48 protein-coding genes (1 of these 48 running past the window's edge) are annotated in these 57,671 nt (G+C 58.6%); 24 read left to right on the top strand and 24 right to left on the bottom strand.

Annotated elements, in window-relative coordinates; all coding sequences use genetic code 11:
* Nucleotides 1-2,148, top strand: partial view of a DNA-directed RNA polymerase subunit beta' gene (gene rpoC / locus DCS96_RS17630; RefSeq protein ID WP_116475729.1) — the 3' portion only. Its footprint begins 2,064 nt before the window's first position; the window shows 2,148 of its 4,212 coding nt (coding positions 2,065-4,212); the start codon falls outside the window, past its left edge; the stop codon is at nucleotides 2,146-2,148.
* A 1,025-nt stretch (nucleotides 2,149-3,173) separates the two neighbouring features.
* On the opposite strand, the gene cysG is transcribed toward rpoC, so the two are convergent.
* The 5 genes from cysG to ppa form a co-directional block, all read right to left on the bottom strand.
* Nucleotides 3,174-4,568 carry a siroheme synthase CysG gene (cysG, locus tag DCS96_RS17625; protein ID WP_116475728.1) on the bottom strand — a complete coding sequence of 465 codons (1,395 nt, stop codon included), beginning with the start codon at nucleotides 4,566-4,568 and terminating at the stop codon, nucleotides 3,174-3,176.
* A 249-nt stretch (nucleotides 4,569-4,817) separates the two neighbouring features.
* Nucleotides 4,818-5,585, bottom strand: a complete 768-nt coding sequence (locus DCS96_RS17620; RefSeq protein WP_198650124.1) for a phosphoadenylyl-sulfate reductase — start codon at nucleotides 5,583-5,585, stop codon at nucleotides 4,818-4,820.
* Complete coding sequence (cysI, locus tag DCS96_RS17615; RefSeq protein ID WP_116475726.1) at nucleotides 5,575-7,278, bottom strand: assimilatory sulfite reductase (NADPH) hemoprotein subunit; 1,704 nt, start codon at nucleotides 7,276-7,278, stop codon at nucleotides 5,575-5,577. The genes DCS96_RS17620 and cysI overlap by 11 nt, the downstream gene beginning before the upstream one ends.
* Nucleotides 7,278-9,074, bottom strand: a complete 1,797-nt coding sequence (locus DCS96_RS17610) for an assimilatory sulfite reductase (NADPH) flavoprotein subunit (protein ID WP_116475725.1) — start codon at nucleotides 9,072-9,074, stop codon at nucleotides 7,278-7,280. Before DCS96_RS17610 ends, cysI begins: the two co-directional genes overlap by 1 nt.
* A 472-nt stretch (nucleotides 9,075-9,546) precedes the next feature.
* On the bottom strand, nucleotides 9,547-10,077 hold the full coding sequence (gene ppa, locus DCS96_RS17605; RefSeq protein ID WP_116475724.1) for an inorganic diphosphatase: 531 nt from the start codon (nucleotides 10,075-10,077) through the stop codon (nucleotides 9,547-9,549).
* A gap of 195 nt (nucleotides 10,078-10,272) precedes the next feature.
* Here ppa and mpl point away from each other — a divergent pair, with 195 nt between their 5' ends.
* The 5 genes from mpl to DCS96_RS17580 all read left to right on the top strand — a co-directional run bounded on the left by mpl (nucleotide 10,273) and on the right by DCS96_RS17580 (nucleotide 14,841).
* Entirely contained in the window at nucleotides 10,273-11,637 is a 1,365-nt protein-coding gene (gene mpl, locus DCS96_RS17600; RefSeq protein WP_116475723.1) for a UDP-N-acetylmuramate:L-alanyl-gamma-D-glutamyl-meso-diaminopimelate ligase, read from the top strand.
* A complete protein-coding gene (locus DCS96_RS17595; protein ID WP_116475722.1) occupies nucleotides 11,624-12,268 on the top strand; it encodes a flavin prenyltransferase UbiX in 645 nt (214 codons plus the stop codon). The genes mpl and DCS96_RS17595 overlap by 14 nt, the downstream gene beginning before the upstream one ends.
* Nucleotides 12,269-12,511: 243 nt before the next feature.
* A complete protein-coding gene (gene hpt / locus DCS96_RS17590) occupies nucleotides 12,512-13,042 on the top strand; it encodes a hypoxanthine phosphoribosyltransferase (protein ID WP_116475721.1) in 531 nt (176 codons plus the stop codon).
* 105 nt (nucleotides 13,043-13,147) lie between these two features.
* A complete protein-coding gene (locus tag DCS96_RS17585; protein ID WP_116475720.1) occupies nucleotides 13,148-14,071 on the top strand; it encodes an ABC transporter ATP-binding protein in 924 nt (307 codons plus the stop codon).
* Nucleotides 14,068-14,841: an ABC transporter permease gene (locus DCS96_RS17580; RefSeq protein WP_116475719.1), complete on the top strand. Its 774-nt coding sequence runs from the start codon at nucleotides 14,068-14,070 to the stop codon at nucleotides 14,839-14,841. Before DCS96_RS17585 ends, DCS96_RS17580 begins: the two co-directional genes overlap by 4 nt.
* A gap of 55 nt (nucleotides 14,842-14,896) precedes the next feature.
* Here the strand turns inward: DCS96_RS17580 and panD are convergent, their stop codons facing one another.
* The 7 genes from panD to dksA form a co-directional block, all read right to left on the bottom strand.
* Nucleotides 14,897-15,283, bottom strand: a complete 387-nt coding sequence (gene panD / locus DCS96_RS17575) for an aspartate 1-decarboxylase (RefSeq protein ID WP_456300737.1) — start codon at nucleotides 15,281-15,283, stop codon at nucleotides 14,897-14,899.
* A gap of 26 nt (nucleotides 15,284-15,309) precedes the next feature.
* Nucleotides 15,310-16,155, bottom strand: coding sequence for a pantoate--beta-alanine ligase (gene panC / locus DCS96_RS17570; protein WP_116475718.1), 846 nt, complete (start codon nucleotides 16,153-16,155; stop codon nucleotides 15,310-15,312).
* A gap of 9 nt (nucleotides 16,156-16,164) precedes the next feature.
* Nucleotides 16,165-16,959 carry a 3-methyl-2-oxobutanoate hydroxymethyltransferase gene (panB, locus tag DCS96_RS17565; RefSeq protein ID WP_116475717.1) on the bottom strand — a complete coding sequence of 265 codons (795 nt, stop codon included), beginning with the start codon at nucleotides 16,957-16,959 and terminating at the stop codon, nucleotides 16,165-16,167.
* A 12-nt stretch (nucleotides 16,960-16,971) separates the two neighbouring features.
* Entirely contained in the window at nucleotides 16,972-17,460 is a 489-nt protein-coding gene (folK, locus tag DCS96_RS17560; protein ID WP_116475716.1) for a 2-amino-4-hydroxy-6-hydroxymethyldihydropteridine diphosphokinase, read from the bottom strand.
* A complete protein-coding gene (gene pcnB / locus DCS96_RS17555; protein WP_232818317.1) occupies nucleotides 17,457-18,818 on the bottom strand; it encodes a polynucleotide adenylyltransferase PcnB in 1,362 nt (453 codons plus the stop codon). Before pcnB ends, folK begins: the two co-directional genes overlap by 4 nt.
* Nucleotides 18,819-18,908: 90 nt before the next feature.
* Nucleotides 18,909-19,814: a tRNA glutamyl-Q(34) synthetase GluQRS gene (gluQRS, locus tag DCS96_RS17550; RefSeq protein ID WP_116475714.1), complete on the bottom strand. Its 906-nt coding sequence runs from the start codon at nucleotides 19,812-19,814 to the stop codon at nucleotides 18,909-18,911.
* 17 nt (nucleotides 19,815-19,831) lie between these two features.
* A complete protein-coding gene (dksA, locus tag DCS96_RS17545; protein ID WP_116475713.1) occupies nucleotides 19,832-20,284 on the bottom strand; it encodes an RNA polymerase-binding protein DksA in 453 nt (150 codons plus the stop codon).
* 282 nt (nucleotides 20,285-20,566) lie between these two features.
* On the opposite strand from dksA, the gene sfsA reads away from it, so the two are divergent.
* Complete coding sequence (sfsA, locus tag DCS96_RS17540) at nucleotides 20,567-21,271, top strand: DNA/RNA nuclease SfsA (RefSeq protein ID WP_116475712.1); 705 nt, start codon at nucleotides 20,567-20,569, stop codon at nucleotides 21,269-21,271.
* On the opposite strand, the gene thpR is transcribed toward sfsA, so the two are convergent.
* Nucleotides 21,268-21,789 carry an RNA 2',3'-cyclic phosphodiesterase gene (thpR, locus tag DCS96_RS17535; protein ID WP_116475711.1) on the bottom strand — a complete coding sequence of 174 codons (522 nt, stop codon included), beginning with the start codon at nucleotides 21,787-21,789 and terminating at the stop codon, nucleotides 21,268-21,270. The genes sfsA and thpR overlap by 4 nt on opposite strands.
* Before the next feature lie 64 nt (nucleotides 21,790-21,853).
* Here thpR and hrpB point away from each other — a divergent pair, with 64 nt between their 5' ends.
* The 3 genes from hrpB to DCS96_RS17520 all read left to right on the top strand — a co-directional run bounded on the left by hrpB (nucleotide 21,854) and on the right by DCS96_RS17520 (nucleotide 27,272).
* Entirely contained in the window at nucleotides 21,854-24,289 is a 2,436-nt protein-coding gene (gene hrpB / locus DCS96_RS17530) for an ATP-dependent helicase HrpB (protein WP_116475710.1), read from the top strand.
* Nucleotides 24,290-24,291: 2 nt separating this feature from the next.
* The gene (gene mrcB / locus DCS96_RS17525; protein ID WP_116475709.1) at nucleotides 24,292-26,628 is read left to right on the top strand and encodes a penicillin-binding protein 1B; all 2,337 of its coding nucleotides are present in this window, start codon (nucleotides 24,292-24,294) and stop codon (nucleotides 26,626-26,628) included.
* A gap of 221 nt (nucleotides 26,629-26,849) precedes the next feature.
* A complete protein-coding gene (locus DCS96_RS17520; RefSeq protein ID WP_116475708.1) occupies nucleotides 26,850-27,272 on the top strand; it encodes a VOC family protein in 423 nt (140 codons plus the stop codon).
* 54 nt (nucleotides 27,273-27,326) lie between these two features.
* Here the strand turns inward: DCS96_RS17520 and hemL are convergent, their stop codons facing one another.
* Nucleotides 27,327-28,613: a glutamate-1-semialdehyde 2,1-aminomutase gene (hemL, locus tag DCS96_RS17515; protein ID WP_116475707.1), complete on the bottom strand. Its 1,287-nt coding sequence runs from the start codon at nucleotides 28,611-28,613 to the stop codon at nucleotides 27,327-27,329.
* A gap of 157 nt (nucleotides 28,614-28,770) precedes the next feature.
* Between hemL and DCS96_RS17510 the strand changes: the two genes are divergently transcribed.
* Genes DCS96_RS17510 through DCS96_RS17495 form a run of 4 tightly spaced genes read left to right on the top strand, consistent with a single transcriptional unit; the run spans nucleotide 28,771 to nucleotide 30,572 of the window.
* Nucleotides 28,771-29,409, top strand: coding sequence for a DUF6776 family protein (locus DCS96_RS17510; RefSeq protein WP_116475706.1), 639 nt, complete (start codon nucleotides 28,771-28,773; stop codon nucleotides 29,407-29,409).
* Nucleotides 29,410-29,464: 55 nt separating this feature from the next.
* Nucleotides 29,465-29,809 carry an iron-sulfur cluster insertion protein ErpA gene (gene erpA, locus DCS96_RS17505; RefSeq protein ID WP_116475705.1) on the top strand — a complete coding sequence of 115 codons (345 nt, stop codon included), beginning with the start codon at nucleotides 29,465-29,467 and terminating at the stop codon, nucleotides 29,807-29,809.
* A gap of 8 nt (nucleotides 29,810-29,817) precedes the next feature.
* Nucleotides 29,818-30,135, top strand: a complete 318-nt coding sequence (locus DCS96_RS17500; protein WP_116475704.1) for a glutaredoxin family protein — start codon at nucleotides 29,818-29,820, stop codon at nucleotides 30,133-30,135.
* 5 nt (nucleotides 30,136-30,140) lie between these two features.
* On the top strand, nucleotides 30,141-30,572 hold the full coding sequence (locus tag DCS96_RS17495) for an HIT domain-containing protein (protein WP_116475703.1): 432 nt from the start codon (nucleotides 30,141-30,143) through the stop codon (nucleotides 30,570-30,572).
* A 38-nt stretch (nucleotides 30,573-30,610) separates the two neighbouring features.
* Here DCS96_RS17495 and DCS96_RS17490 read toward each other — a convergent pair whose 3' ends face one another.
* Complete coding sequence (locus DCS96_RS17490) at nucleotides 30,611-31,903, bottom strand: peptidoglycan DD-metalloendopeptidase family protein (RefSeq protein WP_198650123.1); 1,293 nt, start codon at nucleotides 31,901-31,903, stop codon at nucleotides 30,611-30,613.
* Nucleotides 31,904-32,016: 113 nt separating this feature from the next.
* Here DCS96_RS17490 and tyrS point away from each other — a divergent pair, with 113 nt between their 5' ends.
* Nucleotides 32,017-33,213 (top strand): tyrosine--tRNA ligase, encoded by a 1,197-nt coding sequence (gene tyrS / locus DCS96_RS17485; protein ID WP_116475701.1) that lies wholly within the window; start codon nucleotides 32,017-32,019, stop codon nucleotides 33,211-33,213.
* 377 nt (nucleotides 33,214-33,590) lie between these two features.
* Here the strand turns inward: tyrS and DCS96_RS17480 are convergent, their stop codons facing one another.
* The 5 genes from DCS96_RS17480 to gltB all read right to left on the bottom strand — a co-directional run bounded on the left by DCS96_RS17480 (nucleotide 33,591) and on the right by gltB (nucleotide 42,010).
* A complete protein-coding gene (locus tag DCS96_RS17480) occupies nucleotides 33,591-34,220 on the bottom strand; it encodes a trimeric intracellular cation channel family protein (RefSeq protein ID WP_116475700.1) in 630 nt (209 codons plus the stop codon).
* 53 nt (nucleotides 34,221-34,273) lie between these two features.
* A complete protein-coding gene (locus DCS96_RS17475) occupies nucleotides 34,274-35,125 on the bottom strand; it encodes a cobalamin-binding protein (RefSeq protein ID WP_116475699.1) in 852 nt (283 codons plus the stop codon).
* Nucleotides 35,126-35,130: 5 nt separating this feature from the next.
* A complete protein-coding gene (gene mtnN / locus DCS96_RS17470; protein WP_116475698.1) occupies nucleotides 35,131-35,829 on the bottom strand; it encodes a 5'-methylthioadenosine/S-adenosylhomocysteine nucleosidase in 699 nt (232 codons plus the stop codon).
* Between the two features lie 292 nt (nucleotides 35,830-36,121).
* Nucleotides 36,122-37,537 carry an FAD-dependent oxidoreductase gene (locus tag DCS96_RS17465; RefSeq protein ID WP_116475697.1) on the bottom strand — a complete coding sequence of 472 codons (1,416 nt, stop codon included), beginning with the start codon at nucleotides 37,535-37,537 and terminating at the stop codon, nucleotides 36,122-36,124.
* A gap of 12 nt (nucleotides 37,538-37,549) precedes the next feature.
* On the bottom strand, nucleotides 37,550-42,010 hold the full coding sequence (gene gltB, locus DCS96_RS17460; protein ID WP_116475696.1) for a glutamate synthase large subunit: 4,461 nt from the start codon (nucleotides 42,008-42,010) through the stop codon (nucleotides 37,550-37,552).
* A gap of 602 nt (nucleotides 42,011-42,612) precedes the next feature.
* On the opposite strand from gltB, the gene arcB reads away from it, so the two are divergent.
* The 3 genes from arcB to DCS96_RS17445 are packed head-to-tail and all read left to right on the top strand — an operon-like array spanning nucleotide 42,613 to nucleotide 47,477.
* Complete coding sequence (gene arcB, locus DCS96_RS17455; protein ID WP_116475695.1) at nucleotides 42,613-44,925, top strand: aerobic respiration two-component sensor histidine kinase ArcB; 2,313 nt, start codon at nucleotides 42,613-42,615, stop codon at nucleotides 44,923-44,925.
* Nucleotides 44,922-46,280, top strand: coding sequence for a dGTPase (gene dgt / locus DCS96_RS17450; protein WP_116475694.1), 1,359 nt, complete (start codon nucleotides 44,922-44,924; stop codon nucleotides 46,278-46,280). The genes arcB and dgt overlap by 4 nt, the downstream gene beginning before the upstream one ends.
* 51 nt (nucleotides 46,281-46,331) lie before the next feature.
* Entirely contained in the window at nucleotides 46,332-47,477 is a 1,146-nt protein-coding gene (locus DCS96_RS17445; protein WP_116475693.1) for an inverse autotransporter beta domain-containing protein, read from the top strand.
* Here the strand turns inward: DCS96_RS17445 and rfaH are convergent.
* From rfaH to metN, 4 genes are all read right to left on the bottom strand, one after another.
* A complete protein-coding gene (rfaH, locus tag DCS96_RS17440) occupies nucleotides 47,462-47,959 on the bottom strand; it encodes a transcription/translation regulatory transformer protein RfaH (protein WP_116475692.1) in 498 nt (165 codons plus the stop codon). The genes DCS96_RS17445 and rfaH overlap by 16 nt on opposite strands.
* A gap of 139 nt (nucleotides 47,960-48,098) precedes the next feature.
* On the bottom strand, nucleotides 48,099-48,926 hold the full coding sequence (gene metQ / locus DCS96_RS17435; RefSeq protein ID WP_116475691.1) for a methionine ABC transporter substrate-binding lipoprotein MetQ: 828 nt from the start codon (nucleotides 48,924-48,926) through the stop codon (nucleotides 48,099-48,101).
* A gap of 21 nt (nucleotides 48,927-48,947) precedes the next feature.
* On the bottom strand, nucleotides 48,948-49,601 hold the full coding sequence (locus DCS96_RS17430; protein ID WP_116475690.1) for a methionine ABC transporter permease: 654 nt from the start codon (nucleotides 49,599-49,601) through the stop codon (nucleotides 48,948-48,950).
* Nucleotides 49,582-50,625 (bottom strand): methionine ABC transporter ATP-binding protein MetN, encoded by a 1,044-nt coding sequence (metN, locus tag DCS96_RS17425; RefSeq protein WP_116475689.1) that lies wholly within the window; start codon nucleotides 50,623-50,625, stop codon nucleotides 49,582-49,584. Before metN ends, DCS96_RS17430 begins: the two co-directional genes overlap by 20 nt.
* A 338-nt stretch (nucleotides 50,626-50,963) precedes the next feature.
* Here metN and DCS96_RS17420 point away from each other — a divergent pair, with 338 nt between their 5' ends.
* Genes DCS96_RS17420 through gmhB form a run of 6 tightly spaced genes read left to right on the top strand, consistent with a single transcriptional unit; the run spans nucleotide 50,964 to nucleotide 57,421 of the window.
* Nucleotides 50,964-51,989 carry an ABC transporter permease subunit gene (locus tag DCS96_RS17420; protein WP_116475688.1) on the top strand — a complete coding sequence of 342 codons (1,026 nt, stop codon included), beginning with the start codon at nucleotides 50,964-50,966 and terminating at the stop codon, nucleotides 51,987-51,989.
* A complete protein-coding gene (locus DCS96_RS17415; RefSeq protein WP_116475687.1) occupies nucleotides 51,982-53,028 on the top strand; it encodes an ABC transporter permease in 1,047 nt (348 codons plus the stop codon). The genes DCS96_RS17420 and DCS96_RS17415 overlap by 8 nt, the downstream gene beginning before the upstream one ends.
* A 24-nt stretch (nucleotides 53,029-53,052) precedes the next feature.
* The gene (locus DCS96_RS17410; protein ID WP_408646017.1) at nucleotides 53,053-54,843 is read left to right on the top strand and encodes an extracellular solute-binding protein; all 1,791 of its coding nucleotides are present in this window, start codon (nucleotides 53,053-53,055) and stop codon (nucleotides 54,841-54,843) included.
* Nucleotides 54,843-55,823, top strand: coding sequence for an ABC transporter ATP-binding protein (locus DCS96_RS17405; protein ID WP_116475685.1), 981 nt, complete (start codon nucleotides 54,843-54,845; stop codon nucleotides 55,821-55,823). The genes DCS96_RS17410 and DCS96_RS17405 overlap by 1 nt, the downstream gene beginning before the upstream one ends.
* Nucleotides 55,820-56,848 (top strand): ABC transporter ATP-binding protein, encoded by a 1,029-nt coding sequence (locus DCS96_RS17400; protein WP_116475684.1) that lies wholly within the window; start codon nucleotides 55,820-55,822, stop codon nucleotides 56,846-56,848. Before DCS96_RS17405 ends, DCS96_RS17400 begins: the two co-directional genes overlap by 4 nt.
* Nucleotides 56,849-56,863: 15 nt before the next feature.
* The gene (gene gmhB, locus DCS96_RS17395) at nucleotides 56,864-57,421 is read left to right on the top strand and encodes a D-glycero-beta-D-manno-heptose 1,7-bisphosphate 7-phosphatase (RefSeq protein ID WP_116475683.1); all 558 of its coding nucleotides are present in this window, start codon (nucleotides 56,864-56,866) and stop codon (nucleotides 57,419-57,421) included.
* Nucleotides 57,422-57,671: the final 250 nt, after the last annotated feature.

Genomic DNA, 57,671 nt, shown 5'->3' with positions numbered 1-57,671 from the left:
GCCAACGAGCGGGTGTCCAAGGCGATGATGGATAACCTGTCGAAGGACAAGGTTATCAACCGCGACGGTGAGGAAGAGCTGCAATCCTCTTTCAACAGCATCTTTATGATGGCCGATTCCGGCGCCCGGGGTAGTGCCGCCCAGATCCGTCAGTTGGCGGGTATGCGTGGTCTGATGGCCAAGCCGGATGGCTCCATCATCGAAACGCCGATTATCGCGAACTTCCGTGAAGGTCTGAACGTACTGCAGTACTTTATCTCGACCCACGGTGCCCGTAAGGGTCTGGCCGATACGGCACTGAAGACCGCGAACTCCGGTTACCTGACCCGTCGTCTGGTCGACGTAGCCCAGGATCTGGTGATCACTTCCGACGACTGCGGCACCTTCGAGGGGCTGTGGATGACACCGCTGATCGAAGGCGGTGACGTGGTCGAGCCACTGCGTGAGCGGGTGCTGGGCCGGGTGGTGGCCGAAGATGTGGTGCGTCCGGGTACCGAAGAGGAAATACTGGTTGCCCGTAACACCCTGCTCGACGAGAAGTGGTGTGACGAGCTGGAAGCCAACTCCGTCGATCGGGTCAAGGTGCGCTCCGTTATCACCTGTGATAACGACCACGGCGTCTGTTCCCACTGTTACGGTCGTGATCTGGCCCGTGGCCACCTGGTCAACCAGGGTGAAGCGGTCGGTGTTATCGCCGCCCAGTCCATCGGTGAACCGGGTACCCAGCTGACCATGCGGACCTTCCACATCGGTGGTGCGGCCTCGCGGGCGGCAGCGGAAAACAGTATTCAGGTGAAAAATGCCGGTACCGTCAAGCTGCAGAACGCCAAGTTCGTTACCAACAGCGATGGCAAGACGGTGATCGTGTCCCGTTCTTCCGAGCTGACCATTATCGACGAGATGGGTCAGACCCGGGAAAACCACAAGCTGCCCTACGGTGCGCTGCTGGAGAAAGCCGACGGTGAAGCCGTGCAGGCCGGTCAGGTGGTGGCCAACTGGGATCCGCATACCCATCCGATCGTGACCGAGGTGGCTGGTCGTATCAAGTTTATCGATATGATCGATGGTGTGACCATCAGCCGTCAGACCGACGAGCTGACCGGTCTGTCCAGCATTGTGGTGATGGACGTCAACGAGCGTCCGAGCGCCGGTAAGGAATTGCGCCCGACCGTGAAACTGGTGGATGAGGCCGGCAAAGACGTCTTTATCCCGGGGACCGATCTGGCCGCGCTGTACTTCCTGCCCGGTCGCGCGATCGTCAGCCTGGAAGATGGCGCCCAGCTTAACGTGGGTGATGCCCTGGCCCGTATTCCCCAGGAATCCGGCGGTACCAAGGATATTACCGGTGGTCTGCCACGGGTTGCCGATCTGTTCGAAGCCCGTCAGCCGAAAGAACCGGCTATCCTGGCCGAGATCTCGGGCACCATTTCCTTCGGTAAAGAGACCAAGGGCAAGCGTCGCCTGGTGATCACTCCGATCGAAGGCGGCGACGCCTACGAAGAGATGATCCCCAAGTGGCGTCACCTCAACGTGTTCGAAGGTGAAAAGGTCGAGAAGGGCGAAGTGCTGGCCGATGGCCCAGAGTCACCCCACGATATCCTGCGCTTGCGCGGCATCAGCCCGGTGGCGAACTATATCGCCAACGAGGTGCAGGAGGTTTATCGCCTCCAGGGTGTTAAGATCAACGACAAGCACATCGAGACCATAGTGCGTCAGATGCTGCGTCGTGCCGAGATCCTGGATGCCGGTGATTCCGACTTTATCAACGGCGAACAGGGCGAAGTGGTGCGTATCCGTCAGGCCAACCGTGTGCTGGAAGCCGAGGGCAAGCGTCCTATCATCTACCGCCATGTGCTGATGGGGATCACCAAGGCATCCCTGAGCACCGAGTCCTTTATCTCGGCGGCTTCCTTCCAGGAAACCACCCGGGTACTGACCGAAGCGGCCGTCTCCGGCAAGGTAGACGATCTGCGTGGCCTGAAAGAGAACGTGATCGTGGGCCGTCTGGTACCTGCCGGTACCGGTTTTGCCTACCATCAGGGCCGTCAGGCCAAACGTCAGCCGGAGCAGCCGGTACAGATTTCGGCGGATGAAGCCGAACAGAGTCTGGCCGACCTGCTGAACGCTGCCGGTAGCAATGAAGAATAAGTAATATCTCGACTCGCTGATAAGACAAGGGCTCCCGCAAGGGGGCCCTTTTTTATGGTGCGCCAGGCATGGCGCGTAGTGTCTTAACAGACGCTGTTCCGGTACGCATGGTGCTGGCCGGATAACTTGGAGGTGCAAGTCCTCTGTGAGCCCGGTAAGGTAAGGGGAATCATTAGCCGAACGGCAAGGGTGTCCATCGTGAGGTAGGATCTGAAGGAAGCCGAAGGCAAAGCACTGGCCTGACGAACGGAAATTGCATACGAGGTGTTGATGGTGGGTTAGGTAGCCATTACTGCTAAAGTCCCATACTTACACGGAAGCCATCGGCGTATATGCGGCAGGCATAAGTGTGAAGGTCACGCGCATTAGCCTGGGAGGTCTGTTTCCCTGCCAATTTGAATAAAGATCTGATCATATTTAAGCCTGAGTTTCAGAGGCAACACAGTTACCTCCCACGACCGTGAAATGCCATCCATGGCATTTCACGGTCGTGGGAGGCCATCTCTGTTACCTCTTTCTGAACACCGAGTTGTCCGCAGCCGGCGCCAATAGGCGAATCAGGAGCACAAAGGGATCTGCTCCGCCGACCATCACATGACAGGGACGTCATGTGCTGAGCGTCACAGGGATGTGCTCGAAGCGGGTCGTCGGAGCGGGCCCCTTGTCCGACCTTTACAGAGCGACAACATAGATCAGTTATTTAATCTGTTTGGTATTACCTGCCATAAGCTCTGCTGGTCATGCGCGTCGATATCTCCTGCAAGGTGAAGCATCAACAGGGCTGCCACCGAGCTACCGCATAACATGACAGTTACCAGTGAACCCAGCAGCGAACATTTATGAATGTTCGCCCTGGCTGCGCTGCTTCGTCACTGCGGGCATCAGGGTCATGGTGAACATAATTATGGTCATCATGAAGCGTCCGGTTATGGACACTCACATGGGGCTTATCAGGCTGGGGGAGCAGGCCTGCACAGGGAAGTCAGGCCACATGCCTTCAGGTCGGGACAATCCAGGGGGCGGACTCAGGCGTAGTTGACTGCGGCCTGATGGGCATCCTCGGCCTTGAACCAGGCAAGAGAGTCGGCCAGGGTCGTGACTTCTCCAATCACGATCAGCGCCGGGCTTTCTACCCGGGTAGCCAGTTCGGCCAGTTGCTCCAGGCGCCCGCGTATTACCCGCTGGTCCTGGGTGGTGCCCCGTTCAATCAGGGCGATGGGCGTAGCCCCGGCACGGCCATGCTCAACCAGCCGTTGCTGGATATGAGCCGAGCGCATCAGGCCCATATAAATGACCAGGGTCTGGTTGCCACTCGCCAGTGAGGCCCAGTCCGGCTCGATGCCGTCTTTCTTGCAGTGGCCGGTGATAAACACCGCGCTCTGGGCATGATCCCTGTGGGTCAGGGGAATACCCGCATAGGCGGTGGCTCCGGCAGCAGCGGTGATACCGGGTACCACCTGGTAGCGGATCCCGGCCTCGCGCAGGGTTTGCAGTTCTTCGGCACCGCGGCCGAACATGAAGGGATCGCCGCCCTTCAGACGCACCACCCGTTTACCGGCTTGCGCATGGCTGACCAGCAAGTCATTGATCTGTTCCTGGGGCACACTGTGATGACCGGCCTTCTTGCCCACCGAAATCCGTTCCGCTTCGGGCCTGATCAGGGCCAGGATCTCGTCGGAGACCAGCTGATCAAACAGCACCACATCGGCCTTTTGCAGCTCGTTTAATGCCTTGATGGTCAGCAGGTCGGGATCACCCGGGCCCGCACCCACCAGTATGACCTCACCGGTCTGCGGTGCCTGCATTTCCTGCTGCAGCCAGATTTCGGCGGCCGCCAGATTGCCTTGTTTCAGCAGGGCATTCAGGGTCTGATCGTCCTGGGTGCGGGCCCAGAACCGACGCCGCTGCTCACTGTCGGCAAAGCACTGTTTTACCGCCTGCCGCAGACGGCCCGAGAGGGTGGCCAGCTCACCGAAGTGCCTGGGTAACAGGGCATCCAGGCGGGCTCGCAACAACCGGGCCAGCGAGGGGGAACCACCGCCAGTGCTGAAGGCGACCTGTATCGGTGGCCGTTCGACGATGGAGGGGAAAATCACGGCAGAACGTTTGCTGTCATCGGCCTTGTTGACCAGCAGGCCCCGCTGATTGGCCAGCTGATAGACCCGGGCATTGACTTCCAGGTTGTCGGTGGCGGCGATCACCAGAAACTGACCATCCAGATGGGCTTCATCAAAGGGTTGGGCCAGCCAGGTGAACTGCTCCCGAATGGCCTGCAGCTCGTCGGCAAGGGTGGGGGCGACCAGGGTGATCCGGGCTCCCCGCGCCAGCAGCAGCCTGACTTTGCGGGCCGCCACCGAGCCACCACCAACCACCAGGCAAGGGCGCTGTTCTATTTTGATAAAAAGAGGTAGATGTGCCATGACTGGTCCTGCCGATTAATAAGATAACTAGACTATAGGCAGAAATGCTTATCCCTCAAAATACTAAAAAATAATTTTTTATTCTTTTTGGGTATTTGAAAGCGGTTTGTGGCCGACGGGAGTAAGCTGGGTTATTGCCGCCTTTCTGCAGCCAACCCGACGAGCTGGAGGGGAGCTCGGCCCCGAGGGCGGCGTAGCCGTCCTCGGGGCCGAGGCATACATTGCAAGGGGAAGGTCGGGACGGGCGCGTTAAATACCGCTGCCGTCTAGCTCCTCCTGCTCATGCAGGCCGCACTCGCGCTTCATGCCGTGGAAGCGGGTATCGGCTTCGCTCATGCCCGGCTCCCACTTGACGGTGGTGTGTACATCGCCCACCGAGACATAGCCCTGTTCCCATAGGGGGTGGTAGGGGAGCCCATGTTCCTGCAGGTAGTAATGGACGTCCTTGTTGCTCCAGTCGATCACCGGCAGGAATTTGAACAGGCCGTTTTGCAGTCCCAGTACCTGCAGCCCTTCACGGGTGTCGGACTGACTACGGCGCAAGCCGGAGAACCAGGTACCGGCGTTCAGCTCGCGCAGGGCGCGTTGCATGGGTTCGACCTTGTTCAGCTGATTGTAACGGGTGATACCCTCTACCCCTTGTTCCCACAGCTTGCCGTAGCGGGCTTCCTGCCAGGCAGGCGATGTATGCGCCCGGTAGACCTTGAGGTTCAGGTCGAGCCGCTCGCTTAACTCATCGATGAAGCGGTAGGTTTCCGGGAACAGGTAGCCGGTGTCGGTGAGGATCACCGGAATACCCGGCTGCTCCCGGGTTACCAGGTGCAGCATCAGGGCTCCCTGGATACCGAAGCTGGAGGAGAGCACCGGCTCTCCTTCCAGGTTCTCCAGAGCCCAGCGTACCCGCTCGGCGGCCGTCATGGCCGCCAGTTGCTGGTTCAGGGGTTTCAGGGCCTGTTGCTGTTCCACCCGGGGCAGGCTGTTCAGCTCATCAAGGCTGGGCAGCAGGCTAGATGTCATAGTAGCTAGCATAAAAGTCCCTCGCTGAGTCCACGACCGGGGCAATGACCTTGGCGCGGATAACAAAATCGCCGAACCCTTCGCCCGACTCACGCTCGGTCGCCCAGCGGCCGATCAGTGTATCTATTTCTTCCAGGATTTGGGCCTCGGTGATGTTTTCCCGGTACATGCGCGGAATACGCGTGCCTTCCCGGTTGCCGCCCAGGTGCAGGTTGTAGCGGCCGGGCGCCTTGCCCACCAGGCCTATCTCGGCCAGCATGGCACGGCCACAGCCGTTGGGGCAGCCGGTCACCCGGAAGATGATGGCGTCGTCGGCCACCTGATGCTTGGCTAGCAGTCCTTCGATGTCGGTGACAAAGGCCGGCAGCATGCGCTCCGCCTCGGCCATCGCCAGCGGGCAGGTGGGCAGGGCGACACAGGCCATGGAGTTCTTGCGCTGCTCGGAGACACTGTCTTCCAGCAGGCCGTGGGCGCGCGCCAGCTTCTCGATCCTGGCCTTGTCCTTGGCGGCGACACCGGCGATGATCAGGTTCTGGTTGGCGGTCAGACGGAAATCACCCTTGTGCACCTTGGCAATTTCGCGCATGCCGGTTTTCAGCGGCTTGCCCGGATAGTCGAGCAGGCGTCCGTTCTCGATAAACAGGGTCAGGTGATGCTTGCCGTCTATGCCCTCTACCCAGCCAAAGCGATCGCCGCGGCCGGTAAATTCATAGGGGCGGCTGTCGGCAAACTGGATGCCGGCCCGTTTCTCGACCTCGGCCTTGAACACCTCGATACCGACCCGCTCCAGGGTGTACTTGGTCTTGGCGTTCTTGCGCTCGGAACGGTTACCCATGTCCCGCTGGGTGGTGACCACGGCGGCGGCCACCTCCAGGGTATGGGACAGGGGAATAAAGCCAAAGTCGGTGGCCTTGCGTGGATAGGTGGCGGTGTCGCCATGGGTCATGGCCAGGCCACCCCCTACCAGCACATTGAAGCCCACCAGCTTGCCGTTATCGGCAATGGCTATGAAGTTCAGATCATTGGCATGCACATCCACATCGTTCTGCGGCGGGATCACGACCGTGGTCTTGAATTTGCGTGGCAGATAGGTGGAGCCCAGGATCGGTTCTTCGTCAGGGGTGTCCAGCCGCTCACCGTCCAGCCAGATTTCCGTGTAGGCGCGGGTCTTGGGCAGCAGGTGCTCGGAGATCTTCTTGGCCCATTCGTAGGCCTCCTGATGCAGTTCGGACTCGACCGGGTTGCTGGTGCACAGCACGTTGCGGTTGACGTCGCCGGCGGTGGCGATGGAGTCGATGCCGGTGCTGTTCAGTACCTGGTGCATGTGCTTGATGTCACGCTTGAGCACGCCGTGGAACTGGAAGGTCTGGCGGGTGGTCAGACGGATGCTGCCGTAGATGGAGCTTTCTTCGGCAAACTTGTCGATAACCAGCCACTGCTCAGGGGTAATGATGCCGCCGGGCAGGCGAGCGCGCAGCATGACATTGTGCAGTGGCTCCAGCTTCTGGGCGGTACGCTCGTTGCGGATATCGCGGTCATCCTGCTGATACATACCGTGGAAACGGATCAGCTGGAAGTTGTCGCCGTTGAAGCCGCCGGTAAGCGGATCCTGCAGATCCTGCTCTATGGTGCCGCGCAGGAAGTTGCTTTCGCGCTTGAGGCGCTCGTTGTCGGACAGTTTTTGTTCGCTCATCAGTAAACATCCCTTTGGTAACGCTTGGCGCTGCGCAGCGCATCGACATATTCTTCGGCCTGTTCGCGGTTCTTGCCGCCGTGCTCGGCCACCAGCTCGATCAGGGCTTCATGCACGTCTTTGGCCATCTGGTTGGCATCACCGCATACATAGAAGTGGGCACCCTGTTCCAGCCAGGCATAGACTTCGGCGCCCTGCTGGCGGAGTTTATGCTGGACATAGACTTTCTCGGCCTGATCCCGGCTGAAGGCCAGGGAGATCTTGTTCAGCAGGCCGGACTTGACGTAGCGCTGCCATTCGATCTGGTAGAGAAAATCCTGGGTGAAATGGGGGTTGCCGAAGAACAGCCAGTTCTGGCCGCCTGCATCCTGGGCTTCCCGCTCCTGCATAAAGGCCCGGAAGGGGGCGATGCCGGTACCCGGGCCCACCATGATCACCGGCGTGTCACCGTTGGCCGGCAGGCGGAAGTTGTCATTGTGTTCGACAAACACCCGTACCTGGCCGCCTTCGGCCACCCGATCGGCCAGGAAGGAAGAGGCACCGCCGCTGCGCTCTTCACCTTTCTGCTCGAAGCGTACCACGCCCAGGGTCAGGTGGACTTCTTCTTCCACTTCCGCCTGGGAGGAGGCGATGGAGTACAGCCGCGGCGTCAGGCGGCGCAGGGCGCCCTGCAGCTGTTCGGCCGTCAGCTTGGTTTTCTTCTCCCGGGCGATATCCAGGATCTGGTGTTCGGCACAGTATTCGCGCAACGCGGCCTTGTCTTCCACCAGCTTCAACAGTTTCTTGGCACCGGACAGTTCGGCATAGGCTTGCACGAAGCTGGCATAGCCCTGGGTCAGCTCGTAATGACGGATCAGGGCCTCGCGTATGTCCAGCACCTCGTCATCCACCTTGACCTTGGTATCGGCGGCCACACCGACCTGGGCCAGCAGCGCGTCTACCAGGGCTGGATCGTTATCGAACCAGACACCCAGGGCATCGCCGGGCTGATAACTCAGGCCTGAGTCTTCCAGGGAGATTTCGATGTGGCGGATATCCTTGTCGGAATCCCGACCGGTAATCTTTTGGTTGGTGATCAGCTCGGCCTGGTAAGGATTTTTCTTGGTATAGACACCGGCGGTCTTGGGCAGACTGACCACGGCGCCGTTGGCGGCGGCTTGCTCGACCTTGAGGGCATCCTCCAGCAGGCTGATGGCCGACTTGCTCCAGGACTCGGCCGCAGCGTCGTAATCCACATCGCAATCGATCCGGTCCAGCAGGCGTTTGCCGCCGGCATTGGCCAGGTATTCGTCAAAGTCCTTGGCGGTCTGGCAGAAAAACTCGTAGGAAGAATCCCCCAGCCCCAGCACGGCATAGTGCAGGCCGTCGAGCTTGCCGACCTTGCCGGCTTTCAGTTGCTTATGGAACTCGATGGCGTCATCGGGCGGCTCGCCCTCGCCATTGGTGCTGGTGACGATCAGCAGATGGGTTTCTTTCTTCAGCTGCTTGATCTTGAAGTCGGCCACATTGAACAGCCCGGCCTGAATGCCGGCGGCATCGGCCTGTGCCTTGAGCGCTTCTGCCACGCCTTTGGCGTTGCCGGTTTGTGATGCATAGAGGATGGTCAGCGTGGCGGCGGGCTGGGCGCTGGCCGCCGGCGCCACTGTCAGCCCCTGGGCCTGCTGGCTGATACCGTAAAAATAGCCGCTGACCCAGGCCAGCTGGGTGGCACTCAGTTCGGCAGCCACCTGAGTGAGCTTGTGTACTTGTTGTTCGTTGAGCGGGCTGGCTGCCGCCGCGAGTTCCTTTAAAAGCATGACTGTGCCTTCCACTTTTCCAGATAGCGGACAGCTTAAGCCAGGTCAACGGAAAACAATAAAGAATAAAAGATGATTTTTTATTCCATCAAAGAATATGAAAGCATTTGTCGCGACGGTTCTATGGCCGGGGGTATACAGGGACGGGGCGAGCGGAACCGGATCAGTAAAAACAGCAACATTTTCGGCTGTTTCGAACGCCGACCAATTGTTAATCATGTTTCATTGGTGTTAAAATGCGCAACCAAATTCACAACAGGAGCACCGGATGCAAAAAAGTAAGCCCAGAATGATCTGGTTGCTTCTCTTTGTCGGTTATATCTCGAGCCTCGGGATACTGGCCACCATGATAAAGTAACCCTATACCTCCGGGCGGCTTGTTCCGGACCGGGTGTTTGTGGGGCGGTCATCATCATAGACATAAAAAAAGAGCACACAGTGCTCTTTTTTAGTTTGGTTCAGGTACCTGAACTCAGGCTTGTTGGTAACGCTCGGCAGAGGCCAGAATTTCGGCTTCAGCGGCGGCCTTGTCTTCCCAGCCTTCTACCTTCACCCACTTACCGGCTTCCAGTTCCTTGTAACGCTCGAAGAAGTGCTTGATTTGGGCCTTCAGCAGCTCGGGCAGGTCGTTGACATCCTGGATATGGTCGTATTCCTTGGTCAGCTTGCTGTGGGGAACCGCTACTACCTTGGCGTCTTCACCGGACTCGTCGGTCATCTTCAGCACGCCAACCGGACGGCAGCGAATGACGGAACCGGGTACCAGGGGGTGGGGAGTCGGCACCAGCACGTCCACGGGGTCGCCGTCCAGGGACAGGGTCTGGTTTACATAACCGTAGTTGCAGGGATAGAACATGGGGGTAGACATGAAGCGATCGACAAAAATTGCCCCTGTGTCTTTGTCGACTTCATATTTAATGGGATCGGCATTCTGGGGGATTTCGATCACTACATAGATATCTTCGGGCAGGCTCTTTCCGGCGGGTACCTGGTTCAGGCTCATGACGTTTCCTTCAGTGTTGTCCGTGATTGGCTCAATGGCCGAGTTTATCACCGTTACCGGACGGCATCTGTTATACGAATGGGTAACGGTTACATAGGCGCCACATTATAACCGCTGTCGCACAGATCGCCAGACGGCTGCCCAAAGTGGTGAGGGATTGTTAGAATGTGCGCAATACAGCATCAAGGGCACTCTATGCATATTCATATACTGGGCATCTGCGGCACCTTCATGGGCGGCCTGGCGGTACTGGCGAAACAATTGGGCTATCGGGTTACCGGCAGTGACGCCAATGTCTATCCGCCGATGAGCACACAGCTGCAGCAGCAGGGTATCGAGCTTATCGAGGGGTATGATCCGGACCAGCTCGAGCCGATGCCGGATCTGGTGGTGGTCGGTAATGCCATGAGCCGGGGCAACCCCTGTGTAGAGGCGATGCTCAATCGCCGCATCCCATATACCTCGGGGCCCCAGTGGCTGCTGGAACATGTGTTGCAGGATCGCTGGGTGCTGGCGGTAGCCGGTACCCACGGCAAGACCAGCACCGCCAGCATGCTGGCCTGGATCCTCGAAGATTGCGGTCTCAGGCCTGGTTTCCTGATCGGCGGCGTGCCCGGCAACTTCGAGGTGTCCGCCCGCCTGGGTGATGCGCCTTTCTTCGTGATTGAGGCCGACGAATACGACAGCGCCTTTTTCGACAAGCGCTCCAAGTTTGTCCACTACCGGCCCAGCACCCTGATCCTCAACAATCTTGAGTTTGATCATGCGGATATTTTCTCAGACCTGGCGGCGATACAGCGGCAATTCCATCACCTGGTGCGGATGGTGCCGGGCCATGGCCGTATTCTGCTGCCCACTCACACCGAGTCCCTGGAAACGGTAAAATCCATGGGGTGCTGGAGTGAACTGGAATATGTGGGAGCCGATGGCAAGTGGCAGGCCGAGCTGTTGGGGCAGGATGGCAGCCGCTTTGCGGTCTGGCTGGACGGCAACCGAATTGGCGAGGTGAACTGGTCCTGTATCGGCCTGCACAATGTCCATAACGGCCTGATGGCGCTGGCGGCAGCGCGTCATGCGGGGGTGCCGGTGGCTGAGGCCATCGCCGCCCTCAACCTGTTCCGCTCACCGAAGCGGCGCATGGAGCTAAAAGGCGAGGTGGCCGGCATTCGGCTATGGGACGACTTCGCCCATCATCCGACCGCCATCGCCACCACCCTGGCCGGGCTGAAAGCCAGTATGGCCAACGGCCGCATCCTGGCCGTGCTGGAGCCCAGATCCAACACCATGAAACTGGGAATACACCAGCAGGAGCTGGTGGACTCCCTGGCCCAGGCGGATCAGACCTATCTGTTCCAGCCGCCCGGGCTGGGATGGGATCTGGCGGCGGCGGCGGCGGCCTGCCCCGAGGGCCGAATGTTCCGGCAGCTGGATGAGCTGATCGCCGTGCTGGTCGATGCGGCACGGGCCGGAGACCAGATACTGATCATGAGCAATGGCGGTTTTGGCGGCATCCACGAACGCCTGTTGCAGGCATTGAGGGCAAACCATGTACCCGCGTGAACAGCAAATTACCCTGGCGCTGAGCGGTGCGTCCGGCGCCCCCTATGCCCTGGCCCTGCTGCGCCAGCTGTTGGCGGCCGGCATGCAGGTGCACCTGCTGGTATCCAGTGCCGCTCGTGTGGTCCTGGCGACCGAGCAGGGAGAGCAATGGCCGGCCAAGCCGGAGCAGCTGTCCGCTTATTTGTGTGAACGCTACGGCGCCGCACCTGGCCAGGTACGGGCCTATGGCAAGGAGGAATGGTTCTCGCCGGTGGCCTCGGGCTCGGGCGCCCCCCGGCGCATGGTGATCTGTCCCTGTTCCATGGGCACGGTGGCCTCCATTGCCAGCGGCGCCTCCGAGAACCTGATCGAGCGCGCCGCCGACGTGGTGATCAAGGAAAAAGGTCAGCTGATCCTGGTGCCCCGGGAATCGCCGCTATCCGAGATCCACCTGGAAAATCTGCTAAAACTGGCTCGCATGGGGGTGACCATTATGCCGGCGGCCCCGGGCTTTTATCACCAGCCAGAGGGCATCGAGGATCTGGTGGATTTCATGGTGGCGCGGATCCTGGATCATCTGGGTCTGGATCAGGATCTGGTGGTACGCTGGGGTTATGGCCAGAAAAACCAAAGCTTGAAGCCGGACTCTTAGTCACAAGTTCTTGCTGATTCCAGTCCCGCGCATTTTCGTCAGGCAAAGCGCACAGCTTCTTCGGCACGCCGTGAACACCTATAGTGCCCAGCGCCCCATGGAGGGGCTTGAAGCGTGTCGGCGGAGCGCAACCTCGCTGCCGCTTCGCATGGTGCATCCGCGTTTGTGCACAGATGGGGGAATTCCGCTAAAATACCGCTTTAATCACAGCCGGGTGTTATTTACCCGAACGGAGCAGTAATAATGAAACACCGAGTGGATGTGCTGATCGGCACCGATGAGGTCAATGCCAGAACTCAGGCCCTGGGCGAACAGATTAACACCCACTATCAGGGCGTCGACGAAGTGGTCATGGTGGGCCTGCTGCGGGGCTCCTGCATCTTTATGGCCGATCTGTGCCGCCAGCTCACCGTGCCGGTACGGCTCGATTTCATGACCGCCTCCAGCTACGGCAGCAGCATGGAGAGCAACCGGGACGTGCGTATCCTCAAAGACCTGGATGATGATATTCAGGGCAAGCATGTGTTGATCGTGGAAGACATCATTGATACCGGCAATACCCTCAGCAAGGTAAAGGAAATCCTGTCTTTGCGCGGCCCGGCCTCGCTGACCATCTGTACCTTGCTCGACAAGCCGGAGCGACGGGAAGCCGAGGTACCGGTCGACTGGGTCGGTTTCACCATACCCGACGAATTCGTGGTGGGTTACGGCATAGATTACGCCCAGCGCTATCGCAACCTGCCCTATATCGGCAAGGTGATCCCCCTGGAGTAAGCGCGCTCCCTATTAATATGAATGAATCCGATGCCTTGCATCCGGACCCCTGTCTTGTGCCCGGGCATTCCCCTGGGCATTTGTTTTTATTTCATGGAGCCAATCATGACCAAAGCACTGGAGATCGATGGCCTGCGCAAGACCTACGCCGGCGGTGTAGAAGCTTTGAAAGGGATAGATCTGGCAGTCAATCAAGGTGATTTCTATGCCCTGCTCGGTCCCAACGGGGCGGGGAAATCCACCACCATAGGGATTATTTCCTCCCTGGTGAACAAAACGGCCGGCAAGGTAAGGGTATTCGGCTTCGATATCGATACCCAGCTGGAACAGGCGAAGACCCAGATCGGCCTGGTCCCCCAGGAGTTCAATTTCAACCAGTTTGAAAAAGTGGGCCAGATTGTGATTAATCAGGCCGGCCTGTATGGGGTCGAGCGTAAAGAGGCCAAGGTCCGTGCCGAGCGCTACCTGAAGCAGCTGGATTTGTGGGAAAAGCGGGATATGCCCGCCCGCACCCTGTCCGGCGGTATGAAGCGCCGGCTGATGATCGCCCGGGCGCTGATGCACGAGCCCAGGCTGCTGATCCTGGATGAACCTACCGCCGGGGTGGATATCGAAATCCGCCGGGCCATGTGGGATTTTCTCAAGGAGATCAACGAGCAGGGTATCACCATTATCTTGACCACCCACTACCTTGAGGAGGCCGAGATGCTGTGTCGCAATATCGGTATCATCGACAAGGGGCGTTTGGTGGAAAATACCAGCATGAAAGGCCTGCTCGGCAAGCTGAATGTGGAAACCTTTATCCTGGACTTGGCAACCGATAGCCGCGAACCCTTCCTGTCCGGCTTTAACTGGCAGCTATTGGATGGCCATACCCTGGAGGTCGAGGTGAAGAAAGAGCAGGGGCTGAACGGTGTCTTTGCCCAGCTCAACGATCAGGGGATTCGGGTACTGAGCATGCGTAACAAGGCCAATCGCCTCGAAGAGTTATTCGTTACACTGGTGGAACAGGGGAGAGCGACAGCATGAGTGCGCAACGTTATTACATCGCCTTCAACAGCATACTGCACCGGGAAATTGTGCGCTTTACCCGTATTTGGGTGCAGACCCTGGTGCCACCCGCGATCACCATGACCCTGTATTTTGTGATCTTCGGCAGTCTGATAGGTTCACGGATCGGCGAGATGGGCGGTTATTCCTATATGGCCTTTATCGTGCCCGGCCTGATCATGATGTCGGTGATCACCAATTCCTACTCCAATGTGGCCTCTTCCTTCTTCAGCAGCAAGTTTCAGCGCAATGTGGAAGAGCTGCTGGTGGCCCCCGTGCCCACCTATGTGATCATTGCCGGCTATGTGGGCGGCGGTGTGGTGCGGGGTCTGCTGGTGGGGTTGATCGTCAGCCTGGTATCGCTGTTTTTTGTGGATCTGCAGATCAGCCACCTGTTCAGCGTGGTGTTCACCGTTTTTCTGACCGCAGTGTTGTTTTCGCTGGCCGGGCTGCTCAATGCCATTTTTGCCCGTACCTTCGACGATATCAGCATCATCCCCACCTTTGTGCTGACGCCGCTGACCTATCTGGGCGGGGTCTTCTACTCCATCAACCTGTTACCCGGATTCTGGCAGACGGTATCCCATGCCAATCCGGTGCTCTACATGGTGAATGCCTTCCGCTACGGTTTCCTGGGTATCAGCGACGTCCCCCTGACCGTCGCCTACGGTATCATCATCGGCTTTATCGCCCTGTTTTACGGTGCTGCCTGGTACCTGATCCATACCGGCTGGGGATTGCGCCACTAAGTAAAAAGGCAGCCAACCGGCTGCCTTTTTACTGTTCAGTGCGGCTGCTCGGGGGTCAAGCCAGCTGCAGGGGGATATCCTTGCTGGTGCGCACTATGTTGTTGTCCGCGTCCAGGTACACCAGGCTCGGCTTGTAGCCTTCAATCTGCTGCTCTGTCATGGGAGCGTAGGCGCAGATGATGATGCGATCGCCGACGGCGGCCTTGCGGGCGGCGGCGCCATTCAAGGAGATCATCTTGGAGCCCCGCTCACCGACGATGGCGTAGGTATGGAAACGTTCGCCGTTCTCGATGTTATAGATGTCGATCTGCTCGTATTCCTTGATGTTGGCCGCGTCCAGCAGATCCTGATCGATGGCGCATGAGCCTTCGTAGTTCAGTTCTGCGTGAGTTACGCGGGCCTGATGCAGCTTGCCCCTGAGCATAATGCGTTGCATATCCATCTTACTTCTCCGTATTGCAAAAGCCCTTATAGGGGCACTACCTGATTATCTATCAGTCTGGCCTTGCCCAGATAGGCGGCCATCAAAATCACCACGGCCCGGCTTTGCTCCGTGATGGGGTTCAGGGTATCCGCGTCGACGATGTCTATGCCGTCGGTGCGAAAACCCGACTGATCCAAATGTTGGCTGGCGGTCGCTATCAGGGACGGAAAATCCCGTTCGCCTGACCGAATCCGCTCAGCCAGCCGACCCATGGTGGCGGCCAGCTCGGGCGCCTGGCTCCGCTCCTGCTCGCTCAGGTAACCGTTACGCGAACTCAGGGCCAGGCCATCTTCGGCCCTGACCGTGGGGACCCCGAGGATCTCCAGCGGCAGATTCAGATCTGCGGTCATTTTACGGATCAAGGCCAGCTGCTGGTAGTCTTTTTCGCCAAAACAGGCCAGATCCGGCTGTACCAGGTTGAACAGCTTGCAGACCACGGTCGCCACGCCCCTGAAATGCCCGGGACGCAATGCGCCTTCCAGCACATCGGCAATACCGGGAACATCCACGGTTGTCTGCTGTGCCTGGCCCCGGGGGTACATGAGTTCGGGAGTCGGGGTGAACACCAGGTCTGCCAGCCCGACAAGCCGCTGACAATCCTGCTCCAGGGTACGGGGGTAGGCGGCCAGATCGGCGGCCCGATCAAACTGCAGCGGATTGACAAAAATACTGACCACCACCCGCTCGCAGCGGGCGCGCGCCTGATTGACCAGCTCGATATGTCCCTGGTGCAGATTGCCCATGGTAGGCACAAAGCCGATGCGTTCACCGCTGCGGCGGTATTGGCCGATGGTTTGTCTTAACTCGTTGAGGGTGCTGACCAGCTGCATCTTGGCTCCTTAACTAAAGCTGTGCTCGGGGCCCGGAAAACGGCCGTCGGCCACCTCGGCCACGTAGGTTTCAATCGCCGCCTTGACATTGCCGCCCTCGGCCAGAAAGTTTTTGGTGAATTTTGGCACATAGCCGGAGGTGAGTCCGAGAGCATCCTGCATCACCAGTACCTGGCCGTCGGTAGCGGGGCCGGCGCCGATGCCGATTACCGGAATATGCAACAGCCGGCTGACCTCGGCGGCGAGAGCGCTTGGCACGCATTCCAGCACCAGCAGCTGGATGCCGGCCGCTTCCAGAGCCAGGGCTTGTTGCTTGATCTGCTCGGCTTGTTCCGTCTTGCGTCCCTGCAGCTTGAAGCCGCCGAACACGTGCACCGACTGGGGCGTCAGGCCCAGATGGCCGCAGACGGGAATGCCCTGCCGGGTCAGCTGGGTGACGGTGTCAGCCAGCCATTCTCCGCCTTCGAGCTTGACCATCTGGGCGCCGGCGCGCATCAGGGTGGCCGCACCGGCGCAGGCCTGCTCCGGGGTGCTATAGCTCATAAACGGCATATCAGCGACGATAAATGTCTTTTCAACACCATTGGCAACACAGCGCGTATGGTAGGCCATGTCTTCGAGCGTTACCTTGAGGGTGCTGTCTTCGCCCTGCAACACCATGCCGAGGGAGTCGCCGATCAGGATGGCATGGGCGCCGGCCTGCTCGAATAACCTGGCAAAGGTTGCATCATAGGCGGTGATCATGGCGATTTTCTGCCCGGCCTGTTTCATGTCCAGCAGCCGGGCTGTGGTTATCTTGCTCATCTTGCGTTCCTGTTACTGCCCTGGCAGGCGGGTCATACCATTGGCTGGGCAAGTCACTAATAATTGGCTCAGGGCGGTCCCGCAGGGCAGTACCAAATCCGGGGCCAGATCGGCCAGGGGATAGAGCACGAACTCCCGGCTTTTCATGCCGTAATGAGGCAGTGTCAGGCGCTCGTCGGTCAGCACCAGATCGCCGTACAGCAGGATATCCAGATCCAGGGTACGGGGACCCCAGCGTTCGTCCTTGCGTTCGCGGCCATATGCCAACTCAATGTCCTGCAGGGCATCAAGCAGCCGGTGGGGAGCCAGGCGGCAGTCGAAGCTCGAGACGCCGTTGATATAGGGTGGCTGATCCTGCGGCCCCATTGGGCGGCTTTGATACAGGGGCGAGTGGTGCAGGGTGCCGGGTTCGGCCAGCGACGTCAGTGCCGACTGTGCCGCCCTTATCTGGGCCAGTGGATCGCCGAGATTGGCACCCAGGGCCACGAACACCCGGGTCATGTTTCTTTTCTCCGGCGCGGATGACGGCGGGGGCGGCGGCGCTTGGGTTTGGGCTTGCCCGCATCATGATCGGACGCCGGCTGATGACCGGGCTGATCCGCATGCCGTGGCTGGGGTTTGACCGGGTTGGCTTGCTGAAAGTCGGTCCACCATTCGGCCAGCTCGCTCAGCCGCGGGTCGAGTTGGGCCCTCAGCAACAGGAAATCGTAGCCGGCGCGGAACTTGGGATGTTCCAGCAAACGGTAGGGACGCTTGCCGGCCCGTTTGGGCAGGCGCTCCTGCAATTGCCAGATATCCCGTACCACGGAGCTGAAGCGCCTGGGGATGGCGATGGTCTTGACCTGGCGGCCGATGACGTCATCACAGGCCAGCATGAAGGCATCGTAGTAACCCAGACCACCGTCGTTGACGAACTCCTGGGTTCTGGTCTCGACCGGGCCCCATAACAGGGCGGCATACAGGAATGCGGGCGTGACCCGCAGATCCTGGGCGATACGCTCGTCGGTATTGGCCAACGCCAGTTCGATAAAGTGGCCATAACGGTTGTTGCCCTGGCCCATGACTTCGGCGGTTTCCGGGAACAGGGGGGCAAACAGGCCGTACTGGTGCAACAGCTTGTAGGTTTCCAGGCCCTGACCCGCGAGGAACAGCTTGAGGGTTTCTTCAAACAGGCGGGCCGGAGGAATATCGGCCAGCAGGGGCGCAAGGCTCTTGATCGGTGCCGCCGTGCGCGGGCTGATAGTGAGGTCGAGCTTGGCGGAGAATCGCACGGCCCTGATCATCCGCACCGGGTCTTCCCGGTAGCGGGTCTCGGGGTCGCCGATCAGTTCAAGCTTGCGGGCATCAAGGTCTTGCAGGCCGCCGGCAAAGCCGAGCACGCTGAAATCGGCGATGTTGTAATAGAGGGCATTGACGGTAAAGTCACGCCGTTCGGCATCTTCCTCTATGGTGCCGTAGACATTATCGCGCAGCAGCATGCCTTCTGCAGACTGGGCCGAGATATGCTTATTGGTATTGACCTGATGGTGATGACCGCGAAAGGTGGCGACTTCAATCACCTCCCGGCCGAACAGCACGTGGGCCAGGCGAAAGCGGCGTCCTACCAGACGGCAGTTGCTGAATAAGTGCTTGACCTGCTCGGGGGTGGCGCTGGTGGCGATATCGAAGTCCTTGGGCGACCGGCCCAGCAGCAGGTCACGCACACCGCCCCCCACCAGATAGGCGTCGTAACCGGCCTTGTTCAGGCGATAGAGTACCTTGAGGGCGTTTTCACTGATTTGTTGGCGCGAAATATTATGTTCGGCGCGCGTCAGTACCACGGGTTGCAAAGGCAACGCCTCCTCTTGTCGGGTCAGCAGCTTCTTACAAAAGCTGGCAATCTGGGAAAAAATAGGACACCTCGCAAGGCCTTAAGCTAAAAAATCGGCGCTCTATGATAGCGCAGGGCGTTAAAAATGAGAAACATCCGCACGATCCAGTTCTATCTTGGCATGGGCCGGGATGGAAGAGAGACTCCAGTGAGCCTGTCCCCAGGCAAGCAGGACGCCGGGTTCGGCCCCCCTGAGCTCGGCCGGCGGCCGCTGGCCAAGAAAATCCAGCGCCAACCACAACAGGGCTCCCGCACGGCGGCTATCCAGCCCGGGCGCATGATTCTGTTTGGACAGTTTGTGGCCGGCGTGCACCGCCAGCGGCAGGTGCACCCAGCCGGGTTCGGGGGCCTGCAATAGCCGATAAAGGGCTATCTGGCGCACCGTGGGCTCCAGCAGATCGGCGCCGCGTACCACTTCGGTGATGCCCGCATCCCGGTCGTCGATCACCACCGCCAGGTTATAGGCATATAAACCATCCCGGCGGCGAACGGTGAAGTCTTCTTCTGCCAGCGGTGCGGGTACCTGGATATGCCCCTGCAGCCGATCATCGAAGTCATAGACGGGGGAGTCCATCTTCAGGCGAATCGCGGCGCCCTTGGGTGGGCGATGGCGGGTTCGGCAATGGCCCGGATAGAAGCCCCCCGCCTCGCTGATCGATTTGCGGCTGCAGTGGCAGCAATAGGTCAATCCCCGCCTGGCCCAGTCATCCAGAACCGCCTGGTAATAGGGATAGCGGTGGCTTTGATAGACAGGGGACCCATCCCAGTGGAGGCCGAAGTCGTCAAGGGTGCGCAGTATGGCATCGGCAGCTCCCGCTACCTCTCGCGGCGGGTCCAGATCTTCGATACGCAGCAGCCATAGCCCCCGGTGGGCCTTGGCCTGCAGATAACTGCCGAGGGCTGCAACCAGGGAGCCAAAGTGGAGGGGACCGCTAGGAGAGGGAGCAAAACGCCCTATATAGCGGTCGGGCGTGGATGCGGTCATGGTTGGATCAGGCCGGCTTAGTAGCCGGCCATCTGTTTTTCCTTGATTTCGGCCAGGGTTTTGCAATCGATGCACAGATCGGCAGTCGGCCTGGCTTCCAGGCGACGAATACCGATTTCCACGCCGCAATGCTCACAGAAACCAAAATCGTCGTCGTCGATCTTCTGCAGGGTTTTCTCGATCTTTTTGATCAGTTTACGTTCCCGGTCCCGGGCCCGCAGTTCAAGGGCGAATTCTTCTTCCTGGGCAGCTCGGTCAACCGGATCGGGGAAATTGGCGGCCTCATCCTTCATATGGCCAACGGTGCGATCAACCTCTTCACGCAGCTGATTGCGCCAGGCACCCAGAATTTTACGGAAGTGCGTTTTCTGCACCTCGTTCATGTATTCTTCGTCGGGCTTGGGCTGATAAGGCTCGACGCCGGCGATCGCCAGAATACCCAGAGATTTTTTGGTTTCGACTACTGGCATTCCGTATCTCCTAACTATGCAATGTTGCGCCAACCAAATTTAAGAAGCGGCTATCTATACCAGAAAGCACGTTGACAAGGCAATTTTGCAATGTGATTTCTGTTGTCGGCCGTCGTTAAATACGACATTTTCCGCTTCCCGGGTCCGGAACCTGATGCCGATACCCTGGCACTTTTTAGTAAGACCTCCATATGGGGGCGACGGTTTCGCCTTTCAAGCACTGGTCGCCATGAATAAATGCTGGTTACCATGGCAGCTTATTAATGAACTATAGGTACAATCGTGCAGTTTTCCTCTTCTTTACAGCCAGCCCGGCTGATCCACCGATATAAACGCTTCCTGGCCGACGTGACCGTGCAGGGAAAGACCCTGACCCTGCATTGCCCCAATACCGGGAGAATGACCGGTTGTGCCGAACCGGACAGCCTGATTTACTTCTCTACCTCGAATAATGCCAAGCGTAAATATGCCCATACCTGGGAGCTCACCAGGACGGCGGCGGGAGATTTCATCTGTGTCAATACCGCTCGGGCCAATGAGCTGGTGGCGGAAGCCCTGGCCGGCGAGGATATCCCCGAGTTTGCCGGCTACCATCAGGTCCGGCCGGAAGTGCGTTACGGCCAGGAAGGGAGCCGCATTGATTTCTTGCTGTCGGCCGGGGACAAGCCCGATTGCTATATAGAAGTGAAAAGCGTGACCCTGCTGGAAGGGCAGGGCCAGGGTTATTTTCCCGATACCGTGAGTGTGCGGGCGCAGAAACATGTGCGGGAGCTGATTGCCTGCCGGCAGGAGGGATATCGGGCGGCGATCCTGTTTTGCGTACTGCACACCGGGATAGAGCGGGTCAGTCCGGCGGACCATCTGGATCCGGACTATGCCGCCTTGCTGGCCCTGGCGGTGGCGGCCGGGGTGGAATGTCTGGCCTGGCAGGCGGAGATTGGCCCGGAGGGTATGCGTCTGGTGCGCTCCTTACCCGTGTTGCTTTAGCCTGAAGTCAGGGGCCAGCTGCGTTCACATTCATAAACCGGCCCTTTGCTGGTGGGTCGGGACGCATAGAGTGTCAGTCGATCCGGTTGGTAATGGATGGGAGATATACTAGGCAGTCCGCCGGCCGAAGTATGACGGAACAGGCTGATGTGGGGATGAAAGCCGGGACGCGAGGCGGGCAGCCCCAGTTCCTGAATACCCAGCTCCGTCTGCCCGGCGAGGGTAATCAGAGGCTCGGGGATCTGGGTGGGGCCGAGCCAGAGCACCCTGGCCCGACCAAAGCAGCCCAGTTTGTCCAGTTCCAGCCTGAAGGCCACCAGGGGCAGACGGTCTACCATCTGCTCCACCTGTGCCTGCTGTACGGCGTCCAGTTCACCCAGGAAGCGAAGGGTCAGGTGGAACTGTTCGGGCGGGATGCGACGTCCGGACAGGGCCAGACGATCCTGCAATCGGAGCAGAGGCCGCGTCAGCTGGCCCGCCGGGAAAGCCAGAAACAGGCGTTGAGTAGATTTCGGCATCCGGATAGTCCTTTGGCGGTGCTTTTGGCACAATATAGGCGTCTTTACCCATTCAGGTAACCTTGTGAGTCAGCTACCCATTATCGCCGCCCTGCCCCAGCTGGAGAAAGCCCTGGCGGCATCCCAAATCATAGTCGAAGCCCCGCCCGGTGCCGGTAAGTCCACCTGGCTGCCGCTCTGGCTGCTGGAGCGAGAGGAGTTTGAAGGCCGGATTATCATGCTGGAGCCCAGGCGGCTGGCGGCACGCAGCATAGCCCATTACCTCGCCGCCCAGCTGGGCGAAGAGGTGGGTCAGCGTATTGGTTACCGAATGCGGGGTGAAAGCCGCTGCAGTGCCCAGACCCGGCTGGAGGTGGTTACCGAAGGGGTGATGACCCGCATGTTGCAGACGGATCCCGAGCTGACCGGGGTAGCCATGCTTATCTTCGATGAATTCCATGAGCGCAGCCTGCAGGCGGATCTGGCCCTGGCCTTTGCCCTGGAGTGTCAGGCGCTGCGGGATGACCTGAAAATCATGGTGATGTCCGCCACCCTCGATGGTCTGGCCCTGGAGCGTCTGTTGCCCGACGCCCGGCTGGTGGTCAGCGAAGGCCGCAGTTTTCCGGTCGATTATCTGTATTTGCCCCGCAACCAGCACTCCCCGCTGGCCGAAAGCATGGGGCGGGCCATCCTCACCGCCTTGGAACAGCATGACGGCAGCCTGCTGGCATTTTTGCCCGGCGAGCGGGAGATCCGCGACTGTGAGCAGTGGCTGGCCCTGCGGATCGCCGATCCGATTGAACTTAGGCCCCTGTTCGGACGTCTGACCCTGTCCGAACAGCAGGCGGCGATAGCGCCGGCGGCGGCCGGCCGGCGCAAGGTGGTGCTGGCGACCAATGTGGCGGAAACGTCGCTTACCATCGAAGGCATCAGCCTGGTGGTGGACTCGGGCCTGGAGCGCAGGGCTCAGTTCGACCCTCAAAGCGGGGTGAGCCGCTTGTTGAGCCGGCAAATCGGTCAGGCATCGGCAACCCAGAGGGCCGGGCGGGCGGGCCGGCTAAGGGCGGGGGTCTGCCTGCGGTTATGGAGTCAGGAGCAACAGGCGCGGCTGTCATCCCGGCGTCCGGCGGAAATCGAGCAGGCCGATCTGTGTGGTTTTTTACTGGAATGCATCGCCTGGGGAGCCGAGCCCGAGACTTTACCCCTGCTGACGCCGGCGCCGGAGCCCCTACTGGCGGCGGCCAGACACCAGCTGACGGCCCTGGCGCTGATCACCGAGCAGGGTCAGCTGACGGCGCTCGGGCGCCAGGTCTGGCAGTTGGGGGCAGAGCCCTGGCTGGGGCATTTGTTGCTGTGCGCCCGGCAATGGCAGCAGCAGGGGCGGGACGGTGCCCTGGCCGATGGGGTTTACCTGGCCTGCCTGCTGGAAGAAGGCAGGCTGCAGCCAGGCCCGCTTTCGGGGCAGGTATTGGCCCGGCAGGAAGCGCTGAAGGGCGCGGCCCAGCGCTGGTTTAAACGTTTACAGGTAGCGCCCGGGCGGCCCAGCGGCCAGTATATGGGGCTGCTGCTGGCCAGTGCCAGACCCGACTGGATTGCCAGGGCGCGCCAGGACCGGCGCTACCAGTTGGCCGGCGGTCTGAGTGCCGACCTGCCCCTGGACAGCGCCTTGCAGGGTAAGCCCATGCTGGCGGTGGCGGCCCTCAGCCAGTCATCCCGGGGGCTGTTTATCCAGGGAGCCGAGCCGGTCGAGTTGGCGGCGATGCAGCATGGTCTGCCGGAGCATTTTTCCACCCGGGAGGCACTGCATTGGGATGCGGAGGCAAACCGGGTGAGGGCCGAACGGCAGTGGTGTCTGGGGCAGTTGATCCTGCAACGCACCCCGCTGGCGGATATCAGCCCAGAGCAGAAAGCCGAGTGCCTGCTGAATGAAGTCCGCAGGCGCGGCTGGCAGGGCCTGCCGCTGGATGAGACAGCCCGGCAAGTCTGGCTCAGATTGAAGCTGGCCGGACAGAAATTGGCCGACCAAGGCTTCGCGCCCTGTGATGAAGATGCCTGGCTGGCCGATGCCGAACGCTGGCTACAGCCTTATCTGCAGGGCCTGAGCCGCTGGGATGAGCTGGCTCGGCTGGATTGGGCCAGGATCTTTAAAAGCCGGCTGGACTGGTCACAACAGCAATTGCTGGATACTCTGCTACCCAGTCACCTTAGCCTGGCGACGGGAACCCGGGCCGAAATCCGTTATCGGGAACAGGATGAGCCGGTATTACCGGTACGGCTACAGGAGATGTTTGGCCAGACCCACACCCCCGAGCTGGCCAGGGGACGAGTGGGGCTGGTGCTGGAGCTGTTGTCTCCGGCCCGCCGGCCGTTACAGATAACCCGGGATCTGGCCGCCTTTTGGGCCGGCTCCTATCGTGAAGTTCAGAAAGAAATGAAGGGGCGCTATCCCAAGCATGTATGGCCAGATGATCCGGCCAATACCGCCCCGACCCGGCACACCAAGAGACAGATGAAACACTGATTATGGCAAAACAGAGCAGAACCAAAAAATCAACCAAGAAGCCGGTAGCGAAACGGCGCTCCTGGTGGGGATTATTCATCAAACTCGGCCTGGTAGGGGCGGTGCTGATGGGCGTGTTCGGGATTTATCTGGACGGCAAGGTCAAGAGCCGCTTCGAAGGCCAGAAATGGGCCCTGCCGGCCTTGGTATACAGCCGGCCACTGGAATTGTTTCCCGGGCAAAAGCTGTCTTACCAGCAGATGCAGCGTGAGCTGCAGTTGCTGAATTACCGCAAAGTGAGCGATCCGGCCAGGCCCGGGGAATATTCGGCCGGCAACAACCGCATCGAAGTCTATCGACGCCCGTTCAACTTTGCCGATGGTCCGGAAGAAGCGCGTCCGATGACATTGACCTTTGACGGCCAGCGTCTGAAGCGGATGCAGAATGCGGATAATGGTCGCGAGCTGGGGTATGCCCGCATGGATCCCGTGCTGCTCGACCGTTTGAATGTAGAAAAAAGGGAAGATCGTCTGCTGGTACGGCTGGAGCAGGTGCCGCCCCTGCTGATCACCACCCTGCTGACGGTCGAGGACAAGGACTTCTATCAACATGACGGGGTATCACCACTGGCCATACTGCGGGCCCTGGTGGTGAACATCAAGGCGGGGCGCACGGTACAGGGCGGCAGCACCCTGACTCAGCAGCTGGCCAAGAACTTTTTCCTGACCCAGGACCGCAGCATCTGGCGCAAGATTCAGGAAGCCTATATGGCGGTGATCATCGATTTTCGTTACAGCAAGGATGAGATCCTCGAAGCCTATCTGAACGAAGTCTATTTGGGACAAAATGGCAGCCAGGGTGTCTATGGTTTTGGCCTTGCCAGTTATTTCTACTTCGGCCTGCCGTTGAGCGAACTGACCGCCGACCAGATGGCGCTGATGGTGGCCCTGGTCAAGGGACCCTCTTTCTACGATCCCTGGCGCAACCCGGAGCGGGCCAAGGATCGTCGTGATCTGGTACTGCGTCTGCTGGCCAACGAGGGCCATATTGACCGTGACACTTATGAGAAGGCCAGCAATGCGGCCTTGCAGCCGATCGAGCGGGGCCGCATGGGCTATGGCCGGACCCCTGCGTTTATGGGACTGCTGCGCGAGGAATTGCGAAAGCGTTTCGGTGACGAGTTTCTCAGCCAGTCGGGAATAAAAATATTCAGCAGCCTGGACCCCATTGCCCAGCATGCGGCGGAGCAGGCGGTGCAGGAGGAGGTCAAGCGGCTGAAGGCCAACACCAGGCGTGACGATCTGGAAGCGGCGATGGTGGTGTCCAACTGGCGCAAGGGGGAAATCAATGCCCTGGTCGGTGGAGCCGATCCCAGCTTTGCCGGTTTTAACCGGGCGCTGGCGGCGCGGCGGCCGATTGGCTCGTTGATCAAGCCGGCGGTCTATGCGGAGGCATTGGCCAATGGCTATACCCTGGCCAGCCCAATCAAGGACGAGCCCATTACCCTGCGCAGCGATGGTGGCCAGGTATGGAAACCCAATAACTATGATCGCAAGTTCCGTGGTCAGGTGATGCTGATCGATGCCCTGGCCAAGTCCCTGAACGTGCCGACGGTGAACCTGGGTATGTCCATCGGGCTGGACAAGGTGGTTGATAACCTCAAGCGGCTGGGGATAGAGCAGCCGATCAACGCCTATCCTTCCCTGTTGTTGGGAACCCTGGAGCTGACGCCCTATGAGGTCAATCAGATGTATCTGACCCTGGCCAACCAGGGGTTGTATCAGCCGTTGACCTCCATTAGAGCGATACAGGACGAGCAGGGTACGCTTATCTATCAGCATGCCCCTACCGCTACCCAGGTAATGGCTCCGGAAGCCGGTTACCTGGCCCTCTATGGCATGACCAAGGTGGTCTCCAACGGCACTGCCCGCCACCTGGCGGCCCGTTTCCCCAACCGGGTGATGGCGGGCAAGACAGGGACCACCAATGATCTGCGTGATACCTGGTATGCGGGGCTCGACAATGAAGAGCTGGTGACCAGCTGGATAGGCCGGGACAATAACGGGGTCACCGGGCTCACCGGCTCCAGTGGCGCCCTGCGGGTGTACAGTCGTTACCTGGACGAACGGGGCGTTGATTCGCTCGAGCTGGCGGTGCCGGCGGGCATCGATCAGGTTAATTTCGCGGTGCAGGATGGGGTGCCGGCGGATCCCCGCTGCGAACAGACCCGCTTGTTACCGGCCGAAGCGGCGCGACTGTCGGGAGTACGGGATTGCTACCAGCAGAACCCCCTGCAACAGGAGACATTCGAGCAGCCGGTCAGCGACTGGTTAAGGGATATCTTTAATTTCGCCCGTTGATCGCGCTTTGTCACGCCCTTCGGATTGGTATGAGACCACCGACGGGCGTGGTGATCCTTTCCCGGCAGCTCTTCTCCGCCGGCCTCCGGGTACCGGCTGGATCCCGGCTGCAAGATCCCTTTGTGTCCCGCCCTCTGCCGTTCGTTCCCTTTATCCACCCAATCGAGGTTAAATCGCCAAACTCTGTATATGCTGATGAATAGGAACATGGAGGATGTGTCATGTTTTACTTTCATCATGTGACCCTGAGTGTGCGCGATTTGTCGGTTGCCGAAGGGTTTTACAAGGGGTTGGGCTTTGAGCCGGTATACCGCTGGCAGGACGAGGCCGGCAGCCTGCAAATTTGCCACCTGCGTCTGGGACAGGCCTTGCTGGAGTTGTATTGTTTCCGGCCCGAAGACGAGCCCGAGCTGTCGGTTCCCCCCTGGGCCAGCGGCTTTCGGTTGGGGTTGCGACATTTTGCCTTGCAGGTGGATGATCTGGACAAGGCGCTGGACGCCCTGCACGGGACAGGCATGTTGATCGACAAGCCGTCGCCGGTCAATGGGCAGACCTGCAGCCGCTATGTGTTTATTCTGGATCCGGACGGTAACAGCGTTGAGTTGCTGGAAGGGCCACTGGTGGAGATCCAGCAGCCCGAGTAAGCCCGGGGTGTGTTCCGATACCGTGCGGAATCAGGCTCGGTATCGGAGTCCCCGTTAGCCCTTCAGGGCTGCAAAGGCCTGATCGGCGGCGGCCAGGGTGTGAGCGATTTCCTGCTCGCCATGGGCAAGGGACATGAAACCGGCCTCAAAGGCACTGGGTGCCAGATAAACGCCTTGCTCCAGCATCAGATGGAAGAAACGCTTGAATGCATCCAGATCACAGCGGGTGACCTGCTCGTAGCGGCTGATATTTTTCTCCTCGGTGAAGAAAAAGCCGAACATGGCCCCGACCCGGTTGGTGGTGAAGGGGATGCCGTGCTTGTCGGCGGCGGCCTGTAAGCCGTCTACCAGCGCCTGAGTCTTGGCATTAAGCGCTTCATATACCCCCGGTTTGGTGATTTCGGTCAGGGTGGCAAGGCCGGCGGCCATGGCAACCGGATTGCCCGACAGGGTACCAGCCTGGTAAACGGGACCGGTCGGCGCCATATGTTCCATCACCTCTTTACGTCCACCGAAGGCCCCGACTGGCATGCCTCCGCCAATCACCTTGCCGAGGGTCGTCAGATCCGGCCTGATGCCGTAGTGAGCCTGGGCCCCTCCCAGGGATGCGCGAAAACCACACATCACCTCATCGAAAATCAGCAGGGCGCCGTATTGATCGCAGATCTCGCGCAGGCCTTGCAGGAAGCCGGGTTCTGGTGGAATACAGTTCATATTGCCGGCCACCGGCTCGACGATGATACAGGCAATCTCCTGGGGGGCGGCGGCGAAGGCGGCCCGGACCGAACTCAGATCGTTAAAGGTACAGGTTAGGGTGTGTTTGGCGAAATCGGCGGGCACCCCGGGAGAGTTGGGCTGGCCCAGGGTAAGGGCCCCGGATCCGGCTTTGACCAGCAGGCAATCCGCATGGCCGTGGTAACAGCCCTCGAACTTGACTATCTTGTCGCGTCCGGTAAAGCCGCGGGCCAGGCGGATGGCGCTCATGGTGGCTTCTGTACCCGAGTTGACCATGCGTAGTTGTTCCATCGAAGGCACCAGGCGTGATACCAGCTCGGCCATGTCCACCTCAACGCCGGTCGGGGCGCCATAGCTCAGGCCGCGCTTTGCGGCATCGATGACCGCCTGGCGAACCACAGGGCTGTTATGGCCAAGGATCATGGGGCCCCAGGAGCCTACGTAGTCGACATAAGACTGGCCGTCCACATCATATAGGTAGGCGCCGTCCGCCCGCTCGATGAAACGGGGGGTACCACCGACGCCGCTAAAGGCGCGAACCGGTGAGTTTACACCACCGGGGATCAGCTGCTGTGCTTTGACAAACAAATCGTCAGACTTGGACATTTAAAGACATCCTTTCAGTAGGGTACAGACGGGAGGCAGGTCAGCTGCCAGGTGACAGGACTATAACAAAAAGCGACACATACTAGAATCCGACCATCGGGCTGGTGGTGGTCATAACTAATTTGGCACAATGCGCTGCACATGAAGGAGTCGCTTGATGAAAAAAGATTCGGTGGCCAGGTGGTTGACCTGTTCATTGTTGGCGAACCTGTTGTTGGCCACAGCAACAGGTTACCTCTGGTTGCGCTATCAGGATCGGGGAGAGACCCTGCAGGCGGTACAAAAGCAGGAGGCCGGCACCCGGCAGGCGTTGTTGCAGGGGCAGCTCGAATATCAGGCCTTGCTGAGCGCTCGGGATAGCCTGCAAACCCGGCTGCTTGAGCAGGACAAACGGCTCGCCGAACAGGCCCAGCAGCTGGTGTTGTACAGACAGGTGCTGGCGCCGGACGGGGCAAAGGAGCTGATGCTGACCGAGGGGGAGATAACGCCGTTGCCTGAGGAAGGCAAGTTCAAGTTCCGCCTGGTGCTGCTGCAGCCGGAGGGGCAGGGGACCAGGATTACCGGCCAGGCCAGGATAAGGGTGCAAGTGAGGCAGCAAGGTGAGATAGTGTCCCTGAGTGAACAGGAACTGGGCCTGGCGCCGCTGTTGCTGGACTTCCAGCATTTTCAGATCCTGGCGGGGAGCGGGCAATTGCCGGTCGGAGCCGAGGGACGGCAGCTAGAGCTGTTGCTGGAGCTGGGAGGCCGGAGTGATAAAACATTCAGGCTGGCATGGCCATTGCCGGGCAATACTTGAACTGATTACTCGGGTATTAGATAATTTTGGCCGACACCATACAAACGAGGTAGTGATGAGCGACGCAGTACCCATGCCGATCCAGATGAGCGATGCGGCAGCAAACAAGGTCAAGGCCCTTATCCTTGAGGAAGAGAACCCCGAACTCAAGCTCAGGGTCTATATTACCGGGGGCGGTTGTTCCGGTTTCCAGTATGGCTTCACTTTTGATGAAAAAACCAATGACGGCGATACCGAAATTGAAAAGAACGGTGTCACCATGGTGGTGGATGCCATGAGCCTGCAGTACCTGGTGGGGGGGACCGTCGATTATATCGAAGGACTGGAGGGGTCCCGCTTCCTGGTGACCAACCCCAACGCGACCAGCACCTGCGGTTGCGGTTCCTCTTTCTCTGTCTGAGGCGGCTTATGTCTGTGTTCGATTGGTTCAAGAACGATGGCAAGACCGACGGCACCCTGCCTCAGGTCGCCGGTGCCGGGCAACTGGCCCTGTATCAAAAACCCTGGTGTCCTTATTGTCAGCGGGTTAAGGCGGTGATGGCCGACCTGGGTCTTGAGTTGCAGGAGTTTGATACCAACGAGCCTGAGCATCTGCAGGCCTTGCTGGCCGGTGGCGGTCAGCGAATGGTACCCTGCCTGCGAGTAGAGGATGAACAGGGCAACTATCACTGGTTGTATGAGTCGATGGATATTATCGCCTATCTGAACACCCGCTTCGGAGCCTGAGCCCCATGACCGAGTTTGTGCTGCATCCGCAATTGCTGGCCGATACCCAGCGGTTGGGCGATCTGCCGTTAAGCCGGGTGCTGCTGGCGAAGGACAGTCGCTATCCCTGGCTGATCCTGGTGCCCAGGCGGGCTGACATACAAGAGATCCACTGGTTGACGGCGGCAGAGCAGGTTCAGCTGATCCAGGAGTCCAGTGCCCTTGGCCGGTTGATGGAGCAATGGCTTGCCCCGGATAAAATCAATGTCGCGGCCCTGGGCAACATGGTACCTCAGCTGCATCTACATCATATCGCCCGTTTTCGCTCGGATGCGGCCTGGCCCGGACCGATCTGGGGCAAGCACCAGGCCCTGCCTTATACCGATGCCGAGCTGGTGCAGGTCACCCTCCAGTGGCAAGAGCGGCTGGCCGAGCTACCTGATTTTCTTCCTGGCTAACCGCCAGTCTCATCCTGATGGTTATGAGCGTCCGTCTGTCATTCGGGCTGTGCCCTGTTGCTGACCAGCATGGTGCTGCTTTCCCGGGTTAGCATGGCCAGTAACCGCTGGGCTTGTGGCTTGAATTTTGCCAGCTCGGCGCCGGGCAGTACGGGGGCGTGGGGCAGGATCACGGTTTTGGGATCCTTGTGTACCCCGTTTACCAGAAACTCGTAGTGCAAATGAGGGCCGGTCACTCGACCGGTCGCACCGACCGTGCCAATCTGTTCTTCCTGCTTCACCCGCTGACCTCTTTTTACCATGCGTTTGTGCAGATGCAGGTATTTGGTCAGGTAGGTGCCGTCATGGCGGATCACCACATAGTTGCCGTTAAACTGGTTGTAGCCGGAGTCCACCACCACGCCGTTGCCGGCCGCCATCACGGGGGTACCGGTACGGGCCGCATAGTCGATGCCGTTGTGGGCACGAATCTGTCCGGTGACCGGGTGCAGGCGGCGGGGATTGAAGTTGGAGCTGATATGGGTAAAGTTGACCGGCGCCCGCAAGAAGCTTTTGCGCATGGCGCGCCCTTCGGGTGAGTAGTAGTTGCCGTCCGTATGGCGAACCGCCTGGTAAACTCGCTCCTGATTAACAAATTCGGCGGCGAGGATATGGCCATCGGCGACCGGCTCGCCCTCTTTGTAGCTCCGCTCAAAGAGCACGGCAAAACGGTCGCCGGCCCGGATATCCAGGGCAAAATCCAGATCCCAGGCAAACATGGCCGCTAGATGCAGTATCTGGGTTGGGCTCAGGCCAGCACCGGCGGCGGCATTCCAGAAGTTCGAGCTGACTTCGGCCTGGGCATGCTGAATGCGTTGTTCCAGCTCACTGGTCAGAATATTGCTCTGCAGTCCCTGGGGAGTCTGGCGTATCTCCAGGGTCTGGGCGACATCAACCGGATAGAGCAGTGCGGAAAACCGATCATCGGCATCATACACCAGGGTGATCTGTTCGCCGGGGTGGATCTTTTTCAGGCTGTCGGCAGGCTCGCCCAGCAGATCCATTTCATGCAACAGGCTCGAAGGCAGCCCCAGACGGGAAAAAATAGTCGAAAGGCTATCGCCCGACGCAACGGTGATCGAGACTTCGCGGGTGTTTGCCGGCATCTGCTCTTGCTCTACCCGGGAAGCAGGCGCGGCGGCCGGCTGCTCAGCCTGGGGGGCCCTGCTTGCCTGGCTGGTGTGTTTTGCCTCGTCTGGGAGCAGCAGCAGGAGCCCCATCAGGCCACCGACGATGCCGATCGCTATCTTGTGTCGTCGGGGCAGTAATTGTAATAGTTTGGTCACAGCCACTGAGAATGCTTCCCTGAATCTTGCTGGAAGTTTACAGGCTTTCCAATTTATCTGCCATTCCAGTAATATGCCTCTTCGATTTGCCCAATTTTTAGCATAGGAGTAAAACCGTCATGTCCCAGCTGGCAGCGGCATTAGCGGAAATCAAACGTGGTGCCGAAGAGATACTGGTCGAAGAAGAGCTGATTGCCAAACTGAAGGAAGGCCGCCCGTTACGGATCAAGCTGGGCATGGATCCCACGGCACCGGATATTCACCTGGGTCATACGGTCATCCTCAACAAGCTGCGCCAGTTCCAAGATCTGGGTCATGACGTGTTGCTGCTGATCGGGGACTTCACTGCCCAGGTGGGTGACCCGTCCGGCAAAAACAGCACCCGCCCGCCACTGACTGCCGAACAGGTGGCCGACAATGCCAAGACCTATGCTGAGCAGGCCTTTAAAGTGCTGGATCCGGAAAAAACCCAGATTGTCTATAATTCCAGCTGGCTGGGTGAGCTGGGGGCTTCCGGCATGATCAAGCTGGCCTCCAAGCTGACGGTTGCCCGCATGCTGGAGCGGGATGACTTTAAAAAGCGTTATGCTTCCGGTCATGCCATCGCCATTCACGAATTTATGTACCCCTTGCTGCAGGGCTATGATTCGGTGGCCTTGAAAGCGGATGTCGAGCTGGGTGGCACGGATCAGAAGTTCAACCTGCTGATGGGCCGGGAACTGCAGAAGGATGCGGGTCAACCGGCTCAGGTGGTATTGACCATGCCGCTGCTGGAAGGTCTGGACGGAGTGAAGAAGATGTCCAAGTCCGCCGGTAACTATATCGGCGTAGACGAGGCTCCGGATCAGATGTTCGGCAAAATCATGTCCCTGTCCGATGAGCTGATGTGGCGCTACTTCGAGCTGCTTTCCCGCCGTAGCCTGGACGAACTGGCCAGCCTGCGGGATCAGGTGGCCGAGGGTGCCAATCCGCGAGATATCAAGATCCTGCTGGCCAAGGAAATCATCAGCCGTTATCACGATGAGGATGCTGCCGAACAGGCCCATCAGGATTTTGTGCTGCGTTTCCAGAAAAACGCCATTCCCGAAGATATTGCCGAAGTGACCCTGACGGCCGGCGAGGAAGGTATTGCCATTGCCAACCTGCTGAAGGATGCGGGGCTGGTGGGCTCGACGTCCGAGGCCCTGCGTATGATCAAGCAGGGAGCGGTCAAGCTGGACGGCGAAAAACTGGAAGATGGCAAGCTGGTGGTGAGCGCCGGCCAGGCGGTCTATCAGGTGGGTAAGCGCAAGTTTGCCCGGGTCACCGTGGCCTGAGCCTGACGCTTGAACCTGTAAAAGGGCAACTCGAAGGAGTTGCCCTTTTTGTTCTGCCTGTCAAGTCATGCAAGATCGTCGGCCAAAGTGCACTGCTTCTTCGGCACGCCGCAAACCCTTTCCTAGGGGCTTAATCGCGCCACCCATGGCGTGAAGGGCCGTCGAAGCAGACATCCTTTGTCTTCCTTGTTCAACACCGAGCTGTCAGGCAGTATTCGTTGGCAAATCAGGAGTTTCATGAAGCAGCTGGTATTACCGGGGACGCCCGTCAAATGCCATGGATGGCATTTGACGGGCGTCCCATGGATTGGCTTGACGCGTGTCGACGAAAGTAACCCTGCTGATGCCTCACATGAAAATATTTCGGCCGTTGCATCCTATCGCGTCAGCGAAAAGGCCGGCAGGGACAGGTGCCAGCGAATGGCTGCCGTCCGCAACGCGAAGGTGCCGAGCATGCCCGCCAGGGTGGCCAGCAGCGGCGGCAGATCCAGGGCCAGGGCCCCGGTATAGAGGATGCCGCCGAGAATAGAGGCGGTAGCATAGATTTCCCGCTGCAGCACCATGGGGACTTCCCGTGCCAGCATATCGCGGATCATGCCGCCGGCGACCCCGGTCATGACGCCCATCACCACCGCCACCATTTCCGAGGTGCCGTGGGACAGGGCTTTTTCGGTCCCGATAATGGTAAACAGCGCCAGGCCAAAGGCATCGGCCAGGGGGAGCAGGTACCAGGGCAGGCGTCGGGGCAGGCGGGCGATATACTGTCCCAGCAGGGCGGTAACCAGTATCACCCAGAGGTAGACGGCGTCGGCCACCCAGAATACCTGCTCGGCACCGATAATCAGATCCCTGATGGTGCCGCCGCCGATGGCGGTGACCGCCGCCAGCACTATTACCCCAAAGCCATCCATGCGTAGCCGCCCGGCCACCAGCACGCCCGAGAAGGCGAACACGGCGGTGCCGAATAAATCACTCCAGAAAAACACAGCATCAACCAGCGGTGGCAATTGTCTTTACCTCAAAAATAGGGGGCATGGCATCCGGGTGCGATTCGTCATGCTTATGGCGCCGAGGCGAAGCCTTGTCTTGCCGTTTCGAGCGTTTCGCACAAGTCACGGATGCCTGCCGGCGTGCGCGGGGTAAAGCGGTGCAGGCGCACCGTATCCACCGGCCACAGCTGACCATGGCGTACCGCCCGCAGTTCCGGCCATTGTTGCCACAGGCTCAGCAACTGGCCGGTCGTTTCCCCCAATATCACCTGGGGATCCTGCATCAGCACGAATTCGGTACCGACCTGGGGATAGGGGATGGGGCTATCAGCCAGGATATTGGTTCCGCCGCAAAGCCTCACCGCCTGGCCCATCCAGGTGTGGTCATTCACCGACATCAGGGGAGGATAGCCGAGCTGGTAAAAGACGGTTACCGGCGTCTTATGGCTATACTCGGCTTCAAGTTGTGTCAGCTGTTGACGGTAGTCCTGGGCCACTGCCCGAGCCTGCTCCCGGTGGCCGGTCAGTTCGCCCAGATATTCCAGTTCATCGGCCAGGCTCTGCAGGGTTTTCGGCTCGGAGAAGGCGACGGGAATGCCCAGATTTTCCAGCGGCTGAACCTGTAGTGCCTGAGCGCTGCGCCAGGCAATCACCAGATCCGGCTGTAAGGCCAGGATCTGTTCCAGGTGCAGGGAGCGAAAGTTGGCAACCTTGGGCAGGGCCCGGGCCTCGGCCGGATAGTCGCTGGCTGCGTCGGTTGCCACTATCTGCTCGCCGGCTCCTATCGCATAGAGCATCTCGGTAATATGGGGGGTCAGGCTGATAATGCGCCTGGCCTCATCCGCGGTCACCGGCTGGGCGAGCAGCAGCAACAACCCGGCAGACGGCAGCCAGCTGGCGGCCTTTGGTGTGACCGGACGCATCGGGTTCAGTCATCCAGCCTGGTCAGCATGGCCAGCACCATTTTTGATGAGTGGCGGGCGGCCACCTCCAAAAAGGCTTCGAAGGATTCGGCCTGCTCCTTGCCGGCGATGTCCGACAGGGCGCGTACCACTACGAATGGCACATTGAATTGATGGCAGACCTGGGCGATGGCGGCAGCCTCCATTTCGCAGGCTTTCATGGCGGGGAACAGGGTAACCGCCTTCTGCAGTTGATCTTCCCGGTGCATAAACTGATCCCCGGTGCAGATAAGGCCCACCGCCGAGTTGATCTCCGCCTGTTCTGCCAGGCACTGCTCCGCCAGCTCGATCAGCGCAGGATCGGCGATAAAGGCGGCAGGTTGCTGGGCCATCTGTCCGGCTTCATAACCAAAGGCGGTGACGTCTACATCATGGAAGCGGACTTCGCTGGACACGACTACGTCGCCCACATGGAGGACGGGATCGAATCCGCCGGCAGAGCCGGTATTGATTACGCAGTCGGGCTGAAACCGTTCCAACAGCAGGGTGCTGGCCATGCTGGCGGCTACCTTGCCGATGCCGGAACGGGTTATTACCACTTCTTTGCCTGCCAGGCTGCCCTGGTAAAACTCGCAGCCGGCGACGGTGACGGTATTGGGGTTGTCCAGCTGGGATCTCAGTTCGGCCACTTCCTGTTCCATGGCGCCAATAATGCCGATTTTCATAGAGTTATCTCGCGTAACGGAATAATGTCCGGATCTTATCATCAGAAAGGCAAAAGGCCGATCCGGAATTATCCGCCGTGTCTGTTAATGAATCGGCCGAAGTACATGCGTCACACATCAGGGATGTAGCGAGGATGCTGCAAGGCGGGTGCTCGCGTCAGGGGGGCGGGTGTGCAGGGGGCACCCCCGGCTCGCTGTAAACTCCTCGTTTCCAGGCACTTCGCAATGGACTGCCCACGGTAAATAAAAAGGCCGCTCCAAGAGCGGCCTTTGCGACGGAGGTGAAACCTGCCTACACCCCGATAAAGTCCATGATGCCTTCGGCGGCCTTACGGCCTTCGGCGATGGCGGTGACCACCAGATCCGAACCGCGCACGGCGTCGCCGCCGGCAAAGATTTTCGGATTGCTGGTCTGATAGGCGAAGTCGGCCTGCTCGGGAGCAACGATACGACCGGAACTGTCTGCCTGGATATCATGGTCCTTGAGCCAGGGCTGGTCATGGGGCTGGAAACCAAACGCCATGATCACCGCATCGGCGGGCAGCACCTGTTCGGAGCCGGCGACCGGTTCGGGACGACGGCGGCCGTTGGCATCGGGCTCACCCAGCTGGGTGGTGACCACTTCCACACCCGTGACCTTGCCGTTGGCATCAACCTGAATGCCGGTGGGCTGCAGGTTGAACATGAACTTCACCCCTTCTTCCCGGGCATTCTGCACTTCACGACGTGAACCGGGCATGTTGGCCTCGTCCCGACGATAGGCACAGACCACGTTGGCCGCATTCTGGCGGATAGAGGTGCGTACACAGTCCATGGCGGTGTCACCACCACCCAGTACCACCACCCGCTTGCCGCTCATATCAATATAGTCGGATGCCTGTTTCTCGAAACCCAACACCCGGTTGGCGTTGGAGATCAGGAACGGCAAGGCATCGAAGACGCCGTTCGCATCCTCGTTGGCCAGGCCAGCCCTCATGTACTTATAGGTGCCCACGCCCAGGAACACGGCATCATAGTCGTCCAGCAGCGATTGGAAGCTGACATCCTTGCCGATTTCGGTTTCCAGGCGGAATTCTATGCCCATTTCCTCGAAGATTTCCCGACGACGGGACATCACCGATTTCTCCAGCTTGAAGGACGGAATACCGAAGGTCAGCAGGCCACCGATTTCCGGGTAGCGATCGAACACCACAGGGGTGACGCCGTTGCGTACCAGGATATCGGCACAGGCCAGGCCGGCCGGCCCGGCGCCGATCACCGCGACTTTCTTGTCATTCTTCACCACATGGGACATGTCCGGTCGCCAGCCCATTTCGAACGCCTTGTCGGTAATATATTTTTCGATATTACCTATGGTCACGGCGCCGAACTGATCATTGAGGGTACAGGAGCCCTCACACAGCCGATCCTGAGGGCAGACCCGGCCGCAGACCTCGGGCAGGCTGTTGGTCTGGTGGCACAGATCCGCCGCCTCGAAGATACGTCCCTCGTTGGCCAGCTTCAGCCAGTTGGGAATGTAGTTATGTACCGGACATTTCCATTCGCAGTAAGGGTTCCCGCAATCCAGGCAGCGATCGGCCTGCATCTGGGCCTGGCTGTCGGAAAAGGGTTCGTAGATCTCTACGAACTCGATTTTACGGGTGCCGATTGCCTTCTTGGGCGGGTCGACACGTTGTACATCTATAAATTGAAATACGTTCTGGCTCATCACTAATTTCCTTTACTGCGCATGGACCCGCAGCTCTGCGGTAGAACGGCTCTGGTGGCCCAACAGGGATTTAACATCGCTGGATTTAGGCTTCACCAGCTTGAACTTGGGCAGGTATTGGTCAAATTTGGCCAGGATCTGCTGTGCCCGTTCGCTGCCTGTTTCCTGCAGATGTTGGGTGATGATACCGCGCAGGTGCTCCTGATGGATCACCAGTTCGTCGAGACCCAGCAACTCGACCAGCTCGTAGTTGGTCCTGAGGTGGAAGTCATCGTCTTCATCCAGTACATAGGCAAAACCGCCCGTCATACCGGCGGCAAAGTTCACCCCGGTACGGCCCAGCACGGTGACTATGCCGCTGGTCATGTATTCACAACCGTTATCGCCCAGCCCTTCGACCACAGCGATGGCGCCAGAGTTGCGGACCGCGAAACGCTCGCCGGCACGACCCGCCACATACAGGTGACCACCGGTGGCGCCGTACAGGCAGGTATTACCGACCAGGGTGGCTTCATGGGAACGGAAAGACACGCCCACATGTGATCTGACCACCAGCTTGCCACCGGTCATCCCCTTGCCTACATAGTCATTGGCGTCACCGGTCAGGATCAGCTCCAGGCCACCGGCGTTCCATACCCCGAAGCTCTGGCCGGCGGTACCGTCCAGGTGGATGCGTATCGGATCGGCGGCCATGCCCTGATTACCGTGGCGCTTGGCGATTTCACCGGATAGGCGGGCACCCACGGAGCGGTCTGTGTTACGGATGGTGTAATAGTAATCACCACCGGCGCTGTTCTCGACTGCGTTCAGGGTATCTTCGACGATCTTGAGGTTGAGCGGGCCCTTATCGAAGCCGGGGTTACCTTCCTGGCAGAACACACCCAGGCCTGGTTTCGGCTCGGGTTTGACAATGATGCCGGACAGATCCAGCTTCTGCTGCTTGGCGGTGAGGCCGGGCATGACGTCGAGCAGATCGGTTCGGCCAATCAGATCGGTCAGCTTGGCAACGCCAAGCGCCGCCATCAACTCACGGGTTTCCTCGGCGATAAACCTGAAGTAGTTCTCCACCATTTCAGGCAGACCCAGGAAATGTTCCTTACGCAGCTTGTCATCCTGAGTGGCTACGCCGGTGGCGCAGTTGTTCAGGTGGCAGATACGCAGGTATTTACAGCCCAGGGCCACCATGGGGCCGGTACCGAAGCCGAAGCTCTCGGCACCGAGGATCGCGGCTTTGACGATATCCAGGCCGGTTTTCAGGCCACCGTCGACTTGCAGCCGAACCTTGTGGCGCAGGCCGTTGGCAACCAGCGCCTGTTGGGTCTCGGCCAGACCCAGTTCCCAGGGCGAACCGGCGTATTTCACCGACGACAGGGGACTGGCACCGGTACCGCCGTCATAGCCGGAGATGGTGATCAGGTCCGCATAGGCCTTCGCTACACCGGTGGCGATGGTGCCGACACCGGGCTCGGAAACCAGCTTGACCGACACCAGACAGCTGGGGTTGATCTGCTTGATATCGAAGATCAGCTGAGCCAGATCCTCGATGGAGTAAATATCATGGTGCGGCGGCGGTGAAATCAGGGTCACGCCGGGCACGGCATAACGCAGCTTGGCGATTTCCGCGGTCACCTTGTGGCCGGGCAACTGGCCGCCCTCACCCGGTTTGGCGCCCTGGGCCACCTTGATCTGAATGACTTCAGCATTCATCAGATAATGGGGGGTGACGCCGAAGCGACCGGAGGCGACCTGCTTGATTTTGGAGTTTCTCAGGCTGTTGAAGCGGCGGGGATCCTCGCCACCCTCACCCGAGTTGCTCTGACCGCCGAGGCGGTTCATGGCAATCGCCAGGGATTCGTGTGCTTCCGGACCGAGGGCGCCGATGGACATGGCGGCGCTATCGAAGCGGGGGAACAGGGCCGATGCCGGCTCGACCTGATCAAGCGGCAGGTTGGCCTGGCCACCGGTTTTTACCTGCAGCAAGTCGCGCAGCATGGCCACAGGACGCTCGTTCACCAGCTTGGCGTAAGTCTGGTAATCCTCGTAGCTGCCGGAGCGCACCGCCTGTTGCAGGCTGTTGACCACATCCGGGTTATAGCTGTGGTATTCACCGTCATGCACATACTTGAGCAGGCCACCCTGGTTGAGAGATTTGCGGGCAATCCAGGCGACGCGGCTCAGGTTGAACAGGTCCTGTTGGAAATCTTCGAAGCTGGCACCCTGCACCCGGCTGGAAACGCCATTGAAACACAGCTCGACCACATCCTGATGCAGGCCGATGGCTTCGAACAGCTGAGAACAACGGTAGGAGGCGACGGTGCTGATGCCCATCTTGGACATCACCTTGTACAGGCCCTTGTTGATGCTGTTACGGAAATTCAGCAATGCCTCGCGCAGCGGCATTTTGAGCACGCCATCGGCGACCATGCGGCCCAGGGTTTCGTAGGCCAGATAGGGGTAGATGGCAGTAGCGCCAAAACCGAGCAGCACGGCAAACTGATGCGGATCCCGGGTACTGGCGGTTTCGACGATAATGTTGGAATCACAACGTAAATCGTTGTCCACCAGGGTACGTTGTACGGCACCTACCGCCATGGCTGCGGGAATAGGCAGTTTATCCTTGGCGATGTGGCGATCGGACAGGACCAGCAGTACGGTACCGTCACGCACTGCGGCGACGGCTTCATTACACAGGCGACGAATGGCAGCTTCCAGCCCTTCTTCGGCCGCATAGTTCAGATCGAGTACGCTGTGTTTGTAATGAGTCTGTTCCAGTCCCAGCAGCTGATGGAAATCGGAGTACAGCAGTATGGGAGAGTCGAACTGCACCCGATGGGCGTGGCCATGGGTCTCGTTGAATACGTTCTGCTCGCGACCGATCATGGTGGCCAGCGACATGACGTGATTTTCCCGCAGCGGATCGATGGGCGGGTTGGTCACCTGGGCAAACATCTGCCGGAAATAGTCATAGACGGAGCGGGCTCGGCTGGAGAGCACGGCCATGGGGGCATCGTCACCCATGGAGCCGACCGCTTCCTGGCCGTTTTCACCCATTACCCGGATTACCTGATCCAGCTCTTCCATCGAATAGCCGAACAGCTTCTGATAGGTACGCAGGGTGACGTCATCCAGATCCACCTGGCCGGCTTCGTCGTCGGGCAGATCTTCGAAGCGGGTCAGGCGGCGTTTGTGCTTGGTCATCCACTCTTTATAGGGATGCCGAGTCTTGAGATCGTCGTCGATCTCGAAGCTGGTCCAGGTCTTTCCGGATGTGGTATCGACAACAAACAGTTCACCCGGACCGACCCGGCCTTTTTCCAGTACTTCGTCGGGCGTGTAATCCCAGATGCCGATTTCCGAGGCCAGGGTAATAAAGCCGTCCTTGGTGCGCACGAAGCGGGCCGGACGCAGGCCATTACGATCCAGGGCACAGGCGGCGAAACGGCCGTCGGACATGACGATGCCGGCGGGGCCGTCCCAAGGCTCCATATGCATGGAGTTGAAGTCGTAGAAGGCGCGCAGATCTTCGTCCATCGACGGATTTTTCTGCCAGGCAGGCGGGATCAGCAGGCGCATGGCGCGGAACAGGTCCATACCGCCGGCCAGGAACAGCTCCAGCATGTTATCCAGGCTGGAGGAGTCGGAGCCCTGAGTGTTGACATAGGGCGCCGCTTCTTTCAGATCCGGCAGCAGGGGGGACACAAACTTGTAGGAGCGTGCCTGGGCCCACTGGCGGTTACCGCCGATGGTGTTGATTTCACCATTATGGGCCAGGAAGCGGAACGGCTGCGCCAAGGGCCAGCGTGGCTGGGTGTTGGTCGAGAAGCGTTGGTGGAACACACAGATGGCCGATTGCATGCGGATATCCGCCAGATCCAGATAGAATCTGGGCAGGTCGGCGGGCATACACAGGCCCTTGTAGGTCATCACCAGGTTGGACAGGCTGACCACATAGAAGTATTCATCGTTGACCCGCTTTTCGATACGGCGGCGTACTATATAGAGACGGCGCTCCAGATCATTGCTCGACCAGCCGGTCGGGGCATTGACGAACACCTGCTCGATACGCGGCAGAGAGGCCTTGGCGATTTCACCCAGCACATTGGGATTGACCGGTACTTCCCGCCAGCCGACCAGGCTCAGGGTTTCTTTCTCCAGCTCTTCATTGGTGATCTGGCGGATCTGTTCGGCAATAATTGGGTCCGGATTCAGGAACAACATGCCCACGGCATACTGGCGGCCAAGGTTCCATCCTTTATCTTCCGCGACGGCGCGAAAAAAACTATCTGGCTTTTGCATCAACAAGCCGCAACCGTCACCGGTCTTGCCATCGGCGGCAATCCCGCCTCTGTGCTGCATGCGATCCAACGCCGAAATCGCGAGTCGGACAAGCTTGTGACTGGTTTCGCCTTCTGTGTGGGCGATTAGACCGAATCCACAGTTATCCTTCTCCAGCTTTGGGTCATAAAGAGACATTGCATTCCTCCATTGCTCTAGCCTTGAGACTGAGCGACTACTTTTGTCAGCACGATATGCTCTGAAGCGTCCGTTGCCACTGGTGGCTAATTTACCAAAATATAGAGATTTTTTTGTGACGTCAATTAAAGAAACTAATGTGTGATGGTCTGTTTTTTAACGTCAGGAGTAGAATATTTCAATGAAAAACCGTTTCGTTTGGTTATAAATCTTACTTTTTGGTTTTTATTTGGTCAATTATTTTAATTTTTATGAAAATTTAGCAGATCGTAAATTTGGCGGTTTATTGTTGTAAAGTTACAACATTTTATGCATGAGGTTTAGAGTCATCTCCCACTTTTTCGCATTGCGGTTGCACCCCTTTGGTGCAATCGCGAGGAAAGGACCCTAGCCATCATATGATTACAAATGCATTATAACTGCATATCTTCTCTTTTCTAGCCTTTTTTGAGTGCGGCTCTATACGCTGATACAAAGTTACACTTATTGCTGTCAAGCCGGTATTTCATGCTGCCATTCTCGACCTTGCCTGCGTCATCAGCATGACAGCCCGGAGTGGAGCCGGTATGCTGCCCTCATGCCCTTTAAGACAGGATTGCTCGATGAAACCCATTAAAACCTGGGCCCAATATTATGTTGATTTAATGACCAAGCTCGGCCTTGTACGCTTCAGCATATTGCTGGCTGCCTGCATCATATTACTGGCGGTCTTTATCCAGGTTGCTGTCACCCTGTTTCTTAAAGGCGCTGTCGAGAGTGTGGACCTGGTCCGCTCCATTTTCTTTGGACTCCTGGTGACCCCCTGGGCCGTCTACTTCCTGTCGGTGGTGGTGGACCAGCTGGAAGACTCCCGGCAGCGTCTCAGCCGCCTGGTTCAGCGGCTGCAGCAGATGCGGGAACGGGATCTGGACCTGAACAATGAACTGCAGGAAAAGATCCTGTTGCTCAACCGTCAGATTGAGGAAACCAACAAGGCCGAAGCCGCCCGGCAACAGGCCATTGAGGACATGGAGAATGAGGTGTATCAAAGGGAAAGGGCTCAGGTTGAGCTGCAGGAACGTTCGGCATTGCTGCGTTCCTTTATCGACACCTCGCCGGATCTGGTTTACTACCGCAATGAACAGGAGGAGTTTTCCGGTTGCAACCGGGCCATGGAGAATCTACTGGGGCGGGAAGAGCGGGAGCTAATCGGTCTTACCCCCTATGATGTATATCCGGAGGACGTCGCCAAGAAGGTGGTGGAAACCGATAAGCTAATCTTTGCCCGCAACGAGAGTCAAACCTATGAGCAATGGCTGGTGTACCCGGACGGTCGTCCCGCCTGTTTTGAATTGCGCAAGGTACCTTTTTTTGACCGCAGCGGTAACCGGCTGGGGTTGCTGGGGTTTGGCCGGGATATTACCGAGCGTAAGCAGTACCAGGAAGAGCTGGAAAAAGCCAGCCGGGATAAGACCACCTTCATTTCCACCATCAGCCACGAGTTGCGTACCCCACTCAACGGCATCGTCGGCCTGAGTCGAATCCTGCTGGGCTCCAAGCTCACCCAGGAGCAGAGACAACATCTCAAGACCATCCACTTCAGCGCCGTCACCCTGGGCAATATCTTCAACGATATTATTGATATGGATAAGCTGGATCGCAGCCGGCTGGAACTGGCGCCCGAGCCCATGGATTTCCCCGGCTTCCTCGATGACCTGGAAAGCCTGGCCCGCCTGCAGGCTGAACAAAAAGGCCTGTATTTACATTTTGATCGGGATGGTGATATGCCCGAGTGGATACTGGCGGACGGTACCCGATTGCGTCAGGTGTTGTGGAACCTGGTCGGCAATGCGGTGAAATTCACCGATGAAGGCGGGGTGACTATCCGCTGCATGGCCGACGAACTGGAGCCGGGAGAAGTCACCCTGCGTTTCGATATCGAGGATACCGGCATCGGGATTCCCGTTGAGTTGCAGCAGAAGATCTTTGGCCTGTATTTTCAGGTGGAGGGCAAGAAGCATGCAACCGGAACCGGCATTGGCCTGGCTGTCTCCCAGCAGTTGGTCGAGGCCATGCATGGCACCATAGAGCTGGATAGTGAGCCGGATGAGGGCTCCTGTTTCAGCGTGACTATCAGTGTGCCACTGGCTAAGGCGCCGGTGGACGATCCTTGCCTGGCCGGAATTCCTTCGCTCTCGGTCCTACTGGTGGAGGATGTGGAATTGAATATTACTGTCGCCTGCGCCCTGCTGGAGAAGTTGGGCCATAGGGTGACCGTGGCCCGGGATGGCGCCGAAGCCTTTACCTTGCTGGCGGGGCAGCGTTTTGACCTGATTTTCCTCGATATTCAGTTACCGGACATGACCGGCTTTGACATAGCGGCCCGCCTCAGGAGTGAAGCGAGCGAGGCCCTGCCGCCGGTAGTGGCGCTGACCGCCAATGTGATCAGCGATAAGGGCGAGTACCTGGCCAAGGGCATGGATGATGCGATCAGCAAGCCCCTTTCTTCCAAGGCTCTGAAGGCCTGCCTGGCACGTTTTTTTGGCCAAAGACAGCAGCTGGCTCCCGTTGTCATCGAGGCGGACGACGGCGAGGTTCTGGATCTGGCCTTCCTCAATGATTATGCCGATACCGTGGGGGCCGGCGTGTTGTTGTCCAGCGTGACCCTGTTTGAGCAGATGTCGGGCGATTACCTGGACAGGCTGGATGCCTGCATGGCCGAACGGGATCAGGCCGGCATCGTCGATGAAGCCCATAAGATTAAAGGTGCGGCGGGCTCCATCGGCCTGAGGCGGATACAACAGCTGGCACAGCAGATTCAGAGTCCGGAACTGCCGGCCTGGTGGGAGCAGGTCGAGGGCTGGATTCAGGACATGAAGGCTCACCTAAAGCCTGATTTGCTGGCGTTGCGGCGATGGCTGGAGACGAAAGAATGAATCCATATCACAGTCTGATCCTGGCCGAACGTTTCCATGGCGAGGATGGTGCGGCCTGTGCGGCGCTGGCGGCCATCGAGGAGGATCGCAGCCGTATAGTACAGTGTTCGCCGGTACGGCGCCTGCAGCAAAAAACCCAGGTCTTTCCCCTGGATGTCAAGGCCTCGGTACGCAGCCGGCTGACCCACTCCCTGGAGGTGAAAGAAACCGGCCGGCAGCTGGCCCGGCAGGTATTGCCGGAATTATCCGACGAGGTCGACCGGGAGGCTTTTATCAGCCTGGTGGAAATGGCTTGTCTGCTGCATGATGTGGGTAATCCGCCGTTCGGTCATTTCGGCGAGTCGGTGATCATCGACTGGCTGGGTAGCCAACTGCCTTCCTTGTTTCAACAGGCGGTGGGATCTGCCTCGCCGCAGTGGCCGGCCTTGCTGGCCGATCTATGTCATTTCGAGGGCAATGCCCAGAGCCTGCGCCTGTTGCACAGCCTGCAGGGACTCAATCTCACACTGAGCCAGCTGGCCGCATTGCAAAAATACGTACGTGGGGCCTATCAGCCCAGGATGGGAGGCCCCTGGCAGCAGAAGCCCGGGCATTTTTTCAGTGAACAGCCACTGGTCCACAGACTGCACCAGTTATTTCCATCCACGGCCGGAGGGCGCTTCCCCCTGACCTATCTGATGGAAGCCGCCGACGATATGGCCTATGGTATCGCCGATCTGGAGGATGCAGTGGACCGTGGGGTGCTCAGCCTGGCCGAGCTGGAACTGGCTCTCAACAGGGAGGGCAATGCCTACCTGATGCGTCAATGGCAGCAGGCGAGGGTGGGTGAGCCTGGCTTCTTCAGTCGTTTCCGCCATGCTATCAACCGCGATTTGTTGCCCCTGGTGAGTGAACAGTATCTGCTGCATCATCGGGCGATCCTGCAGGGCATACATGACCAACCGCTGCTGGCCGTCGAGCAGCCGGCAGCTGAAGCACTGCACTGGTTGAAGGACTTTGCCCATCGGCGGGTATTCAACCGGCGGGAGGTCGAAGCCCTGGAGCTGGCCGGGTTTGCGGCACTGAAGGGGGTGCTGAATGCCTTTGCGCCCCTGTTGGCACTGTCGGCTGACGAATTTATCAGTCTGGAGCGGCGTCAGGATGCCAAGGGGCTGGTATTCCGACGGCTCTACCACAGGTTGCCCCCCCGCCATCTGGCCGCCTACCGGCGGGATGCCGGGCAGGCGGCGGGCTTCGCTAATGAGCAGGAGCGAGAGTGGTATTTTCGGGTCAGGCTGTTGCTGGATTTCGTTAGCGGCATGACCGACACTTATGTTTTGGAAGAATATCGGCTGCTGTGTGGCTTGCAGGGATAGCGGGTGCCGCAGCAGCCTGATCGGGTGAAGCCCATTCTAGGACACAAGCACATGCGATGTATCCTCTTTGCATTGTCGCTGTTGGCGAGCCAACCGCTCTGTTCGAGCGAGCCCCCGGTGGTGATGTATCAGGTGGTTGAGGGTGATGACTGGCCCCTGCTGGCCGAGCGTTACAGGCTGACCGAACGGCAGCTGCGTGATGGTTATAATGCGGAACGAAAATCGCCTGAACTGCATCCGGGAGACTGGATCCGGGTTCCGGACCCGGGCCGGGTGGTGGCATCCCCCGCTCTTTTTCCTGCCCTTGACTCCCTCTCCATTTCCGAGGAGCCGACAAACAAAAAAATGGTGCTGACCCTGGCCGGGGCCATGAAAGCCGCCGCCGAAGATCGGCTGGACATGTTCGTGGAGCGCCAGACCAGCAGTCTGACCGATGAAACCCTGCTGTTCGGTAGCCGTCAGTTGTCGACCCTGCCATGGGTCTCGCCCGAATTTTTGGGCTGGGATTACCAGTTGCCCTTGTTCGATAAAGAGCTCCGTTTTAACAGCAGGATGGCACTGCCGTTGTCACGCCGTTGGAAAGGTGAGCTGGGGGTGGATTACCGGCTACAGCGGCTGACCTATCAGCTGGGGCTGAATTACCGGCAGCCGTTGTTCGGGAGCTGGCATGCCCAGCTTGCCCCTGTGCTGGACTATCAGGATGACCATGCACACCGACGGGCAGGCCTCACCCTGACAGTGGGTCATCCGGACTGGCGTATGGGGATCAGCCGTTACCGGCGCCTTTCCGGCTGGCGCTATGGCCCGGACGGGTGGGAGAGGCCGGCGTCCGGGGTACTCTGGTTTGGGGAAGGGCGGATGCCGTTTGTACCAGGGGTGACAGTGGCGGTCAGTCGCTACCGATGGCAGGGCAACCGCCTCAGCCTGCAAGGCAGTGGCGACAATGACCAGGCGAGTGCGGCGCATCAGTGGTCGTTGAGCTATTCCCCCTGGCAACTGTTCCGGATTCAGACCGACTTTAGGGGTAACAACCAACGGCAATATGAGTCTCGGGTCAAGCTGGGGATCGAATTGCCCCTGAACCTCTCCGGTGGCTGGTTCTGGCCGCGGCGGCCGGACCTCGGCTTGCTGAATTACCAGCCCCTGCGCCATCACAGTGTGATGGCACTGGAACAGGCGGACTACAGTGCCTGGTAGTCGGTATTGGCAATGCTGGCCTTGGTTTCCTTGTGTAACAGAGTCAGCAAGAGGATGGCGCGCTGTTCGCCGTCGGGTTCCTGGTAGATGGCCTCAAGGCCGGTAAAGGGCCCCTGGTTTATCACCACCTTGTCGCCTGTTTTTGGCAGGTCGGACATCAGTCCCCGCAGCTCGTCACTGTCGGCCCGGGCCATCAGTTCATATACCAGCTGGCCGGGCACCTCGCAGGGGTAGGCACCGAATCGCACCAGGCTGCGAATCCCACGGGTCGAACGGATGGTGGCGGCGCTGGTGACGCCCAGATCGGCACGGAGAAAAATATAGCCGGGGAACAGGGCTTCTATCCGCTTTACCCGCTTTCCTCGTACCAGTTTTTCGACTTCCACATGAGGGTAGTAGGCTTCAATATCCTGATTGCTCAGATGTTGCTGTGCCCTTTCTTCTTCCCGGGGCCGGCAATGGGCCAGATACCACTTTTCCATAGAATTTCCTGGCTGGCAGATTAAACGGTAATTATGGCAGTAGAAACAAAAAAGGCCACGGCTTGCCGTGACCTTGCTGCAATAGTGTTCGCTGGCGTTGGCCACTGCTGTTTGAGTGACCTTGCTGCGCTGCGGGGGCTTACCAGCCCTTGACTACGCCGCCCTTAAAGAGTTCCAGCGCTCCCTGATAGACTTCTTCGCTCTGATAGGCCTTGACGAAGGTCTTGATGCGTTCGTCATCCTGGTTGTCTACCCGGGAAACGATCAGGTTGACGTAGGGGGATTCCTTGTCTTCCACAAACAGGCTGTCGCGACCGGGCAGCAGATCGATCTGTGAAGCGTAGGTGGTGTTGATCACCGCCAGGGCGACATCTTCCAGCGAACGGGGCAGCTGAGGGGCTTCCAGTTCGATGATCTGCAGGTTTTTGGGATTGGCGGTGATGTCCAGGGTGGTGGCTTCCAGCCCGGCTTCGTCACGTACCTCGATCAGGCCCTGTTGCTCCAGTAACAGCAGGGTGCGGCCCAGGTTGGTCGGATCGTTGGGCACAGCGATTTTGGCGTCGTCTTCCAACTCATCCAGCGACTCGATCTGCTTTGAGTAGCCTGCGATGGGGTAAACAAAGGTGTTGCCCACCGGTACCAGGGTATAGCCCCGATCGGCAATCTGCTTGTCCAGGTAAGGTTTGTGCTGGAAGGCATTAATATCCAGGTTGCCGTCGTTCAAAGCCACATTGGGGGTGACGTAGTCGCTGAAAGAGACCAATTCGACATCCAGGTTGTATTGTTCCTTTGCTACGCGGGCAGCGATCTCGGCCACCTGCTCTTCGGAGCCGGCAATGACGCCGAGGCGTAGCGGCTTGATTGTTTCTTCCTTGGCGGTTTCCTTGGCTTCTTCTCCACAGCCGACGAGGGCCAGGGCGGAGGCCAGTACACCGGCGGTGGCTAATGATTTAAATCCCAACTTCATGACAGAGCTCCTTAACATGATTCAGCGATGATCGACATGGGCGACCAGTCGTTCGCCGATACTTTGAATGATTTGTACCAGAACCACCAGCATCACCACAGTGATCAGCATGATTTGCGGGTCGAAGCGCTGGTAACCGTAGCGGATGCCCACATCCCCCAGGCCGCCCCCGCCGATGGCTCCGGCCATGGCAGAGTAGTTGACCAGGGTGACCAGGGTGATGATGATACCGTTGAGCATGCCTGGCAGGGCCTCGGCCAGCAATACCTTGGTGATAATCTGACTGCGTTTGGCACCCATTGCCTGAGCCGCCTCGATCAGGCCGTTAGGCACCTCCATCAGCGCACCTTCCACCAGGCGAGCGACGAAGGGAATGGCGGCGACCGTCAGCGGCACAATGGCGGCGACCGTGCCTATGCTGGTGCCGACCACCAGCCGGGTAAAGGGAATGATGGCCACCAGCAGTATGATAAAGGGGATGGAACGGCCGATGTTGATGACGGTACCCAGCACCTTGTTGAGGGCCTTGTTTTCCCAGATTTGTCCATCCTTGGTGACGTGCAGGGCGATACCCAGGGGAATGCCCAGTACACAGGCGATAGCGCCCGAGCCAAAGGTCATGATCAGGGTTTCCCACAGGGCAGACAACAGCAAATTAATCATGGCATCGGACATAACCGAGTAACTCCACCTGAATTTTATGTTCTTGAAGGTAAGCGATAGCCGCCTGGGTCTGTTCCGCCTCGCCGGCCAGCTCGGCCAGCATAAAGCCGAACTTGACCCCACCGGCATATTCGATATCGGCGCTGAGGATGGTCACATCCACCTCGAAGCTGCGGCTTAGTATGGAAATCAGCGGAGAGTCGACGGTTTCACCGGTGAAGCCCAATCGCACCAGGGGCAGGGCGTTTGCTTCCTGTTCTGGTGTCAGCCGCTGCTGATATTCATCGGGGATTTCCAAATGGATAGTGGAGGCGATGAAGCGCCGGGCCAGCTCGGTTTTGGCATTGGCAAAAAACCAGGATACCTCTCCTTGCTCGATAAGCTCTCCATCATTGATGATGGCGACCCGGTCACAGATACTTTTGACCACCTGCATTTCGTGGGTGATCAGCAAGATGGTCAGGCCCAGCTTGCGGTTGATGTCCTTGAGCAGGGTCAGGATCGATTGGGTGGTCTGCGGATCCAGCGCCGAGGTGGCTTCGTCACAGAGCAATACCTTGGGTTCGGGGGCCAGGGCCCGAGCGATCGCCACCCGTTGTTTCTGGCCACCGGACAGGGCGTTGGGATAGGCATTGGCCCTGTGGCTCAGGCCGACCAGCTCCAGCAATTCATCCACCCGCTGTTTGATGGCCGCCTTGTTCATACCGGCCAGTTCCAGGGGAAGGGCTACGTTGGCGAACACGGTGCGCGAGGACAACAGGTTGAAATGCTGGAATATCATGCCTATCTTGCGACGGGTCCGGGTCAGGGCACGGTTGTCCATGCCGGTCAGTTCCTGGCCATCGACCACCACAGCGCCCTGGGTCGGACGCTCCAGCATATTGACGCAGCGGATCAGGGTGCTTTTGCCTGCTCCCGATTCACCGATCACGCCCATGATCTGGCCGGCTTCGATCTCCAGATCGACCGCTTTCAGGGCATAGACGGCCTTGTCACCGTCACCATACTTTTTACTGATACCGCTTAGTTTTATCATCGGAGGTAAACCCTTCCGGCCTTGTTATTCACTGCTATAACAGATGAGAGTAGAGACACGTCATGCAAGCATAACGAATAGCAGCGGATGCTAAGCCGTCTGGACGTCTGAGTCAATGTAAATTTCCTAACCCGGCATCCGGCATATCGGGCTGGTGCGTATCTTGCTATCTTTATTCCTAATGAGATAGGGTAGGCTTGAGTCTCCAGGTTCGGCGGGTAGCCTGAGGTTGCGGCTTGTCCAGAGCCCGGGCGCGCGTTATCGGCTCGGGTTGTCTCGAGAGGAGCGTCAGGTCCGCAGCCTGCTGTCATGGATGTTTTCGGCATATAAGGATACCTATGGGCCAGTACTTTCTGCGCCGGTTGTTGTTACTGATACCTACCTTTATTGGCATTACCCTGGTGGTGTTCGCCATCACCCGCTTTGTCCCCGGTGGCCCGGTCGAACGCATGCTGATGCAGTCACAATTGGCGGGCGGTGAAACCAGCCAGTACTCTTCCAGCCGTGGCGGACAAGTGTTGTCGGAAGAGCAAATTGAAGAGCTCAAGGAATTTTACGGCCTGGACAAGCCGGTATTCGAGTCTTATTGGGAATGGCTCAACAAGCTGGTGCGGCTCGATCTGGGCCATTCGACCCGCTACTATGACCCGGTATGGGAGCTGATCAAGGAACGGCTGCCGGTGTCGGCCTTCTTCGGGATCAGCACCTTTATCCTCAGCTATCTGGTGTCCATCCCGCTGGGTATTCTCAAGGCTCTCAAACATAATAGCCGTTTCGACAGTATCAGCTCCATGCTGATCTACGCCGGTTATGCCCTTCCAGCCTATGTGGTGGGCATCTTCCTGCTGACGGTGTTTGCCTTCCAGCTGGGATGGTTTCCTATGGGGGGCTTTGTCGGAGATGACTTTGAGTATCTGGAAGGCTTCTGGCCCAAGACCTTCAACCTGTTCCATCATGCCCTGTTGCCGTTGATCGCCTATGCCATCGGTGACTTTGCCGTGCTCACCATGACCATGAAGAACAGTCTGCTGGAAAACCTGTCCGCCGATTATGTACGCACCGCCGTGGCCAAGGGCCTGCCGTTTCACAAGGCGGTTACCGGTCATGCCCTGCGCAACAGCCTGATCCCCATCGCCAGTCATTTCGGCAATGTGATCTCGGTATTTTTTGCCGGCTCTTTCCTGATCGAGGTGATCTTCAATATCGATGGTCTGGGCCTGCTTGGCTACGAAGCCGTGGTCGAACGGGACTATCCGGTGGTGATGGGCATACTGGCGATCACCTCGCTGCTGATGCTGGTAGGCAATATCCTGTCGGATATGTGTGTGGCGCTGGTGGATCCGAGGGTGCGCTTCGATGGCTAGCCTGATATCGGAATTGACCCGCAAGAAGTTGCGCCGCTTTCGGGCCATCAAACGGGGCTATTATGCGTTTTGTCTGTTTGCCTTTATGGTGCTGCTGGCGCTCTGTGCCGAATTATGGGCCAATAACAGGGCGCTGCTGGTCAAGTATGAAGGCCGGCTCTATTTCCCCACCTATGGCGCGGTGATCCCCGGCGATACCTTTGGCCTGGGTTACCGCTACGAAACCAACTACCGGGAGCTGAAAACGGCGCTGGCCGAACGGCCCGATGACTGGGTGCTGCTGCCTCCGGTTCCCTGGAGCCCCTATGAGCAGGACTACAGCGCTGGCAGTTTCCCGCCCAATGCCCCCAGCCTGGAGAGCCGACACTTTCTCGGCACCGACAGCTCGGGCAGAGACATACTCGCCCGGCTGGTCTACGGTTTTCGTACTGCGGTGGGCTTTGCCTTTATCGCCCTGACCGCCAGCTATACCATAGGGGTGATCATCGGTTGCCTAATGGGGTTCTGGGGTGGGAAATTTGACATTATATTTCAACGTTTTATCGAAATATGGTCGCAGGTTCCCTTTTTATACGTGATCATGATACTGGTGTCCCTGACCCAGCCTAATTTCACCCTGTTTGTGGCCATCAACGTACTGTTCGGCTGGATGGGTATCACCTGGTATATGCGTACCCTGACCTACAAGGAAAAAGCCCGGGACTATATCCTCGCCGCCCGGGCCCAGGGGGCCGGTCTGTTCCGTATTATCATCCACCATATCCTGCCCAACACCCTGGTGATGATAGTCACCCTGGCGCCCTTTACCGTGGTGGCCAATATTTCTTTGCTGACGGCGTTGGACTATCTGGGCTTTGGCCTGGCGCCGCCGACCCCCAGCTGGGGAGAGTTACTGCGCCAGGGGGTGAATAACCTGGATGCCCCCTGGATAGTGGCCTCTGTGGTGACCGCCGTGTCTTTGGTATTGATTACCGTGTCTTTTATCGGGGAGGCTATTCGGGAAGCCTTCGACCCCAAACACTTTTCTCGCTATGAATAGGCAGGGACGATGATGAAAAAACTCATGTCGATGATTACAGTGTGGTGCTGTGCCCTTGTTCTGCAGGCCGCCGAATTGCCGGCCGGGCTGCACTGGGAAACCAACAACGAAGACCCCATCTTTGCCTCGCCCGACGCCCGACGCGGGGGTGTGTTCAACATGATGATGACCAGCTTCCCACTGACTTTCCGCACTGTCGGACCCGATTCAAATGGCGGCTTTCGCTCCTTTGTGCTGGAAAACCAGCTGGGCTTGTACAGCATGCATCCGGACACCGACAGGCCGATTCCGGCGCTGGCTACCCATTGGGCCTTCGGCGATGATCACAAAACCATGTATTTCAAGCTGCACCCCGGGGCGCGCTGGTCCGATGGTCAGCCGGTGACTGCCGATGATTTTCTGTTTGCCCTGGAATTCATGCGCTCGGAGGTGATCCGGGCCCCCTGGTATAACAACTATTACACCGAAGAGATCGTCGATATCACCAAATATGATGATCACACTATTTCGGTGACAGCTGGCTCACCCAAGAGCCGGCAGGAGCTGCTCAATACTCTCGGCCTCAACCCTCAGCCCCGGCATTTTTATGAAATGACAGACGACTGGGTACGCAAGTACAACTGGGCTGTGGTGCCGGTTACCGGCGCCTATGTCATCGAGGAGGTCAAACGCGGCCGTTCGATCAGCTTCAAGCGCCTGGATGACTGGTGGGGCAATGATCTCACCTACTATAAGCACCGCTTCAATGTTGATGAGATCCGCCTGACCGTGGTGCGGGATCTCAATATTGCGTATCGGCACTTCCTGCGTGGCGAGGTGGATACCTTTGGTCTGATCCTGCCCGAATGGTGGCACGACAAGACCGACACGCCAGAGTATCGTAACGGTCTAATCAACCGAATCTGGTTTTATAATGACAATCAGCAAGGTCCCCAGGGCATTCACCTGAATACCGCCCATCCCCGGCTGCAGGATATCCGGGTGCGACAAGGCATTGCCCATGCCATCAATATGCAGCGTATGCTGGACACCATATTACGGGGTGACTACGAGCGCATGCATACCTTCGGCACCGGCTACGGGAATTTTACCGACTATGATATTCGTGCCCGGGAATTTGATATCACCAAGGCCCGTGCGCTGTTTGCCGAAGCCGGCTACAACCAACAGGGGCCCGGTGGCATCCTGATGAATACCCAGGGTGACCGGCTGACCCTTGCCCTGACCTATACCACCCAGGAACACACTTCCCGGTTGGCCATCCTGCGGGAAGAGGCGCGCAAGGCGGGTCTGGATCTGCAACTGAACCTGGTGGAGGGGGCCACCGGATTCAAGGTGATGCTGGAGAAAAACCACGAAGCGGCCTGGCTGGGCTGGGGCGGTGGCGGCCTTTACCCCCAATACTGGGAATTTTTCCACTCGGTCAATGCCGACAAGCCCCAGACCAATAATTTGTTCAATATCAGTGATGAGCAGCTGGATCAGCTTGTCGAGACCTACAGGGATACTTTCGAACTGCAGGATAAAGCCAGAATTTCCCGGCAAATCCAGCAACGGGTTGATGAGCTGGCAATTTTTATTCCCGGCTATCAGGTGCCTTATACCCGTGAAGCCTATTGGCGCTATATCAAGCTGCCCGAATCAAAAGGAACCAAGCAATCTCCCTCCCTGTTCTGGCCGATGGAAGGCTATCCCTATAGCACCGGTGGATTGTTCTGGATAGACAGCGAGCTGAAAGCTGAGGTCAAGGCTGGCGGCAGGAAATATGAGCCTGTGTTGGAAGTGGTAGAAACCTGGCGGCGCAAGGAACCCTGATGGCCCCATTGTTGACGGTTGAAAACCTGGCGGTCAGCTTTACCACCGAAGAAGGCACTTTCCGGGTGGTGGATGATGTCAGCTTCTCGGTGTTGCCGGGGCAGACCCTGGGGCTGGTGGGAGAGTCCGGTTGTGGCAAGAGCGTGACCGCCCTCAGCCTACTGGGGCTGTTGCCCAAGCCGGCGGGGCAGGTAGTGGCCGGACGTGCTTGCTTCCAGGGCCAGGATCTGCTGGCGCTGAGTGCCGAGCAGCGTTATCACATCCGCGGTAACAAGATAGCGATGATCTTCCAGGAACCGATGACGGCGCTGAACCCGGTGCATACGGTGGGTCGCCAGCTGATGGAAGTGTATCGATTGCACAGGCCGGAGTTGAGCAAGTCGGCCCAGAAACAGGCGGCACTGGCGATGCTGCGGAAGGTGGGGCTGCCGGAAGCCGAGGCCAGGCTGAAATCCTATCCTCACCAGTTGTCCGGGGGAATGCGTCAACGGGTGATGATTGCCATGGCTCTTGCCTGTGAGCCTGACTTGCTGATTTGTGATGAACCGACCACAGCGCTGGATGTCACCATACAGGCACAGATCCTTCATCTCATTAAAGCATTGCAGGAAAAAACCGGCATGGCGGTGATCTTTATTACCCATGATCTGGGGGTGGTGGCCCAGGTTTGCGACCAGGTCCTGGTGATGTATGCCGGGCGCAGTGCCGAGCAGGCCGGTGTCTATGATATTTTTGAGCGGCCTCTGCATCCCTATACCCGAGGCCTGCTGGCGGCCATCCCTCGTTTGAGCCACCCGAACAAGGCCATACTGCCTACCATCAAGGGCCAGGTTCCCTCTATCGAGGAGCAGGTGAGCGGGTGTCGTTTTGCCAACCGTTGTCCCCATGCCACCGGCAAATGCGAAATCCAGCCGAGGATGGAGCTGGATGGTAAAAACCACAGTGTCTGGTGCCATCACTGGCGGGAGTGGGGCGAATGAGTACCTTATTGCAGGTTGAGGGTCTGAAACAATACTTTACCCTGGGGGGAGGCTTGTTGAGCAGGGGGAGGACCCTCTATGCAGTGGATGGGGTCAGTTTTGAGCTGGAGGCAGGCAAAACCCTGGGGCTGGTGGGGGAGTCGGGCTGCGGCAAGTCGACGCTGGCGCGCGCATTGCTCAAACTGGAGGAGCCAACAGACGGACGCATACTGTTCGAGGGGCAGGACATTACCCATTTCTCCCATTCCCAAATGCGGCCCTTACGACAAAAGATGCAGATGGTATTCCAGGATCCACAAGAATCCCTCAACAGCCGACATACCATAGGTACTGTGTTACAGGAGCCTTTTGTTATTCATGGCTTGGGCAATGCCAGGGAGCGGCGGCAGTGGGCCCAAGACTTGATCCGCCGGGTCGGGCTACCGGTGTCGGCCTTCGATCGCTATCCCCATGAGTTTTCCGGTGGTCAGCGGCAGCGGATCGGCATTGCCCGGGCCATGGCCCTGCAACCAAGCCTGCTGATATGTGATGAGGCGGTGTCTGCCCTGGATGTGTCGGTGCAGTCGCAGATATTGAACTTGCTGTTGTCTCTGCAGCAGGAACATGGCCTGGCCATGTTGTTCATCGCCCACGACCTGTCGGTAGTGAAGCATATCTCCGATCAGATTGCGGTCATGTACCTGGGACGTATTGTTGAGCTGGCCCCGGCCGAGGCGCTCTATCATTCACCGAAGCACCCTTATACCCAGGCATTGATTGCTGCGATCCCGGAACCGGATCCCAGGGCCCGCAAGGCACCCATTATGCTCAGTGGTGAGTTGCCCTCACCGGCGGCCCCGCCTTCCGGCTGCCATTTTCGTACCCGCTGTCCCTATGCCGGCGAACGTTGTCGCCGGGAGGTACCCTTGCTGGAAGGGGGGGAGCACAGGGTTGCCTGTCATTACCACAAGGAAATAGCAACCGGAAAACGTCCGCCAAAACCTCAGGCCATATGTCATACTGTGACCCCGAACGAGCAGGCATAACCTAAGGATTATCGAGTGACTAAACCGGCAATTTTTCTCGACCGCGACGGTGTGATCAACCAGGACACCGGCTATGTATCCCATTCCGACGACTTTATCTTTATCGATGGTGTGATTGATGCGTTGAAGCTCTTGAAGCAAAAAGGTTATCTGCTGGTGGTGGTCACCAACCAATCCGGCATTGCCCGAGGTTTATTTACCGAAGCCGATTTCATGGCCCTGACAGAATGGATGGACTGGTCGCTGGCGGATCGAGGGGTGGATCTGGACGGTATTTATTTCTGTCCCCATCATCCGACCGAAGGCAAGGGCCCGAACACCCAGTCCTGTGATTGTCGCAAGCCGGCACCGGGCATGTTATTGGACGCCGCCAACGAACTGAACATCGATCTCGATGCTTCCTATATGGTGGGTGATAAGCTTTCCGACTTGAAAGCGGCAGAGGCGGCCGGGGTGAAAACAAAAGTCCTGGTCAGAACCGGCAAGACAATTACCCCGGAAGCGGAAGTCATGGCCGATCATATCTATCCGTCCCTGGTGGAATTTGCACAGAAAGTCGTCAGTCTGGGGTAATTAATAGCGATTAGATTAAAAGATGAGCGGTTGGTTTTTTCTTTTTAAAAAGCCCTTGCGCAAAATCCGCCGGTCCCTATAATGCGCATCCACTGACACGGGGCAAGGCGCTCACGGTCACAGGGGTTGAAAACGAACGACATTAAGTTTGATTCAACGCTTGACGAACACCAAGGATTGCGTAGAATACGCAGCCCTGACCAGCGAAAGCGGTCAACGCTCTTTAACAACTTATCAAGCAAACTGTGTG

The sequence above is a fragment of the Zobellella maritima genome (assembly GCF_003075035.1).
Classification (GTDB): Bacteria; Pseudomonadota; Gammaproteobacteria; order Enterobacterales; family Aeromonadaceae; genus Oceanimonas; species Oceanimonas maritima.
This window is presented reverse-complemented; position numbering and strand designations above follow the sequence as displayed.

Coding starts and splice junctions, on each gene's coding strand:
- DCS96_RS17420 (WP_116475688.1), top strand. CDS start 50,964: ATGGGCCAGTACTTTCTGCGCCGGTTGTTGTTACTGATACCTACCTTT.
- mrcB (WP_116475709.1), top strand. CDS start 24,292: ATGGCAAAACAGAGCAGAACCAAAAAATCAACCAAGAAGCCGGTAGCG.
- DCS96_RS17445 (WP_116475693.1), top strand. CDS start 46,332: ATGCGATGTATCCTCTTTGCATTGTCGCTGTTGGCGAGCCAACCGCTC.
- DCS96_RS17510 (WP_116475706.1), top strand. CDS start 28,771: ATGAAAAAAGATTCGGTGGCCAGGTGGTTGACCTGTTCATTGTTGGCG.
- DCS96_RS17495 (WP_116475703.1), top strand. CDS start 30,141: ATGACCGAGTTTGTGCTGCATCCGCAATTGCTGGCCGATACCCAGCGG.
- gltB (WP_116475696.1), bottom strand. CDS start 42,010: ATGTCTCTTTATGACCCAAAGCTGGAGAAGGATAACTGTGGATTCGGT.
- hemL (WP_116475707.1), bottom strand. CDS start 28,613: ATGTCCAAGTCTGACGATTTGTTTGTCAAAGCACAGCAGCTGATCCCC.
- DCS96_RS17585 (WP_116475720.1), top strand. CDS start 13,148: ATGACCAAAGCACTGGAGATCGATGGCCTGCGCAAGACCTACGCCGGC.
- mtnN (WP_116475698.1), bottom strand. CDS start 35,829: ATGAAAATCGGCATTATTGGCGCCATGGAACAGGAAGTGGCCGAACTG.
- DCS96_RS17400 (WP_116475684.1), top strand. CDS start 55,820: ATGAGTACCTTATTGCAGGTTGAGGGTCTGAAACAATACTTTACCCTG.
- DCS96_RS17500 (WP_116475704.1), top strand. CDS start 29,818: ATGTCTGTGTTCGATTGGTTCAAGAACGATGGCAAGACCGACGGCACC.
- panC (WP_116475718.1), bottom strand. CDS start 16,155: ATGCAGCTGGTCAGCACCCTCAACGAGTTAAGACAAACCATCGGCCAA.
- DCS96_RS17610 (WP_116475725.1), bottom strand. CDS start 9,074: ATGCTTTTAAAGGAACTCGCGGCGGCAGCCAGCCCGCTCAACGAACAA.
- rfaH (WP_116475692.1), bottom strand. CDS start 47,959: ATGGAAAAGTGGTATCTGGCCCATTGCCGGCCCCGGGAAGAAGAAAGG.
- hpt (WP_116475721.1), top strand. CDS start 12,512: ATGAAACACCGAGTGGATGTGCTGATCGGCACCGATGAGGTCAATGCC.
- thpR (WP_116475711.1), bottom strand. CDS start 21,789: ATGCCGAAATCTACTCAACGCCTGTTTCTGGCTTTCCCGGCGGGCCAG.
- metQ (WP_116475691.1), bottom strand. CDS start 48,926: ATGAAGTTGGGATTTAAATCATTAGCCACCGCCGGTGTACTGGCCTCC.
- DCS96_RS17520 (WP_116475708.1), top strand. CDS start 26,850: ATGTTTTACTTTCATCATGTGACCCTGAGTGTGCGCGATTTGTCGGTT.
- mpl (WP_116475723.1), top strand. CDS start 10,273: ATGCATATTCATATACTGGGCATCTGCGGCACCTTCATGGGCGGCCTG.
- DCS96_RS17620 (WP_198650124.1), bottom strand. CDS start 5,585: ATGACATCTAGCCTGCTGCCCAGCCTTGATGAGCTGAACAGCCTGCCC.
- tyrS (WP_116475701.1), top strand. CDS start 32,017: ATGTCCCAGCTGGCAGCGGCATTAGCGGAAATCAAACGTGGTGCCGAA.
- dgt (WP_116475694.1), top strand. CDS start 44,922: ATGAATCCATATCACAGTCTGATCCTGGCCGAACGTTTCCATGGCGAG.
- DCS96_RS17465 (WP_116475697.1), bottom strand. CDS start 37,537: ATGAGCCAGAACGTATTTCAATTTATAGATGTACAACGTGTCGACCCG.
- ppa (WP_116475724.1), bottom strand. CDS start 10,077: ATGAGCCTGAACCAGGTACCCGCCGGAAAGAGCCTGCCCGAAGATATC.
- DCS96_RS17405 (WP_116475685.1), top strand. CDS start 54,843: ATGGCCCCATTGTTGACGGTTGAAAACCTGGCGGTCAGCTTTACCACC.
- dksA (WP_116475713.1), bottom strand. CDS start 20,284: ATGCCAGTAGTCGAAACCAAAAAATCTCTGGGTATTCTGGCGATCGCC.
- gluQRS (WP_116475714.1), bottom strand. CDS start 19,814: ATGACCGCATCCACGCCCGACCGCTATATAGGGCGTTTTGCTCCCTCT.
- DCS96_RS17430 (WP_116475690.1), bottom strand. CDS start 49,601: ATGTCCGATGCCATGATTAATTTGCTGTTGTCTGCCCTGTGGGAAACC.
- DCS96_RS17475 (WP_116475699.1), bottom strand. CDS start 35,125: ATGCGTCCGGTCACACCAAAGGCCGCCAGCTGGCTGCCGTCTGCCGGG.
- DCS96_RS17410 (WP_408646017.1), top strand. CDS start 53,053: ATGTCGATGATTACAGTGTGGTGCTGTGCCCTTGTTCTGCAGGCCGCC.
- folK (WP_116475716.1), bottom strand. CDS start 17,460: ATGACCCGGGTGTTCGTGGCCCTGGGTGCCAATCTCGGCGATCCACTG.
- metN (WP_116475689.1), bottom strand. CDS start 50,625: ATGATAAAACTAAGCGGTATCAGTAAAAAGTATGGTGACGGTGACAAG.
- DCS96_RS17580 (WP_116475719.1), top strand. CDS start 14,068: ATGAGTGCGCAACGTTATTACATCGCCTTCAACAGCATACTGCACCGG.
- arcB (WP_116475695.1), top strand. CDS start 42,613: ATGAAACCCATTAAAACCTGGGCCCAATATTATGTTGATTTAATGACC.
- cysI (WP_116475726.1), bottom strand. CDS start 7,278: ATGAGCGAACAAAAACTGTCCGACAACGAGCGCCTCAAGCGCGAAAGC.
- DCS96_RS17595 (WP_116475722.1), top strand. CDS start 11,624: ATGTACCCGCGTGAACAGCAAATTACCCTGGCGCTGAGCGGTGCGTCC.
- DCS96_RS17415 (WP_116475687.1), top strand. CDS start 51,982: ATGGCTAGCCTGATATCGGAATTGACCCGCAAGAAGTTGCGCCGCTTT.
- panB (WP_116475717.1), bottom strand. CDS start 16,959: ATGAGCAAGATAACCACAGCCCGGCTGCTGGACATGAAACAGGCCGGG.
- panD (WP_456300737.1), bottom strand. CDS start 15,283: ATGGATATGCAACGCATTATGCTCAGGGGCAAGCTGCATCAGGCCCGC.
- erpA (WP_116475705.1), top strand. CDS start 29,465: ATGAGCGACGCAGTACCCATGCCGATCCAGATGAGCGATGCGGCAGCA.
- cysG (WP_116475728.1), bottom strand. CDS start 4,568: ATGGCACATCTACCTCTTTTTATCAAAATAGAACAGCGCCCTTGCCTG.